This window comes from Janthinobacterium sp. NKUCC08_JDC (assembly GCF_019345575.1).
Lineage (GTDB): Bacteria > Pseudomonadota > Gammaproteobacteria > Burkholderiales > Burkholderiaceae_D > Janthinobacterium > Janthinobacterium aestuarii.
In genome coordinates, this window is record NZ_JAHKQW010000003.1 from 112,052 (window position 1) to 166,558 (window position 54,507).

A 54,507-nucleotide genomic window follows, 5' to 3' on the forward strand; every position below is an offset into this window, starting at 1 on the left:
CAGGAAGGGCGCCGCCAGCGCCGCCTGCTCGGGGGCGAGGCCGGGCACCTTGCCCAAGGCCGCCATCGTGAGCGTACCGAGCAGCGCGCTGACGATGGCCAGCGCCAGGCCTTCACCCGCCACGCGCGTCGTGTTGAAGATGCCGGCCGCCATGCCGGCCCGCTCGACGGGCACGACGCTGATGGCCAGGCCATCCATCAAGCCCCACGGCAGGCTGATGCCGCAGCCGATCAGCAGCAGCGGCCCGATCAAGGTAGCGGGCGCCTGGCCCGGTGCGCAGGTGGACAGCCACAGCAAGCCACCGGCCGCCAGTAGCAGGCCGCTGGCGCAGATGTGCGCGGCAGCGATGCGCTGCGCCGCCATGCCGGCCAGGATCGGCAGCACCAGCATGGGCGCCGACAGGGCGATCATCATGCGTCCCGCCTCCAGCGCGCTGTAGCCTTCGATGCCGATGAAGCGGGCCGGCAGCAAGACCAGCAGCACGACAAAGGAAAATGCGGGCGCGGCCGCCAGCAATTGCACGCCGGCAAAGGCGGGCAGGCGGAACAGGGTCAAGTCCAGCATGGGGCGCGCCGCGCGCCGCTCCACGCGGATGAAAACGGCCAGCAGCAAGGCTGCGCCACCGAACAATCCCAGGCTGGCGGCACTGCCCCAACCACTATCGGGCGCCTGCAGCAAGCCATAGGTAAATAGGGACAGCGCACCGGTAAACGTCAGGGCGCCCGGCCAATCGACGCCTTGCGCCTGTGGGTCGCGCGATTCGCGCATGGCGCGCGCGGCGGCCAGCAGGGCGGCCAGGCCGGCCGCGGCCGTGGCCGCAAAAATGGCGCGCCAGCCCGTGTGCGTGATCAAGGTGCCTGCCAGGAAGGGGCCGAAGGCCAGGCCCACGCCGAAGGCCGTGCCGATCAGGCTGAAGGCGCGCGCACGGGCGGGGCCGTCGAATTCCTGCGCCAGGGCCGCCAGTCCGCTCGACAGGGCCATGGCGCAACCGAGGCCCTGGACGGCGCGCAGCACGTCGAGCCACACAATGCCGGGCGCGGTCGCCAGTGCCAGCGCGGCGGCGGAAAACACGGCCATGCCCAGCAGGAACACGCGCTTGCGGCCATAGCGGTCGGCCAGCGCGCCGGCCACCATCAGGCAGCCGCCAAAGCTGAGCATGAAGGCATTCGTGATCCACGCCAGCGCCAGCGGCGTGCCGTGCAGGTCGGCGGCGATGGCGGGAATGGCGATGGCCGGCCCCGTAAAACTGAGCGGCATGCATAGCGCGGCCAGGCAGACGGCGGCCAGCACCAGCATGCGCCGTGCAGTGGCTGGTTCCGGGGCTTGTGCGCGAAGAGTCGTATCCATGGGAATGATTCCAGAAAGAGGGAATCCGATGATAATATGGACGTAATCCGTGAAAAAGTGGTTGAAAATCCTCTCATAACGGACAAATATTCCCTAGTGAGATCGCATGGATAATCTGAATGGTATTGCCGCCTTCGTGCGCGCGGCGGAAACTTCCAGCTATGTAGCGGCCGGGCGGCTGCTTGGCGTGTCGGCTTCGGCCGTGGGCAAGAGCGTGGCGCGGCTGGAAGAAAAGCTGGGCGTGCGCCTGCTCAACCGCAGCACGCGGCGCATCAGCCTGAGCAACGAGGGCGCGCTGTTCTACGAGCGTTGCCAGCGCATCCTGGCCGACCTCGGCGATGCCGAGGCGGAACTGTCGCACCTGGCCGAGGCGCCGCGCGGCAAGCTGCGCGTCAGCCTGCCCGTGATCGGCTACCGCATCATCCTGCCCCTGCTGGCCGAATTTACGCGGCTGTACCCGGAGATCGAACTCGACCTCGATTTCAACGACCGCCTCGTCGACGTGGTGGCCGAAGGCGTCGACGTGGCCGTGCGCAGCGGTACGCTTACCGATTCGCGTCTGATGGCGCGCGAACTGGGGCCGTTTGCCTTTGCCATCGTCGGCTCGCCCGCGTATTTCGCCCGCCATGGCGTGCCGGCCACGCCGCGCGCGCTGGAAGAGCACGCTTGCGTGCGCTACAAATTTCCCACCACGGGCAAGTTGCAGGAATGGGCATTGCAGCGCGCCGAGGGCGACAGCGGCGGGGAGTTGCGCTTGCCGACCGCCTTGACTTGCAACAATATCGAAGCCTTGATCGGCGCCGCCACGCAGGGCGTGGGCCTCGCTTATCTGCCTGACTTTATCGTGCGCGACGCCATCGCGCGCGGCGAACTGCAAGCCGTGCTGACCGGCTACTTGCTGCACTCGAGTAAGTTCTGGGTTCTGTGGCCGTCAAGCCGCCACTTGTCGCCAAAAATTCGCGTCTTTGTTGACCATTTGTGTACCCACTTGCATTTCTCTTCGCTCCCTCCCGGCCCCGCGCCACTTCCTTGATGCCCCTGGCCGCCGCGCTGGCGGCTGCTTGGGGAATATTCCTACCCTAAAGCGATTAATCCTAACGTCGCCGAATTTATATTTGCTGCACCGCATCAAGCTATGCCGCACGGCATCAACTTATACCTTTTCTGAATAACCATCATTCGTTATTGAAATTGCCATAAGGAATTTATTTATGTTAATTTCATATCTGTTTCTGCAACATTGCATCGGCTCGCCGCTTGCGGGGACATGGGCAGGATTAGGCGCCATCAGCGTGTAGTAACCAACAATTAAGGGATGATAGTCCCGTTCCGTTCAGGGAGTGTGCATGAAGACAGTCACGACGACACCGCCGGATCCGGCATCAGCCGCGACAGCGAAACCGGCCCGCAAAACGGGTTTGCTGCTCGGTGGCGGTGCACCAAATTCCACCTTGATCGCCGGTGCCCTGGCCGCGTTTCTCGATGAGGGCATCGAATTCGACGTCATTTCCGCCTCGGGCGCCGGTGTGTTGATGGGCTTGCTTTACACGACGCCGCACGAAGCCACGCCGCGCCAGGCCTTGCAAAGCTGGGCCGACACGGGCGTGGCCGACAGCATCTACAAGATGATCCCGATCAACTACAAGGTCTTCCAGAAGCCGGGCATGCATGCGAGCACTTTCCGCGATGCCTTCCAGCCGCCGGCCAACAATCCTTTTTTTCAGGCGTTCCAGCAAACGTTTGCGAGCGTGCCCACGGCCTGGTCCGACTGGGGCAAGCTGATGGTGTCGTCGCTGTCGCCATCGGACTTGTCGGCGAAAAGCCTGGGCCTGTGCGCGCATTTGCCCTTCCTGGAAAAAGCCGTGGATTTCTCGGGCGTGGCGCGCATGCGCCCCGATTTCTACATCAATGCCTACAACCTCAGCGAGCACCGCATGCAAATCTGGGGCAAGCACGAGATCGAACCGATCCACGTGCGTGCGGCCCTGTCGTTCCCGTTCCTGTATGCACCGACGACCATCGCCGGCGACGACTACATCGAAGGCGCGGCCCTCGACACCCTCAATTTCGACCCGTTTATCGAAGGCAAGGGCGAGCACCATGACGCCGACACCCTGGTCATTCTCGACATCCTCGGCGACGAGCGCTTGCTGCGCAAGCCGCGCAACCTGTACGACGCCTGGGTGCGCTCCATCATTACGCCGCTCGTGAAGATTTCCAAGAGCGAGCTGCGCCTGTTTGAGCTCGAGCACAACACGGATGCGCGCACGGGCCAACCCAAGCGGCGTTTGCTCAAGCTCGACTTGATGGGCGGCATCCCGGAGCAGCACTGGCCCGACACCCTGGACTGGTCCAATTCGAACATGCAACTGCTGTTCGACGTGGGCTACAAGGCGGGGCTGGCGTTTTGCCGACAGCATGGCGACTTGCTGCGCCGCGCACCTGACGCCGCCCCAATGGCGGCTTAGCCGCTTGCAAGCGATCCCGGCCACCTGATCGGCAGCTCTTATCCCGCCTGGCCTTGCCAGGCTACCTTTTTACTGTGACACACCATGAATATCACCAAGCAATTAATTCTGACCCTCACCATCGCCTTGCTGGCCCTGCTATTGCTGGGCGCCGGCGGCGCCATCCAGCTGCAGCGCGCCCAGGAGCGTTTTGACACCGTGCAAAACCGTATCATTCCCAGCATCCAGGGCTTGAATGCGGCCAAGGGTTTCCTCGCCGATTCGCGCCTGGCCGGCTACCGCCTGTCCGTGTTCTCGAACCTGGCCGACAAGACGGCGCTGGACAAGGCCGTGGCCGATGCCAACACGAATTTCGACAAGGTCATCGCCACCTACCGCGCCGAGCGCCTGTATGACGCGACGGACAGCAAGATGCTCGACGCCGACCAAGCCGCCATGGAAGCCTACCGCCGCGCGCTGGCGCCATTCTTTGCCGCCGCCTACGCGGGCGACATGGATGGCGTGCGCGCCACCTTGCTGGCCGGCACGCCGCTGGCCATCACGGCCGCCGCCGCGAAAAAGAGCATGGATGACCATATCGCCTACAACAACAAGCTGGTCGATGACGTGAAGGCGGAAAGCCTGGCCGCCTACGACACGGCGTTCAACACCATGCTGGCCGTGCTGGGCGTGGCCGTGCTGCTGACGGGCGCGCTGGCCTGGCATATCTACCGCACCATCAGCGGCGGCCTGGGCAATATCGAGCACACCCTGGAGCGTGTCAGTGCCTCGCTGGACCTGTCCGCCGCCATGCCCGTCGAGCGCATGGACGAAGTGGGCCGCACGGCCACGGCCTTCAACAAGTTCCTCGAGCGCATCGTCGGCGTGATCGCCACCGTGCGCGCCTCGGCCGATACGGTCAGCGTGGCGGCCGCGCAGATTTCCGCCGGCAACGCGGACCTGTCCGTGCGCACGGAGCAGCAGGCGTCGTCGCTGGAAGAAACGGCGTCCAGCCTGGAAGAGCTGACCTCGGCCGTGCGTCAGAATACGGACAATGCGCGCCAGGCGAATTCATTGGCCGTGTCCGCCTCGGACGTGGCTCGCAAGGGCGGCGCCGTGGTGGCGCAAGTGGTGGGCACGATGGGCTCGATCAACGAGTCGGCGAAGAAGATCGCCGACATTATCGGCGTAATCGACGGCATTGCCTTCCAAACCAATATTCTGGCGCTGAACGCGGCCGTGGAAGCGGCCCGTGCAGGCGAGCAGGGCCGTGGCTTCGCCGTGGTGGCCACCGAGGTGCGCAACCTGGCGCAGCGCTCTGCGGCTGCCGCCAAGGAAATCAAGGGCTTGATCGAGGATTCCGTGGATAAAGTCAACACGGGCAGCGCGCTGGTCGATCAGGCGGGCGCGACGATGGAAGAAATCGTCGCCAGCATCCGCCGCGTGACGGACATCATGGGCGACATCGCCAACGCCAGCCACGAGCAGAGCGCCGGCATCGAGCAGGTGAACCAGGCCATCTCGCAAATGGACCAGGTCACCCAGCAAAACGCGGCCCTGGTGGAAGAGGCGGCCGCCGCGGCCTCCTCGCTGCAAGACCGCGCCATCGAGCTGGTCGACGTGGTGGCCGTGTTCCGCCTGCGCGGCGACGCCCAAGGGACGGCGTTGAAAGTGGCGGGCGGCTTGCCGGCCCCGGCAACAACTGCCGCGAGCCGGCGGGTGGCGCTGCCGGGACGTAGTGCTCGCGGCTAAATCTTTTGACCGCTCCGGTTCATTTAAGGGGCGGTATTAGGAAAAAAGCGTAGGTATCCAGCGATGTCAGGTCCGCCTCCAGCACTTTTGTCTTTTGGATGGAGTCGGCCTTCGTTGACTGCTACCTCTTCAAAGTCAAACGGACTGATTCCTTCCAGGCAGGCTACATTGATCCCGAATTGATCGGGTTTTGACCGGCGTTGGTGATGTGTGTATATACCGCATTTTGAGCAGAAATAGTGCTTCGCTTGCATGGTGTGAAACTGATAGAGGGTGAGCAATTCCTCTCCAGAAGTGATCTCTATATCCTGAAGCGCCGCAGAAACCGCTATCGCACCGCGCATGCGGCAATAGGAGCAATTGCAGCGCCTTGCTGTCTTGAGTCCGTCGATAAGTCGAACTTGAAATCGTACAGATCCACAATGGCATGAACCTTGTAACTTTCCATCCGTGCTTTTCATTTTTTTCCTTTCAATGACGGCTTATGGTCGTTCAATCAAAGACAATCCGTTGCCCCAGCTCGAATTGATTCTCATGGCAATAAAACAGGATAAGCGGCGTGTCCTTCGAATAGATCATCGCGTCGTCACGTGAGGGCACAAAAATATCCGGCCAGTTCTCGATCAGGAACGCACTGCTGCAGACGAAGCATTCGTCTTCTCCAAACACCACGACGACCTGCTGAATTCCCGGCATACGGGCACGTAACCAGCTGCTTGCGGCGGCCACATCGTCTCCGAAGGCGAGCCGCTCGATTGAATCGACGGTGTCAACGTTCAGGCCCAGATGCGTCTTCGAGTCATGAAGGCCGACCAAATCATAGGCATGGCGAGCTTCCTCGGCATCCAGCCAGACAATATCGGCCGAGTGATGCTGTAGCTCCTGAACTCTCCAATGTGTTGCATTCATAATTTTCAAAATCTAAGGGCTCTTGGCCAGCGTTTCTAGGGTAGCATCGTGCTCAGGTGTGGATACATGCCTTGTCATTTGTTTGTATAGCCAGAATGCAATTATATTGATATTAATAGGGAGATACCCCACTGATGCAAATCGAAGAAAGCATCCACATTGCCGTCCCGCCCACGGTCGTCGATCAGATTTGGAGCGAGGTCGACCGATGGCATCAGTGGGATCCGGACACCAAGCAAGCCCGGCTCAATGGGCCATTTGCGGTGGGCACACATGGCCGTATCGTTCCCAGCAAGGGGATGGGCATTCCGATGCTCGTCACGGAGCGCTCCGCGGGCCGCTCGTTTACCGTCGAAGGCTACATCCCTTTGTTCCGCATCCATTTCGAGCACACGGTGGTTGCCGCAGATGGCGGATCGGAAGTCGTTCACCGCGTGTGGTTCACTGGAGCGCTTGCCTTTTTGTTCGGGCCAGGCGTTGCCAGGCAAGTCCGGGACGGGCTTCCCAGGACGATGCGCTCGCTCAAGGCCTATGCCGAGAAGCGCAACGAGACTCCCCATGATGGTGAAGCGGCGGGGCCAGCGCGACAACAGCCTGATAGATAGTTTCCCCTCGTCAATTCCTTGCAAACTGCCGCGTCAAATTAACGTGCCGTTCCCCTCATGATGGAATACAATTCTTGCGTGGCAGCCAGCTTGCCTGGCAATGCCGGGCACGGCGCCTTTGACCTCGGAAAGATGTTTGCTTATGACTCTGCAGTTCCCCCTGCCGAATGTACCTCTTGCGCCTTGCGCGCCATCGAGTCGGTCCCAGCCACTCGGCTCCCTGTTTGCCCTGACCCTGTTCTGCCTGATTCCAGCCGCGTCCGTGATGGCGGCTGCGCCCGCCAGCAGCAGCGTCATGCTGGAAGAGCTGACGAGCACGGAGTTGCGCAGCCGTATCGACCACGGCGCCACGACCGTGTTGGTGCCGATAGGTGGCGTCGAGCAGAGCGGGCCGTATATCGCGCTGGGCAAGCATAATGTGCGCGCCGGGCTGCTGGCGCGGCAGATTGCGCAAAAACTGGGCAATACCATTGTCGCGCCTGTCGTTTCCTATGTGCCCGAAGGTGCGATTGTTCCGCCGGCCGGCCACATGCGCTTTGCCGGTACGATCTCGATTCCGCCCGCCGCTTTCGAAGCCGTGCTGGAAGGGGCGGCCGCCAGCCTGCGCCAGCATGGTTTCCGCGACATCATCTTCCTCGGCGACCATGGCGGCTATCAAAAAAACGAGCAGAACGTGGCCAACAAGCTCAACCGTGCCTGGGGCAAAGCCGCCACCGCCAAGGATGCGCGCGCTTACGCCTTGCTCGACTACTATGACATCACGCAATCGGCGTATATTGCCGAGCTGCAAAAGCGCGGCCACAGCAGCGCCGAGATCGGCCTGCATGCGGGCTTGGCGGACGCGGCGCTGATGCTGGCGACGGACCCGTCGCTGGTGCGCAGCGAGGCCATGGCGCACGGACCCAAGCCCGGCGTGGCGGACGGCGTGCGCGGCGACGCCTCGCGGGCGACGGCTGAACTGGGCCAGATCGGTATCAAGCTGCAGGTGGACACGTCGGTGGCCGCCATCAGGCAGCTGCTGCAACGTACTAAATAATTCCGCTGGAAGTGCTGAACTTCCGGCTTTTGCAACGAAACGACGCGAAATTATATGAAAAAATCTCAACGACGCACCATCGTCACCTTGTCCGCCTTGGCTGCCGCATTGGCCGGCCTGGGCGTGGCCAGCCAGGTCATCGGCGCCAGCACGCCGGCCCCGGCCGCCGTAGCGCCGGCCGCCGCCTATTCGCCGCTGCCGGGCATGCCGCCGCTGGTGGATCCGAAAAACGTGTACGGCAGCATCGCCAGCAGCAATATGAGCCCCGTCGTCAAGGATCATTTGCGCCGCGTCTATGTGCCCAATTTGCGCTCGAACGATGTGTACGTGATCGACCAGGAGAGCCTGAAAGTGGTCGACAAGTTCAAGGTCGGCAGCGGCCCGCAGCACGTCGTGCCGTCGTGGGACTTGCACACCCTGTGGGTGGCGAACAATGCCGAGCGCACGGACAAGGGCAGCTTGACGCCAATCGACCCGTTGACGGGCAAGCCGGGCAAGGAAGTGCCCGTCGATGACCCCTACAATATGTACTACACGCCCGATGGCAAGTCCGCCATCGTCGTGGCCGAAGCGCGCCACCGCCTCGATTTCCGCGATCCGAAGACCATGGCCGTGCAGTATTCGATCGACACGCCCCAGTGCGGCGGCATCAACCATGCGGACTTTTCGAATGACGGCCGCTACGCCATGTTCACCTGCGAGTTCGACGGCACCATCGCCAAGATCGATCTGGTGGGCCGCAAGGTCGACGGCTACCTGAAATTGCAGATGCCGGCCAAGCGCTTTGCCGAGTCCGGTCCTGTGGGCGGCCCGGCGAATGAAATCTGCAGCGTCAAGAAGGGCATGCCGCAAGACATACGCATCTCGCCAGACGGCAAGAAATTCTTTATCGCCGACATGGACGCCGACGGCGTGCACATCGTCGATGGCGCCACCCTGAAGGAAATCGGCTTCATCCAGACGGGCGTGGGCGCGCACGGCCTGTACCCTAGCCGTGACGGCAAGAAATTGTACGTGGCCAACCGCGGCACGCACCGCATCCATGGCAAGCCGAAGGGCAAGGGCAGCGTCAGCGTGATCGATTTCGCGACGGAAAAAGTCGTGTCGAACTGGCCAATTCCCGGCGGCGGCAGCCCGGACATGGGCAATGTGTCCGCCGACGGCAAATATCTGTGGCTGTCCGGCCGTTTCGACGACGTGGTCTACCGCATCGATACGAACAGCGGTGACGTTGCCAAGGTCAAAGTCGGCCAGGAGCCGCACGGCCTGACCGTGTGGCCGCAGCCGGGCCGCTATTCGCTCGGCCATACGGGCAACCTGCGCTAGGCTGGCGCATGGCGCTTCCTGGAGTAACTGCGGCGGATATACAGTCGTGATTGCCTAAAAAGCAATATTGGCGCATACTGTATTTTCTATTCCACTACCTCCAGGGAGCGCCACCATGATTCTTGATCACATCGGTTTGAATGTCAGCGATGCACAGGCCAGCAAGGCCTTCTTTTCGGCCGCCCTGGCGCCACTGGGCGTATCGGTGGTGATGGAAGAGCAGGGCTGGGTTGGCATGGGCAAGGATGGCAAGCCCGATTTCTGGTTCGGCGTGGGTGACAAGCCGCATGCCGGCATGCATCTGGCCTTCGCGGCGGACAACCGTGGCCAGGTGGACGCGTTCTACAAGGCCGCGCTGGAAGCGGGCGGCAAGGATAATGGCGCGCCAGGCATCCGCGCCCTGTACCACCCGAATTACTATGGCGCTTTCGTGCTGGGGCCCGATGGCCACAATGTCGAAGCCGTCTGCCACCGTCCCGAGCCTTGACGCCGGGCATTACCTGAAGAGAGCAGCATGAAGCACAGCGCCACCCTGTTTGCCGACGATGCCGGCCGCTATGCCTACGTCAAAGCGGGTTTTTCCTGGCCGGCCCTGTTCCTGGGCTCGTTCTGGGCCGTCGCCAAGCGCCGCTGGTGGCTGTTGCTGCTCATGCTGGCGATGGATGCCTGCCTGTGGTTTGGCAGCCATCTGGCCACCGGAATGCGTATCGGCCCGATGATGCTGCTGATGGCTGGCGCGGAACTCAGTTACCTGCTGGCGCGTGGCTGGTATGGCAACCGCTGGCTGGAAGCCTCGCTGCGCAGCCATGGCTACAAGCCCGTCGTGCCAGGCACGGGCGCCGTTGGCTGAGCCTGCCTGGCACAAATATCTCCCTCTGTTACTGACGTTTGCCAAGGGCAAGCTGTCCAGTACAAACTTTCTGCGCTGCCTGGCGCACCTTTGATCCAGATCATCCCTCACCTGCGGTGCTCACGTAGCCTTGGGACTCGCGTTGCAAAGCATCTTCCCACCAACCGGATATGTTTTTTCGCGTTTCGTGGCGTAGCCCGGCCGTCTGCCTCACCCGTTCGACAGCCGGTGGTGCCGCCATATGTCCACCCAACCGCTATTTAATGAGGAACTCCATGTATCCATATTCCCGTAGTGTTACCCCCGCCGCCAAAAACCACCTGGAAGCACAACTGGCTTTTTTCAATGGCCTGTCGAAGTCGCTGTTTCAATCGATGCAGCAGTTCAGTGACCTGAACATGCAGCTGGCGCAAGGCTTGCTGGAAGAAACCACGGTCACCAGCCAGAACCTGCTGACGGTCGAGCGCGCTGAAGATGCGTTCCAGGTGGCTGCCGCATCGGGCCAGCCAGCCGCCGAGCAATTGCGCAAGTACCAGCAACAGGTGTCGCGCCTGGCAGCCGATACGCAGGTCGAACTGGCCAATGTGGCAGAGCGTCATGTGAATGAAACGAGCCGTACCGCGAAGGCCCTGGCCGAAGAAGTGGCCCGCACCGCTTCGGAAGAAACGGAGAAAAACGTGCGCAAGCAGCAGGAAGCGATGCAGCGCATGGCCGAACCGTTCCAGGCTTATCAGCAAAACGGCGCCAACCGCGACCAGCAACGTGGGGCGCAAAGCCGTGACGGTCAAAGCCTGCAAAGCGCCAGCCACCAGGGCAGCCAGCAGTCGGCGGGCAGCGAAGGCTCGGCCAGCGGCAGCGCCTCGCAAGCGGGCTCTGCACAAAGCAAGAGCGGCGCCAGCCGCAAAGAGTAAGCACGAGGCTGCTTGCAGCTGAGCCGCATCGCGAGGGCCGAGCCTTGCTATGCGGCCAGACGGCACGCGGTATCGTGCGTATTGGTTCAGGCAGAACGCCCGCCCTTCACGGGGCGGGCGTTTTGTCGTAGGCGTGCGGCTCAGGCGCTCGCGTGGCCGCGCCAGGTACGCGGGGCTGCAAGGCTATGCCTGCCGGCAAGGCTGTATCTGACAAGACCGCGGACAAGACTGCGGACGAGGCCGCGTCACCGCTCCCGGTTCCGCTGTTCGCCTCGATGAAGGCGCTGACGGCATCCAGGGTGGGCGCCAGCCTGCGCAAGGGGCCGGCCAGCGTGGCGACCAGGGTGGCGTGGCCCACGTGGTCGAAATAGGTTTCCGTCACGGGCCGGTGCAGCGCCCGCAAGGCGCTGGCCAGGCCGCCCGTGTTGCGTTGCGGATTGACCAGCTTGTCCTTGCCGGGCAACGGGGCGATCAGCAGGGCGGGCGGGGCGTCGGCCGTCACATGGTGGATGGGCTGCGAAGCGGCGGGCGTGTCCGGGTAAAAGAAGACGGGCCGGGTGGTGGTGTTTTCGATGGGCAGGAAATCATAGGGGCCGGCCAGGCCTATCCAGCCCCGCAAGTCGTGCGGACGCATGCCGTGGCGCGCCAGCAGGCTGGCGTCGAGCGCCAGCATGGCCGCATTGTAGGCGCCGGCGCTATGGCCCATGACGAACAGGCGCGTCGGGTCGCCGCCATGGCGGCGCGATTCCATCGCGGCCCAGGCTACGGCGCGGGCCGCATCCTGCAAGATTTCGGGGTAGTGCACGTCCGGATACAGCCGGTAATCGGCGATCACGGCCAGGTAGCCGCGCGCCGCGAGCGCGTGGCCGACGAAGGCATAGTCGGCGCGTTCGCCCGTCGTCCAGTTGCCGCCATAAAAGAACACCACGACGGGCACGGGTCCCGTGCGGGCCTTGGGGGCATACACATCGAGTTTCTGCCGTGGCAGGGGGCCGTAGGCCAGGCCCCGCGTCACTTGCGAGGCGCTGCCGGACGACAAGGCATTGATGGCGGTCAAGGGCGAGCAGGCTGCCAGGCCGGCAGCGAGCGGGATGGCCGCCAGCACGCCGAGCAGGGTGGTGCGCAGGATCGTCATGCAAGCTCCCGATGTTGGTGGATGATGCTTGCAGTGTAGGCCAGGCTGGGCAGGGCGCACACGGGAAAGTTGCTCTCTAGCATAGATAAATGTTGCATGCGTCAATCAATCCTGTAACAGCCATTTGCGCGCCGTGGCGATGACGGCGTCCGACAGCGTGCGCGTGAGGGGCGTCTGGATATCCCAGGCATGCCAGGTCAGGGGCACGTCGAGCGCTTGCCCGGCCGCCACGTCGATGAGCCGGCCGGCGGCCAGCGCTGTTTCCGCCTGCAGCAAAGGCACCATGCCGTAAGCATAGCCCGCTTCGATGAAGCGTACGAAGTCGCGCGCAGAACCGAGCACATGGTGCGGATAGCGGCCCGTGTAGCCGAGGCGGTGCTGCAGGTAGCGCTCGTGCAGCGCATCCTTGCTGCCAAACGTGATGGCGGGCGCCTGGCTGACGGCTTCCACCGTAAAACCATGGGGAAACCACTGCTGCGCGAACCCTGGTGAGGCCACGCACAGGTAGCGCATGCCGCCCAGCGGCGTGGCCGTGGTGCCGGCCACCAGGTCGTTGGCGCTGGTGACGCAGGCAAACACGCGCCCTTCGCGCAGCTGGCTCAGGGTATGGTCTTGGTCGTCGAGGCGGATATCGAGCAGGCAGGACGGCGGCAACAGCAGCGGCCCCAGCGCTTCCGGAATCCAGGTGGCGGCGCTGTCGGCGTTGACGGCGATGGCCAGCGCCGGCAATTGCGTGGTGGGGCCGGGCTGGGCGTCGAGCGCCGCTTCGAGCAGCTTGACTTGCCGGTAGTGGGCGATCAGGCGCTGGCCCGCTTCCGTCGGCATGGGCGGGTGGCTGCGGATGATCAGCAGGGTGCCTTCCAGATTTTCCAGGGTGCGGATGCGCTGCGACACGGCCGGCTGGCTGATCGCCAGCGCCTGCGCGGCCTTTTCAAAGCTGCCCAGTCCGATCACGGCGTCGAGGGCGGCCAATCCACGGTAATCGACGACACGCATAAGTTTCTCTTATATATGGTTAGAATCATTCATTATACTTATATTTACTTTTTCTTTACACTGTTGAAATAGGGTAACAACTCCACTCTGCCGCGCGGTCCTCCTGGTTCCGCACCACCCTCCACCTACCTCTGATGACTTTGCCTTTGCCGGCAGAGCGTGGGCGGCCGTGCGCGTGATGGAAAGCAATAAAGGAATCGATATGGACAGCGCAATCTTCTTGAAAGGCATGGGGCTCGGCGCGAGCCTGATCGTGGCCATCGGCACGCAAAACGCCTTTTTGCTCAAACAGGGCTTGAAGCGCCACTACGTGCTCACCTGTATCCTGGTCTGCCTCGTGTGCGACGCGATGTTGATCACGGCCGGCGTGGCCGGCATGGGCACGTTCATCGCCGACAACCCGAATTTCCTGCTGTGGGCCAAGGCCGGCGGCGCCACGTTCCTGATCGCCTACGGCTTGCGCGCGGCGAAGTCCGCCTGGCGCCCAACGGCCCTGACGGTGTCGGCCGCCAAGTCGCCCGAAGGCTACTGGGCCGTGATCGGCGCGGCGCTGGCGTTCAGCCTGCTGAACCCGCACGCCTTCCTCGACACGGTCATCCTGCTCGGCTCGATCGGCGGCCAGCATGAAGGCGTGGGACGCTTCTACTTCGCCGGCGGCGCCATCATGGCGTCGGCCCTGTGGTTCTTCCTGCTGGGCTTTGGCGCCCGCTACCTGGCGCCCGTGTTTGCCAAGCCCATGGCCTGGCGCGTGCTCGACGGCATCATTGCCCTCGTCATGTGGGCCATCGCCGCCTCGCTGTTCCTGTAAGCGTGACAAGCGCCGCAGCCTGCCTGCGGCGCGCGGCAATTCCCCGTAGAATAGCCGTCAACTTGACGCTATGCTTTTCAGGAATGCCATGACCAACACGCCAGACTCCCTGCACATCGTGTGCCCCCATTGCGACGCCGTCAACCGCCTGCCCGCCGCGCGGCTCGCGGAACAGCCCACTTGCGGCAAGTGCCAGAAGGATTTATTCACGGGCCAGCCCGTGGACCTGGCCAGCGCCCGTTTCCTCAAGCATATCGAACGCAGCGACATTCCCGTGCTGGTCGACTTCTGGGCGCCGTGGTGCGGCCCGTGCCGCAGCATGGCGCCATTCTATGTGCAAGCCGCCAAGACCCTGGAGCCGGCGTTTCGCGTCGTCAAGGTGAATACGGAAGCGTCGCCGGACCTGGGCAGCCGTTTCAATATCCGCAGCATTCCCACTCTGGCCCTGTTTCGCAAGGGCGTGGAAGTGGCGCGCCAGCCGGGCGCCATCGATGCCAATGCCATCGTCGCGTGGGCGAGGGACAAAGCCCGCCTTTGAGCCGACAGGAAAACCAGTACGGTTTTCCATTTGACATTTAATATGGCGCCATATTATATTGCGCCATATGATAAAACTCGAACAGAAATACACGGCCTTGCTCGGTGATGTGCAGCGCCGCGCGCTCGGCGCGGACACGCAGGCATCGATCGGACGCTTGCGCCTGTGCTTTGAAGTGCTGGGCCTGGCGTCCGCCATCGATGGCGATTGCGCTGTGCGCCTGGGCCGGCATGGCTTGTCGGAAGGGAAATTTGTGCTGCTGTCTCTGTTGCGCGACGTGCCCGACGGACTTTCGCCGCACGAACTGGCCGAGCGGGCAGGCGTGACGCGCGGCACCATCACGGGCTTGCTCGACGGCCTGGAACGCGACGGTTTCCTCGCGCGCCATGCTGACCAGCTTGATCGGCGCAAGCTGCTGGTGCGCCTGAGCCCCAAGGGAGAAGCGGCCGCCGCGACCCTGGTCGATGAGCACGCGCAGTGGATCGCCAGCCTGTTTGCCGATTTCACGCCGGCAGAAATGCAGCTATTGAGTGCGCTGCTGGAAAAAGCCTGGCGCAAGACAGACCGGGGTGCCGCATGAGCCGCGGCGTCGCCGACATCGCGCCAGCGCGCCTGGCCCTGCTGAACGGGGGCAATGTGCCCAGCGCCACCCTGACGGAAGGGCTGGCCATCGATTTCGCCCAGCTGCTTGCCGCGGCCGTGCCTGGTATTGGCGCCGCCCACCTGGAGCAGATGCGCGCGCAGGCGGCAGACGGCATCACCAGGCGCATGGCGCTGGCGGCGCAATTGCTGCTGGACGCCAAGGCCGATCTGGCTGTGCTGCAAGCCCACCCATCCGACATGGTACGGGGCTGGGCCTGCTTTGCCATCGCCGCCCAGGCTGGATTGAGCTTGCCGCAGCGGCTGGCCGCCATGCGGCCGCTGGCCGACGATGGCCACTTCGGCGTGCGTGAATGGGCCTGGCTGGCGCTGCGTCCCCATCTGGCGGCGCATCTTGACGAGGCCATCAGCTTGCTGGTGCCGTGGACGGCGGACCCGTCGGAGCGGGTGCGCCGCTTTGCCTGCGAAGCGCTGCGTCCGCGCGGCGTGTGGTGCGCGCATATCGCCCGGTTAAAGGCGCAGCCGCAGCTGGCCTTGCCCGTGCTGCAGCCTTTGCGCGCCGACCCGGCCATCTACGTGCAGGATTCCGTGGCCAACTGGCTCAACGATGCGGCCAAGAGCCAGCCGGACTGGGTGCGCAGCCTGTGCGCGCAATGGCTGCAGGAAAGCCCCGCTGCCGCGACGCGACGCATCTGCAAGCGCGCCCAGCGCTCGCTTTCTTAATTCTTTGGAGGAAAACATGCATTATCTGTTAGAACTGTACAGCCCGAAACCGGCCTGGCTGGCCCTCGATGGCGCCGCGCGTCAGGCGTATTTCGACACGGTCGGCACCGGCATGGCGGCCTTGTCCGGCATGGGCGCCGAAGCGCTGGCCATGGGCGCCATCGATGGCGGCAAGCTGCATGCGGCTGCCCAGCAATTCTATGCCGTCTGGCGTTTCCCGGACGAGGCGGCACTGGACGCCTTGCTGGCCGGCATCGCCGGCACGGGCTGGCATGATTACTTCGACACCATCAACGCGGCTGGCACGGCCGTGGATTTCCCTGGCCACCTGGCGCAGCTGGCGGCCATCTAAGCGTACGGCGTTTTCCTTGCCACTGAGGTAAAGTTGGCATTTCCATCTGAATACCGACGTTGATGCCGACCAAACTGCTCTCCACCCTGTTGCTTGCCCTGGCGCCCATGCTGGCGTCGGCAGTCCCCGCCACTCCGCAAGCGCTCGTCGCCGCCGCCCGCAAGCAGGTGGGCGTGACCGTGCAGTACGATCCGCGCTACGAACGGCTTGCCTATCCGGGCGGCGACGTGCCGCTCGAGCGGGGCGTGTGCACGGACGTGGTCGTGCGCGCTTACCGCCAGCTGGGGCAGGATTTGCAGGTGCTCGTACACGAAGACATGCGCAAGGCGTGGCAGGTGTACCAGCAGCAGGGACGCTGGCAGATGAAGGGACCGGACCGCAATATCGACCACCGCCGCGTGCCGAACCTGGGCACCTACTTTGCCCGCCACGGCACCAGCCTGCCGCCAAGCAAGGAGGCGAACGCCTACCGCGCGGGCGACATCGTCACGTGGCGCTTGCCGGGCAACCTCACGCACATCGGCATCGTCAGCGACAAACAGTCGTGGGGCGGCACGCCGCTCATCATCCACAACATCGGCGAGGGCGCGCGCGAGGAGAATATTCTGTTCAGCTATCCGATCACGGGACACTACCGCTGGCAGCCGCGCTGACGGATACGGGCGCTATTTCCTGCAGGATTGCCAGCACCTTGGCCAGCGCCGTGTCGATATCGAGCTTGTTGATGGCGCCATAGCCGAGGAACAGGCCTTCATGGCGGGCGGGGCCATGGTAAAAGCTGGCCAGCGCATACAGGCTGATGTCGGCCTGGCGCGCGCGGCGCTGCAATTCGGCGATATCGAGCGGCGCCTGGGCCAGCGCCGCCACGTGAAAGCCGGCGCTGGCCGGCACCAGGCGGAACCACGGCGCCAGCGGACCGTTGAACCAGTGCAGCAGACGCTCGCGCCGCCCCGCATAGATATCGTGGCAGCGCCGGATGTGGCGCAGCAAATGGCCGTCGCCGATGAACTTGGCCAGCGCATGCTGGCCCAGGCTGGCCGTATGGCAATCGCTCAGGTATTTCACCGTCTGCACGGCAGCCACGATGGCTTGCGGCAGCACCACATAGCCGAGCCGCAGTTCCGGCAGCATGATCTTGGAAAAGCTGCCCACATGCGCGACGATGCCGTAGCGGTCCATACTTTGCAGCGCATCCTCGGGCCGGCCCTCGTAGCGGAACGCGCTGTCGTAATCGTCCTCGATGATGATGGCGCCCAGCTGTTGCGCCCGCTCCAGCAAGGCGTGACGGCGCGCCATGCTCATCGGCATACCCAGCGGAAATTGATGCGCGGGTGTGACATAGATCAGCCGCGTGCCGTCCGGGATTTGCCCGACGATCAGGCCATCCTCGTCCACTTCAATGCCCACCACACGCGCGCCCTGGCTGGCGAACATGGCGCGCGCGACCGGGTAGCCGGGTTCTTCCACGGCAACCGTGTCGCCCGGTTCCAGCAAGGTTTGCGCCAGCAGGTGCAAAGCTTGCTGCGCGCCGCTGGTGACGAGCACCTGTTCTTCGGTGCAATGGATGCCGCGGCTGAAGGCGGCATGGCCGGCGATCGCCGCGCGCAAGGCGGGCAAGCCTTCCACAGGACCATAACGGCCGCGCGCCTGGCCACCCTGGCGCAGCGCGTGCAGCATGCAGGCGCGCCATTCATCTTGCGGGAAGTGCGCGGGCGTGGCGCGTCCGCCGATGAAGGCGTAGCGCGCCGGCGTTTCCTGGCTGGCGCGGCGCAAGGGCGTGGGCGTCGCTTCCCAGCGGGCGATGCGCTGCGCGCTGGCCAGCGGCGCGCTGGCGTGGCGCCGTTGCGGCGAGGCGTGCGGCGTCTGCACGAAGCTGCCCACGCCCACTTTGCCGACCAGCAGCTTTTCGTAACCGAGCTTGTCATACACGTCGGACACCGTCTTGCGCGACAGGCCCAGCTGGCTGGCCAGCAGGCGCGAGGGCGGCAGTTGCTGGCCGTCCGTCAGCCGGCCCGAGCGGATGGCTTCGCTGAGCTGGCGGTACAGCTGGCCGCCCAGGTCGTGCGTGCCGTCGATCAGGATATGTAATTCCATGGTGTGTCTGCTGGTGGTCTGCTGTTTTTCGGGGAGATTGGCCTGCCGCACGCTCTTCTTGCGCTTCTACAATGATGTATCTCTACTTTATCAAGGAATGCCATCATGACACAGCAACGACTCGATTTCATCCAAGCCTCGCCCGATGCCATCAAGGCCATGTACGCGCTGGAAGCGGCGATTGCCAAGCTGGGCGTGGAACACTCGCTGCTCGAGCTGATCCGCCTGCGCGCCTCGCAAATCAATGGCTGCGCCTTTTGCGTGGACATGCACACGAGCGACGCGCGCAAGGCGGGCGAAACGGAGCGCCGCCTGTATGCCGTGTCCGTATGGCGCGAAACGCCGTTCTTCACGCCGCGCGAGCGGGCCGTGCTGGCCTGGACGGAAGCGCTGACCCTGCTGCCGCAGAATCACGCGTCCGACGCAGACTATGCGGCGTTGGCGGAACAATTGACGCCGGCGGAAATGGTCAACGTGACCCTGGCCATCGGCTCCATCAATACCTGGAACCGCCTGGCCGTGGGCTTTCGCAAGATGCCGGAATAAGTTCTTTGTTCGTTCGCGAACAGACGCATGGCTTGCTCCTGCGTAGGCTGGCAGGACGATTGATCAGCCAGGGAGCAGCCATGCAAGTACCTATCGGGGAAGGCGCCGACAAGACGCCCGAGCAACAGGAGGAAGCGCGCCGCGAATTCATCGCCGAACTGTGGCGGCGTTTCGAAGCCTTGCAGGAGTGGGCTGTCAGCCACTGGCCCGACCAGCAGCACCCGCTCAGTTCCGCCGACTTCGTCGAAACGCGCAAGGAGATCTTGAGTTTGCGTTCGCCGGCCGGGTCGTTGAACCAGCCGTCGCAAAAGGATGAAGCGGAACCGGAGCAGGGCGGGGCACAATATGTTGACGTCACCCCTGCGCCGTGGCCGTAGGTCGGATTAGCGCTTGCGCGTAATCCGACGCCACCCGCCAACAATGTTGTCGGATTACGGCCCTCCGGGCCTAATCCGACCTACGCGTTGCTCTTCCCTTGCGCAAACACCCAGCAAACCAAACTCACCAGCAGCCCCGCCATCACGCCATACGCCAGGTTCAAGGCGCTGTCGAACAGCAGCGGCGCCACCAGGCCCGAGACGAGGGCGAACAGCAGCATCTGGATGAACGACTGCATCGACGAGGCCAGGCCGCTGTTGTTGGGGAAGTGGTTGAGGGCCATCAGTGTCATCGGCGGCATGGCGATCGACAGGGCGAATGAATAGAAGAACAGCGGCAGCACGGCCCACGGCACTTCGGCGGCAAAGACATAGTTGTAGCCGATGTTGGCGGCGGCCGCCACCAGCATCAGAATGAAGCCGGCCCAGATCATCTGGCGCTGGCTGTAGCGGTGGGCGATTTTCGCCGACAGGGCCGAGCCGAACACCATGCCGCTGATCAGGGGAATGAACAGCCAGGCAAACGCCGTTTCCGGCAGGTGCAGGATGTTGATGATGAAGTAGGCGGCCGAGCCGATGTACAGGGCGAAGCCGCCAAAGGCGGCGCCGATGGCCGTCGACAGCAGCAGGAACTGGCGGTGGCACAGCACTTTCCAGTAATTGACGGCGATGTCGCCCAGGTGGAAGGCTTGGCGCTGCTCCTTCGGCAAGCTTTCCGGCAGCGCGCGCCAGACGACGACGAACATCAGCACGCCGAACGCCGTGAGGAACCAGAAGATCCAGCGCCAGCCCAGGCCCACTTGCAGCCAGCCGCCCAGCACGGGCGCGATGGCCGGCGCCAGCGCGAACACCATCATGATGTGCGAGAGGATTTTCTGGGCGGCGGCGCCCGAATAGCGGTCTTGCACGATGGCGCGGCCGATCACGGAACCGGCGCCCGCCGACAGTCCCTGCAGTACACGCCAGGCCAGCAGCCAGCCCAGCGACGGCGCCAGCGCGGCGCCCACGGAGGCGATCACATACAGCACCAGCGAGACGAGAATCACGGGACGGCGGCCGAACGAGTCGGACAGGGTGCCGTAAAACAGCATCATGAAGGCGAACGTGAACAGGAAAAAGCTCAGGGTTTGTTGCACCAGCAGGGGGCTGGCATTGAAATCTTGCACGATGGCGGGGAACGACGGCAGATAGGTGTCAATTGCAAGCGGTCCGACCATCGCCAGGCCCGCCAAGATCCATGTTAATAATTTAGTCATGTTGAACAGTGTTTTTGTTAGTCCGTCATTTTACGCTAGTGGCAACAATCGGGTTTGATCGTTGGCCGCCACGCGGTTGATATGCGTTTTTCGTATATGTAATCTTGGAATTCTTCGTTGGAATCGCAGTGCCTGGCCGCTAAGCTGGGGCGACCCGGCTTGTTCGCCGTTTTCTGGAAGCGATACCTATGCACAGCATTTATCCCGCGGCGCCCGCCGACGACACGGCCCAGTGGAACCTGGGGCCCGTGATCCAGGCCTTGCGCAGCTCGCGCGAAGACAAGCACAAGATCCGTCATAACGGCAGGGTGCGCGAACTACCGTCGCGCGAAGCGCTCACCACCATCGTCAACGGCCTGTCGGCGGCCCTGTTCCCCACGCATTACGGGCGGCCCAACCTGACCGATGAAAGCATCGACTACTTTGTCGGTGACACGCTCAATACCACATTAAACCGCCTCAGCGAACAAGTGCGGCGCGGTTTGCTGTTCTCGGCTCCGGCTCACGCCGTTCCGGCCGGTGATGAAGAGGGCGGCGCCAATGACGACGCGGCCCTGGCGCAGCAGGCGCGCGACATCACCCGTGCATTCGCCGCCAGCCTGCCCGATATCCGCGCCTTGCTCGTGTCGGACGTGCAGGCCGCCTACGCGGGCGACCCGGCCGCCACCTCGGTGGCCGAGATCATGCTGTGCTATCCGGGCACCATCGCCATTTTGTACCACCGCCTGGCGCACCAGCTGCACGCGCTCGGTGCGCCATTCCTTGCGCGCCTGATCGCCGATATCGCGCACACCCTGACGGGCATCGACATCCACCCGGGCGCGCGCATCGGCGCCTCGTTCTTCATCGACCACGGCACGGGCGTCGTGATCGGCGAGACGGCCATCATCGGCCAGCGGGTGCGCCTGTACCAGGCCGTCACCCTGGGCGCCAAGCGTTTTCCGGCGGATGCTTCCGGTGCGCTGATCAAGGGCACGCCGCGCCATCCCATCGTCGAGGACGACGTGGTCATTTACGCGGGCGCGACTGTGCTGGGGCGCATCACCATCGGCGCGGGATCGACTATCGGGGGGAATGTGTGGCTGACGCAGAGCGTGCCAGCTAACAGCAATGTATCGCAGGCGCAGATGCGCAACGATTAGGTGCGGCGGAAGGGGCTTGACTCCAGAGTTAGTGCTGGGGTCAGACCCGACGGGGGAATGCGCCCCAAAGGGCGGATTCCGATCGCGAAGCGACTGACCCCACAGTTTTACTTCACCGTCAGCGCTTCATACCGCGCCACGGGAACGCCATCCTTCAGCAGCAGCAATTCCTGGTCGGCGTAGCGGTAGCCGTTGACTTCGCCCAGGGTGGCCAGCAGCAGGCGCTCGAGGTCCATGTCCTGCGGCTGGCACATCATCATGGTGCCGGCCATCTGTCCAAAGTTCAAGGTGCTGACGCCATCGCTGGTGTAGCCGCCCATCATCTGGTTGCAGCCGCTGTTGCCGCTGGCGCGGCCTTCAGCCAGCTGCAGGGTCACTTCGCGCTGCTCGGGCGCCTTGCGCACCACTTGCTTGCCCTTCAATTCCTTCAGTTTCCACTGCGTGCCCGTCAGCTTCGGCGCCGGCTTGGCGGGCGAGGTGGCGCCTGGCGCGGCGGCGGCGGCGTCGCTGCGCACGGGCGTTTGCGCGCAGCCGGCCGTGATGGCGACGATGGCGGCGAGAGGAATCAGTCTGGCGAGTGTGAACATGGCATTTCCTTCTTCAATTGAATGGCGCCAGCGTAGCAGATCGGCGCCGCGCCAGCGTGCACGGTTGACAAGCTCACTGCTGTTTTTCCTGCTCCAGCCGTGACTCGAGCACGGTGCGCGCCGCCGCCACGTAGGCGCGGCAAGCCTGCGGGTCGATGAACGCCTCGCTGCCGGCCGTGGCGCTCGCTTCCAGCCTTTCCCATAGCTGCGACGCTTCCGGGTGGGCCGAGATCAGCACGTCGCACGGCAGTTTTTCCAGGGTCTCGAAGCTGTGGCGCAAGTCCGCCACCGCGTTCGGATACTCGCTGCTGGCGCTGAACTTGAAGCCGGGACGCGAGACGGCGTTGAGGCTGTCCGCGTAGACCATGTTCAGGCAGCGGGGGCCGTCGCACGATTGCCAGGTCCAGCTCAAGCCTCCGGGCGTGTGGCCCGGCGTGGCGTGCGCCGTCACGGTGACGGGGCCGACGTTGAACTGGCCGCCGTCGCGCGCCAGACGCATGTCCTTGACGGGCGGGTATTTGGGCAACGCGTGGTATTGCGGGTCGTCCGGGCCCACTTCGCCCGACGCCAGGTCCAGCGCGGCCGACGGGCTGGCCGCCACCAGCGCATCGCTGCGCCGCTGCAGTTCGGCCAGGCCGCCCGCATGGTCGATATGGCCGTGCGAATTGAGTATCAGCTTGACGTCCTCGATGCGAAAACCCAGGGCGGCGATATTGGCGATGATCTTGGGCGCCGATTCGGGCAAGCCGCCGTCGACCAGCACGTGGCCTTGCGGCGACGTCACCAGCACGGAGCTGAGGCCCTTCACGCCCACATAATAGGTATTGCCGAAGATGCGGAACGGCGCCTGGTCCGCGTTCCAGGTGGCGCAGACGTCGCAGCCCGGCGTCGGCGGCGTGACTGGCGCCTGCGCCCATGCCAGCGAACCATGGCCTGCCAGCAGCGCCAGTGCCAGCGCGCGTGTAAGTGTGAGGGGCATTGCGATCCTTATCCGTGTTGCCAAGGTGGCGTATGCTGACATGGAACGGGGCTGGACGCAAACATCACAACGATGCGGGCGGCGCATCGCCAGTGTCCTTGTACACCAGTTCGATCAGGGTATCGTCCGCATAGCGGGTATCGCCCACGGGCGCCAGGAAGGACGTGCCGCCATTTTTTACCTGCAGCGCGACGCGGCGCTCCCCATCGAGCAGGGTGGCGCTGGCGATGGCCGGATCGCTGTGCGTGCCCATCTTGAGCGCGTCGGCGGAACACCAGTCGGTGGTGCGCAGCTTGGTGGCGACCAGGGTGCGTATCAAGAAGGGCGTCTCTTTCTTTGCAATGGCGACCATCACCTGGCATTGCAGGCGCAAGTCGCCCAGGCGGCGCATGCCGGGCGGCACACCGTCGCTGCGGACGCTGGCCTGCCAGCGGAACTGGCCTTGCTTCCTGTTGGTGACCAAGTCCGCATCTTCGCTGTCGGCTTGCGCGCTGCGGGGCAGCACAAAGCTGCCATCGGCCGACAGGGGCACGGTGATCGTGGTGTCGTTGCCGGCGATGCGCAAGGCCACGTCCTGCATGGCGTCCGCAGGAGCGTCGGGTCCGGGAATCAGCTGGAAGCGCACTTCGCGCGCCTTGGGCGCCAGTGCATGGTACTCGTCAAAGGCATCGAGGCCCGCCGCCATCACGCGGTAGGATTTCAATTCCGGATTGCGAATGCTGTTGACGTGGACGGCCTGGCCTGTGTCGGCCGGCGCGTCGGCGTGCGCCGCGCTGTGGCCGAGGGCCAGGATGGCGAGGACGGTAAGTAGGGAAAGGTGCACGTAGCCGCCTGTTTGTTTTCAACATGGCAAGCTAACATGAATGACAAGGCTTGTCACTGGGGCGGCGAGCCAGCCTCAGATCGCGTGCGCGGCGTGCAGTTCGCCGAGGATGGTCTCCTTCAATTGCGTCTGCGCCACCGGCGTGCGCAAGCGGGGGCGCGGTGCGGCCACGTCGTAATGGGCGCGTGGCGGTCCGGCGCGCGTATCGAGCATGACGATGCGGTCGCTCAGATACAGCGCTTCGTCGATATCGTGCGTCACCAGCAGCACGCTCAAGCCATGGCGCGCGGCGACGGCGGCCAGCAAGTCCTGCAGCTTCATGCGCGTAAAAGCGTCGACGGCGGAAAACGGTTCGTCCAGCAGCAGGATGCGGGGCTGGCCAAACAGGCCGCGGGCAATCGCTGCGCGTTGCGCCTGGCCGCCCGACAACTGCTTGGGCAGGCTGTGCGCATGGCCTTGCAAGCCCACTTCCTCCAGCAGCTGCGCGACCCTGGGATCGTCTGCGCCGCCGGCACCGAGGCCGAAGGCAATGTTTTGCGCCACCGTCAGCCAGGGAAACAAACGCGGTTCCTGGAAGATCAGGCCGATATCGGCGTGCACGCCGGCCAGAGGCTTGCCGCCCATGCGCAGGGTGCCGCGAAAGCTCGTATCGAGCCCCGCCACGATGGACAGCAGGCTGCTCTTGCCGCAGCCGCTGGCGCCGATCAGGCTGACGATTTCGCCCCGGTGCAGCTGCAATTGCAGATTGTGCAGCACGCGCCGCGCGCCATAGGATTTGTCGTGGATGGCAATGTCAAGCAAGGCAGTCATGCGTGGGTGCTTTCGTCAGGTGGTGGCATAGTTGTCGCGCCAGGCGAGCAAACGGGTCTCCAGGCGCTGCATCAGGCTGTCGCTGGCCTTGCCCAGCACGGCCAGCAGCACGATGGCGGCCAGCACGATGTCGGCGCGGCTCGTTTCGCGCCCGTCGCTGAGCAGATAACCGAGGCCCCGGCTGGCGGCGATCAGCTCGGCCGCCACCATGAACATCCAGGCCAGGCTCAAACCATTGCGCAAGCCCGTGAAGATGGCGGGCAGTGCGGCTGGCAGCAGCACGCGCCGCGCCAGCGCGGGACGGCTCAAACGGTACATGCGGGCCGCGTCGATCAGCTTGCGGTCCACGTCGCGAATGCCCGACGCCACGCCCATGTAGACGGGGAAGAAGGCGCCGATCCCGATCAGAACCAGCTTGGGCGCTTCATCGATGCCTAGCCACAGCAGCAGCAAGGGCACCCAGGCCAGTGAAGGAATCGCGCGCAAGGCCTGGCACGTGGGGTCGAGCAGCGCCTCCAGCGTGCGGTTCAAGCCCACGGCCGCGCCCAGTACGATGGCCAGCAGCGCGCCGCCCGCAAAGCCGATGGCCACGCGCGCGGTACTGGCCAGCACATGGCCGGCCAGGTCCTGGCGTGCCAGTCCGGCAATGGTGGCGGCGATGTCGCTGGGCGCCGGCAGCAGGTTGGCGGGAATGGCGCCCGTGCGCACGCCCAGTTCCGCCGCCAGCAGCGCCAGGGCGGGCAGCAGCAGGCCGAGCGCCGCGCGCGGCAAGGGAGGAAGCTTGCGCCGGACGCCCGTGTCGTGGGCCTGTGCCGGCGCGGCGAGCGTGTCTCTGGCCATGGCCGCTTACGCCTTGCCGATGAAGGGCGCGGCGAAGCGCGTGTCGACCAGGTCCGCGATGGCGCGGTTCAAGTCGGCGCCGGGCTTGACCAGCGCTTCATCGACGAGGATGGGCGCGGCCACCAGCAGGGCCTTCAGATGTTCGTTCGACGGCTGCGGATTGCTGAAGTCACTGCGCAGTTTTACCTGCAGCAGTGCCACCGGCAGGCTGACCTTGGCTTCCTCCGACAGGATCTTCGCCGCCTCGGCTGGGTTGGCGCGTATCCAGGCGCGCGCCCGTTCGTAGGCCTGTATCACCTTGCCCACTTCGACGGGGCGGCTGGCAAGGAATTCCTCGCGCACGTTCAGGAAGCCGTAGGTATTGAAGGCCACGTTGCGGTAGATCAGGCGCGACCCCGCTTCCAGTTCGCTGGCGGCCATGTGCGGATCGAGGCCGGCCCAGGCATCGACCTTGCCCTGCTCCAGCGCCGCACGGCCGTCGGCATGCTGCAGGCTGACGTGTTCGATATCGCCGCGTTTCAGGCCCGCCGTCTTCAATGCGCGCAGCAGGAACAGATACGGGTCGGTGCCCTTGGTGGCGGCCACCTTCTTGCCCTTCAGGTCGGCGAGGCTGCGGATGGGGCTATCCTTGCGCACTACCAGCGCCGTCCATTCGGGACGCGAAAAAATATACGGCGCGCGGATAGGATTGCCGTTGGCGCGGGCAAGCAGGGCGGCCAGACCGGCGCTCGAACCGATGTCGATGCTGCTGGCGTTCAGGTATTCGAGCGCGCGGTTGCTGCCCGCGCTGAGCACCCACTTGATGCTGGTGCCGTCCGGCTTGAATGCTTCTTCCAGCCAGCCGAAGCGGCGCAGCACCAGGCTGGCGGGCGAATAATAAGCGTAATCGAGGCGCAGCTCCTTCAGCGGCGTTTGCGCGGCGGCGCGGGTGAGGCCGGGCAAGGCGGTGAAGGCGGCGCCGCTGGCGGCCAGTTGCAAGATGGTTCTGCGTTTCATGGTGTCCTTGAATGGGGAGTTGGATATGTCAGGCCGCTGCCAGGGCGTCGGCGGCGGGTCCGATGCTGACCAGGCTTCCCGCGTGATCGGCAGGCAGGCGCGGGCCCTGGCCGAAGACCTTGTGGCGCAAGCTGCCTTCCTCGTAATGGGTGCGGTAGCGGCCGCGCCGCTGCAGTTCCGGCACGATGTGGGCCACCACGTCGGCCATGCTGTCGTGGGCCACGGCGAAGGCGAGGTTGAAGCCGTCGATGCCCGTTTCATCGAGCCAGCTTTCCAGCTGGTCGGCCACCTGGCGCGCATCGCCCACCAGCACGGGGCCGCGCCCGCCCAGGCCGATGTATTCGGCTGCTTCGCGCACCGTCCACGTGCGATCCGGATCGGCCTGGCTGAACGAGGCCAGCGCCGAGCGGCCGGCCGGGGAATCGATGTAGTCGATGGTGGCGTCGAGCGGGTAGCGGCTGAAATCGACGCCCGTCCAGCCCGACAGCAGCACGAGGGCCGCCTCGATATTCACGTGGCGCAGGTAGCCGGCGTGCTTGGCGCGCGCTTCTTCTTCCGTGGCGCCCGTGATGACGAGCGCCTGCGCGTAGATCAGCAGCGCGTCGCCATCGCGTCCGCTTTGCCGCACGGCGGCGCGCAAGTCGTCGGCGTAGCGTTTCACCACCGTCTTGCTGGGGCCACTGACAAAGGTCGCTTCCGCGTGGCGCGCCGCGAAGCGCGTGCCGCGCGGCGAGGTGCCCGCTTGGTACAGCAGCGGCGTGCGCTGGGGCGACGGCTCGCACAAATGGATGCCGGGCACTTGGTAGTGGCGCCCGGCATGGTTGATCGGATGGACTCTGGCCGGATCGGCGTAGATGCCGCGTGCCTTGTCGTTGACGACGGCGTCGTCATCCCAGCTCTTTTCCCACAGCTTGTAGACGACGTCCAGGTATTCGTCGGCCAGGTCGTAGCGCTCGTCGTGGCCCAGCTGCTGGCTCAAGCCCAGGTTGCGCGCCGCGCTGTCTAAATAACCGGTGACGATATTCCAGCCGATGCGCCCACCCGTCAGGTGATCGAGCGTGGAAATGCGCCGCGCGAACGTGTACGGGTGTTCGTAGGTGAGGGCGCAGGTGACGCCGAAACCCAGGTGCGTGGTCGCCTGCGCCATGATGGGCACGAGCGCCAGCGGATCGTTCAGCGGCACCTGCACGCCGTGTTCCAGGGCCGCATCGAGGCTGCCCCGGTACACGTCGTACACGCCCAGCACGTCGGCCAGGAACACGGCGTCGAACAGGCCCGCTTCCAGCAGCTGCGCCAGTTCCGTCCAGTGTGCGGGATCCGTGTAGCGGTGGCTGCGGTCGCGCGCATGCGTCCACAGCCCCGGCGACTGGTGGCCGACGGTGTTCATCTGGAAGGCGTTGAAGCGTATCGTCTTGGCCATGGCTTACTTGGCTGCCGTTTGCAACGCTTGCTGGTAATCGGGTTTCGAATAGCCGGCAAAGTGCTTGTTCGTGATGTCGAGGAATTCGCGCGAGCGGTAGGCCGCCGCCAGGTCTTTCGCGAACTGCTTGTCTTTGTCCGCAGTGCGGATGGCCACCAGGTTGATGTAGTTGGGCGAGATTTTCTCGGCCACCAGCGCCTCCGTCAGTTTCAGTCCCGAGGCCAGCGCGTAATTGCCATTGATGAAGGAGTAATCGGTGTCGCCCAGCGAGCGTGGCAGTTGCGCCGCTTCCAGTGGCAGCAGCTTGATTTTCTTCGTGTTGACGGCGATATCCTTTTCCGACGCGCGCACGGGGTCGAAGCTGGCGCGCAGCTTGATCCATCCCAGCTGGTCGAGCAGCACCAGCGCGCGCGCCTGGTTGGTCGGATCGTTCGGCAAGCCCACCGTCGTGCCTTCCTTCACGTCGTCCAGGGTCTTGTGCTTCTTGCTGTAGATGGCAATCGGCGCGGTCGGGATCGTGATCAGGTCCGTCAGGGCCAGCTTGTGCTCCAGCGCGAATTTCTTCAGGTAGACGATGTGCTGGAACACGTTGGCGTCGAGCGAACCCTCGGCCAGCGCGAAGTTCGGCTGGATGTAGTCATTGAACTCGACCAGCTTGACCTTGTAGCCCTGCTTTTCCAGGATAGGCTTGATGCCCAGCTTGATCTGGTCCGCATACGGCCCGGCGCTGGTGCCGATGGTGATGTCTTTCGGGTCCTTGGCGTGGGCGAAGCTGGCCGTCAAGGCCAGGGTCAGGGCGGTGAGGAGGATGCTGCGGCGGGCGATGGTCATGGTGGCTCCTTGGTGGGTGAATCAGGAATACGCGGTCGGCTCGGGCACCGTGCCTGTCAAGGCAAAGCGTCCCAGGTCGCGCAGCTTGTAGTCGATGGGATCGTGCAGGGTATGCACGCGCACGTTGCGCCAGTAGCGGTCGTAGCCATACTGGGCCGAGGTGGAACGGGCACCCGTCAGTTCGAACATCTGGCTGCTGATCTCGAGTCCCGCCTTGTGCGCCAGGCACTTGGCCTCGGCCACGGCCACGGCCAGCAAGCCCCGTTCGCGCGCCGTCACCAGCGCGCCCTTGCGGAACACCTTTTCCAGTTCCTGCGCCGCAGCGTCGGCCAGCACTTGCGCGGGGCGCAGCAACAGCCACAGCTGGCCATAGCGGTGCTGCACCAAAGGGTCGTCCGCTGCCTTGGCCACGCCCGAGGCAAACCAGGCTTTTGCCTGCTCGTCCGTGTACTGGCGCGCCGCCTCGAACGCGCCTTCGGCGATGCCCAGATAGAGGTTGCTCATGATCAGTTGCGCGATCTGCGAGCGCACGGTCGCTTGCGGCGTGGCCGCTTGCGCGGGCGCCTGCAGCACGAGGTCGCGTGGCAGGGCGACACCGTGGAAATGCACATTGCCGCTGTCCGTCTGGCGCTGGCCGAAGGCGTCCCAGTCCGCCTGCACGGTGACGCCATCCTGGCGCGTGGGCAGGGCGGCGATCAGCGCCGTCTGCGTGGGCGCATGCCAGGCGGAGACGGTCAGCCAGTCGGACCCCACGGAACCGGAAGAAAAACTCTTGATGCCGTCGAGGATAAAGCCGTCATCGCTGTCGCTGGCCGTGACCCGTTTGTCGAGCGGGTTCAAGGCATTGCCCCAGAACAGTCGCTCGTCGACGGTCAGGGTGAGCAGGCGGCGCTGCTGCTGCGCGCTGCCATACAGCTGCAGGCCGGCCAGCTGCAAATGGTGAAAGCCGAAGACATGCGCCAGTGCGCTGTCGGCGCGCGCCAGGATGCGGATCACCTGGTAGACGAGGGGCCACGACGCGCCCTGGCCGCCGAATTCCACGGGAATCGACAAAGTCAGCAAGCCCGACTCGCGCAGCCATTCGCGTTCCTGCGCCGCATGGCCGCCGGCCTGGTCGCGGGCATTGGCCGTTTCGGCCAGGCGCGCGGCCAGCGACGTGGCGATGCTGATGGCGTCCTGCAGGGGTTCCGGCACAGGCGGCTGGGGACGGGCGGCATGGAGAAAAACGCTAGACATGAGTGAGATTCCAGAAAGACGATGACGCCGATATTGCACCGCCCCGCGTGCGCCGTACACGAAGAAAACCGCGCATGGATATGCGAAAAAAGCCATGCGGGGATGAGTGCCTTCGCTTGCGGGGCGTCAGGCCCGGATAGTCAAAAAACGCATATCGAAGCGCGAAAGCATTCGTTTTACTGGGCTTCTGATGGCGATAGGCTGCAAGCATCCGAGCAACGCCACTTTCGACAACCTACAGGGACGGGCATCACATGAGCATCTTGTTATTGGGCGGTAGCCCGCAACTCCCATCGAGTTCCAGCCGCCTGCTGCTGCATATCGGCGAACAGCTGGCGCTGCAAGGCCACAGCTACGCCAAGCTGCATGTGCGCGACTTGCCGGCGCGCGCCTTGCTGCTGGCCGACTACGACGATGCGGCGATCGCCCGCGCCGTGCGCGCCGTGGCCGATGCGGACGCCATCGTGATCGCCACACCCATCTACAAGGCATCGTATACAGGGCTGCTGAAAGCCTTCCTCGACCTGCTGCCGCAAGATGGCCTGGCCGGCAAGCTGGTGCTGCCGCTGGCCACGGGCGGTGGCCATGCCCACACCCTGGCGCTCGACTATGCGCTGCGTCCCGTGCTCCATGCGCTGGGTGCCAAGCAAGTGTTCACCAGCATCTATGCGAATGCGCAGCAGCTGGCGTGGCATGAAGAAGGGGGCCTGAGCCTGGACGCGCCGATTGCCGACCGTGTGCAGGCCGGCATCGAGGAACTCTCCACCGGCCTGTTCGTGCTGCAGGGACAGCGTCCGCCCGCGCCAGCCGATATTGCGCACCCCGTACGTTCGCTGCAAGACCAGCCGTATGCGCCCCACTACCAAGCCGCCTGATTATTCACCGACCAAGGAACTGCCATGACACACCGCCACGCACAACGACTTTCGCGCCGTACCACCCTGGGCCTGCTGTTTGCCGCCGCTGCCGGCGTGATGGCGGCCGGCATGCCGGCCGCGGCGCAGGCGCAGGCCAAAGGGGAGGTCCAGGTGCAGGTGCGTATCGGCTACCAGAAATACGGCACCTTGACCCTGCTGAAAGGGCGCGGCACCCTGGAAAAACGCCTGGCCGAACAGGGCGTGGGCGTGAAATGGACGGAGTTTCCGGCCGGCCCCGTGCTGCTGGAAGGCTTGAACGTGGGCAGCATCGATTTCGGCACCGTGGGCGAGGCGCCGCCGATCTTTGCCCAGGCGGCCGGCGCTAACCTGGTCTACGTCGGCAATGAGCCGGCGTCGCCGGCCAGCGAAGCCATCGTCGTGCCCAAGGGATCCGGCCTGCGCACCCTGGCCGATTTGAAGGGCAAGAAGATCGCCCTGAACAAGGGCTCGAACGTGCACTACCTGTTATTGAAAGCGCTGGAAAAGGCCGGTGTCGCGTACGCCGACATCCAGCCCGTGTTCCTGCCGCCGGCCGATGCGCGCGCCGCCTTCGAGCGGGGCAGCGTGGATGCGTGGGCCATCTGGGATCCGTTCCTGGCGGCCGCCGAAAAGCAGCTGGGCGCGCGCGTGCTGGCCGATGGCAAGGGCCTGGTGGCGAACTACCAGTTCTACCTGGCTTCGCGCACGTATGCGGAAAAAAATCCCGAGATCCTGCGCATCGTGCTCGATGAAGTAGCCAAGGTCGATGACTGGGGCCGCAACAATCCGGAGGAAGTGGCGACGATCCTGTCGGCACAGACGGGGCTGGGCAAGGATGTCGTGGCGCTGGCCGCCTCGCGCTATGCGTATGGAGTGAAGCCCGTGTCCGTCGATGTCATCGCTTCGCAGCAAAGGGTGGCCGATGCGTTTTCCGGACTGAAGCTGATACCCAAACCGATCATCGTCAAGGATGCGCTGCTGCCGGCGCGCCAGCTGGCCACCAGCACAAAATAAGGAACGAATACCATGTCATTGAATGTCTTCTGGTTTATCCCTACCCACGGCGACAGCCGTTACCTGGGCACGTCGCAGGGCGCGCGTCCCGTCGATGCCGATTATTTGCGCCAGGTGGCCGTGGCCGCCGACACGCTCGGCTACGACGGCGTGCTGCTGCCCACGGGCCGCTCCTGCGAAGACGCGTGGGTGGTGGCGTCGTCGCTGATCAGCGTGACGCAAAAGCTCAAGTTCCTCGTCGCTATCCGCCCCGGCCTGTCCACGCCGGGCCTGGCCGTGCGCATGGCGTCCACGTTCGACCGCCTGTCGAACGGGCGCCTGCTGATCAACGTCGTCACGGGCGGCGACCAGGGCGAACTGGAAGCGGACGGCCTGTTTGCCGACCACGCCAAGCGCTATGAAATCTCCGATGAATTCATCAAGGTGTGGCGCGCCACGCTGGCGGGCGAGGGCGGCGCAGCCGGCTACGATTTCGAGGGCAAGCATATCCAGGTGAAGGGCGCGAAAACCCTGTATCCGCCCGTGCAGAAGCCGTATCCACCGCTGTATTTCGGCGGCTCGTCGGAACCGGCGCATGAACTGGCGGCCGAGCAGATGGACGTGTACCTGACGTGGGGCGAGCCGCCGGCCGCCGTCGCGGAAAAGATTGCCGACATCCGCGCGCGCGCCGCAAAAAAAGGCCGCACGGTCCGGTTTGGCATCCGATTGCACGTGATCGTGCGCGAAACGAACGAGGCGGCCTGGCGCGCGGCCGATGAACTGATCAGCCACCTGGACGACGACATCATCGCCAAGGCGCAGGCGGCCTTCGGCAAGATGGATTCCGTGGGCCAGCAGCGCATGGCGGCCCTGCATGGCGGACGACGCGACAAGCTCGAGGTGTCGCCCAACCTGTGGGCCGGCGTGGGCCTGGTGCGCGGCGGCGCGGGCACGGCCCTCGTCGGCGACGGGCCGACCGTGGTGGCGCGCATGCAGGAATACGCGGACCTGGGCATCGACACCTTCATTTTCTCGGGCTACCCGCATCTGGAAGAATCGTACCGCTTTGCCGAACTGGTGTTCCCGCTGCTGGGCAAGGGCAAGGCCGTGGGTGAGCAGTCACTGACGGGGCCCTTCGGCGAAGTCATGGCCAGCAATATCGTGCCTGCCGCGCCGCAGAAAAAGGCGGCCTGAGATGGCGGCCGGCTCCATACGACGGGCACGCGCCGCGCCATGGCGTGATTCGCTGGCGCCATGGGCCTTGCCCGTGGCGCTGCTGCTGGCCTGGCAGCTGGCGGCGCAGTGGGGCTGGCTGTCGAGCCGCATCCTGCCCGAGCCGTGGGCCGTGGCGAAGGCGTTCTGGCACCTGGCCGTGTCGGGCGAATTGTGGCTGCACATGAAAACGAGCTTGTGGCGCGCGACGGTCGGTTTCGCCGTCGGTGCGGGACTGGGCTTGCTGCTGGGCTTATTGACGGGCAGCTTCCGCCACGCGGAAACCCTGCTCGACACGACCCTGCAAATGGTGCGCAACATCCCCGCGCTGGCCCTGATTCCGCTGGTGATCCTGTGGTTCGGCATCGATGAAACGGCCAAGCTGTTCCTGCTGGCCGTCGGCGTCTTCTTTCCCGTCTACCTGAATACTTTCCACGGCATCCGCTCGGCCGACCAGGGCTTGATCGAAATGGCGAAAAGCTATGGCCTCTCGGGCTGGCCTTTGTACCGCGACGTGATCCTGCCGGCCGCCATGCCCTCGATTCTGGTGGGCGTGCGCTTTTCGCTGGGCCTCGTGTGGGTGCTGCTGATCGTCGCCGAAACCATCTCGGCGCAGGCCGGCATCGGCTACATGACGATGAATGCACGCGAATTTTTGCAAACGGACGTGGTGCTGGTGGGGATTTTGTTGTACGCCTTGCTGGGCAAGCTGGCCGATCTGTTCTCGCGCCGGCTGGAACGCCACTGCCTGCGATGGAATCCCGCTTACCGATAGTGACGAAATGACGAAGGAAGACACCATGCTGCTCGCCCCCATCCAGATCGAAACGGATTTTTTGTCGCACTTCGTGCAGTACGACCCGGCCAGCGCGCCGCAGGCCAAGGCCGCGCCGCAAGCTCCCTTGGCGCGCCGCGGCGTGCCTTTGGAGCTGACGCAATTGAGCAAGGCCTATGGCGAACGTCCGGTGCTGAAAAACGTCGACCTGCAGCTGGAAGCGGGCGAGTTCGTCGCCATCGTCGGACGCAGCGGCTGCGGCAAGAGCACCTTGCTGCGCTCGATCGCGGGACTGGAAAGCGTCGATGACGGCAAGGTTGCCATCGGCAGCGGCGTGGGCGCGCCCGACATCCGCATCATGTTCCAGGAATCGCGTTTGCTGCCGTGGAAAACGGTGCTCGACAACGTGGCCCTGGGTCTGCCCCGTTCCGTCGGTGCGGCGGCCGCCTCGCTGTGGACGGTGGGCCTGGCCGAACGGGCGGACGACTGGCCGTCTGCCCTGTCGGGCGGGCAGAAACAGCGGGTGGCGCTGGCGCGCGCCCTCGTGCACGAGCCGCAACTGCTGCTGCTCGACGAGCCATTGGGGGCGCTCGACGCCCTGACACGCATCGAGATGCAGCAGCTGATCGAGTCGCTATGGCTGGCGCGCGGTTTCACGGCCGTGCTGGTGACGCACGACGTGGCCGAAGCCGTGGCCCTGGCCGACCGGGTGCTGCTGATCGAGGATGGCCAGATCACCATGGACGTGCCGGTGGACTTGCCGCGCCCCCGACAGCGCGGCCATGCGGCCTTCGCTGCGCTGGAGCAGGCTATCTTGTCGCGCGTGCTGCAGCCGTCTCGGCCAGGACAATAAAGCCGTCGCTATCGACGCTTGCCACGATGGCTTCATAATTGACGATGGCCGGGTGGCGCGTTGCCAGCGGATGCGCATGCGTGGCCGTGACGACGATGACCTTCGCACCGGCCGCTTCGCCCGCCTCGATGCCGACCGACGCATCCTCGAACACGAGGCAGTCGGAGGGCGCCACGCCCAGTTTTTCAGCGGCCAGCAGATAGCAATCGGGTTTTGGTTTGCCCGCCTTGACGTCTTCCGCCGTCACCATGATGGCGGGTATCGGCATGCCGGCCGCCTTCAGGCGGGCAGTGGCCAGCGCGCGTGGCGCCGAGGTGACGATGGCCCATTGCGCGGGCGGCAGCGATTCCAAAAAGCGCAGCGCGCCCGCGATTTCAATAATCCCTTCCACATCGATGATTTCCGCATCCGTGATGCCTTGCGACTCGCGCTGCGCGTCGACGCCGGGCAAGCGCAGTTTGGCGATGGTGTCGACCGAGCGGGCGCCGTGGATGGTGGGTAAAAAGGCCGCCACGTCGAGGCCCTGGCGCTGCGCCCACGTGCCCCAGATGCGTTCGGCGGCGGCGATGGAATTGATGACGGTGCCGTCCATGTCGAACAGAAAAGCGCGGTAGCGGCCGGCGGCCGATGGTGTCGGGGATGAAGACGGCGAGGGCAGTGCGGACATGGCTTCCTTCCAGGCGGGTTGGTCGAGGCTTTTTTGCAAGCGCCCATTGTAAGGTGAAAGCGCAATATGCGTGCTGTGCTACATTCAGCGCACCGGTCATCGTGGCCGGCAAGATACGGACAAGGACAGATAGTGGCAATCGAGTTTTCGTTGGAAGCGGATGCGCAGCTGGAGCAATGGGTATTGACCGACGTATTGATGCGCTGCGGGGCGCAGGACGTCGAGCCGAGCGACAGGGGCTTCAATGGCTGGTTCCCCGAGTCGGGCCTGAGTTTTTATGTCCGTATCAGGAGCATTGAGCAAGGTATGGGAAGCGCCAGCCCTGACTGCGTGCTTGCCGAATTTCTGCCGTCGCCGCAGGACTGGCGGGTGGAATACAGGATCAATTTCCGCTACAACAGCGATGAATACGATGCCTGCAGCAGCACCTTGCGCGAAGTCGTTGCCTGCCTGGTGGAATCGAGCCCCTGCAAATTTGTCGTCTCATTTCAATCTGAGCAAGTGTACTGCTTGCGCAATCAGCGGGGGCTGGAAATCTTCAAGGTCATCTGACGTGCTGCCGGATGACAGCCTACAGGTAGACCGATTCAAACCTGGCCACGGGCGCGCCATCCTTGAGCAGGATCAGCTTCTCGCCTTCGATCTGGTAGCCCGTCACGCTGTTCAAATTGGTCAGTACGGCGCTTTCCAGCTGCATCAAAAGGGGCGGGCAGGCCATGCGCGTGCCGGCCAGTTGCGTGAAGCGCAGGGCCGTGCCGGCCAGCGTATAGCCGCCCATGACGCGGTTGCAGCCTGTGAAACCGGTGACCTTGCCATCGGCGGTAAGGGTGATGCGCACTTCGCGCTCCTGCTGCGGCGCCATCGCCACGGGAGCCCCATCGAGCTGCGTCAGCTTCCAGTAGGTATTCGTCAGGCTGGCGTTCGGCTTGGCGCTGTCGCTGGTGGCGGCACAGCCACCGGCCATGGCGATGGCGGCGGCGAGGGGAAGGTATTTCAGGCGATGCGGCATGGGATGCTCCTGTGAGGGGGAATGCCTGCAGACTAGCAGGTTTTTCGCGCCGCTCAGCGCACGGCAGCGTTCATTGTTTCCATTTTGCCAGTCCTGGCATTAAACTCATGCTTTCTATTCTTTTAACGTTGATCGGGGAGCCGGGCCGATGCTGCAAGCGCAAGCGCTGGATAATCGACTGGTGGCCACCACTGCTGACGACGTGCTGGTCGACCGCATCGTGCCCGGCGCGCCGCTGGTGATCGCCTTCGGCTTCGTTTCGTGGACCACGCGTCCCGCCTTCGATTTTTACGGGCGCCTGAGAAAGCTGGAGCAGCTTAGCGGCCAGCACCTGAACAAAATCCTCGTGCGCGATTCGGGCAATGCCTGGTACCACCGCCGTATCGCTGGCCTGGGCAACCATGTCGACGGGACGGCGCAAGCCTTGCGCGATCTCGTGCGCCGCATCGCGCCCAGCCAGGTCACGACCGTCGGCCAGTCCATGGGCGCGTACGCGGCCGTCATGTATGGCTTGCTGCTGGACGCGCAGCAGATCGTCGCCTTCGGACCGCTGTCCTTCCTCGACGTGCAGCAGGCGCGCTTGTACCATGAGCTGCGCTGGCTGCCCGTGATGGAGTCGCTGGCGCAAGACCCGCCAGCCTCCGGCTACTACGACCTGGCTGCCCTGTGCCGCGCCAGGGCAACCGAGCATACGCAGCTGCACCTGGTGTTCGGCACGCGGCCTGACGCGGCCCGACCGGATGTGGCCAACCCTGGCGCCAGCGCCAGCGAATCGGTCAACCTCGACGCCATGCACGCGCAGCGCCTGGCCGCCTATGGTCAATGCACCCTGCACCCGTTTCCCCAGTCGGGCCACGCGGTCGTGCAGCATCTGATCGACACGAAGCGTATCAATGGCTTGCTGGCCAAATGCATACTCGGCCTCACGTTGGCGCCCGAGTCCATGCCGGAGATCGGCGCCGCCTGGCAAGACTGGGTGGCGGAAAACCTGCGCTTGGGCTGCGCCGGCGAACAGCTGGTGGCCGTGCTGCAGCAGCACGGTTTTTCGCTGGACAGCAGCATGGCCGCCGTGGATGCCGCGCGCGCCAAGGCCACATGACGCCGCAGTTCGAACTCGACACCCTGAAAATCCGCATCGCCGCGCCCGAACTGGCGGCGCTCGATTTGCGCGTGCGCGTGCAGCGCGCGCTGCGCCAGCTGATACTCGATGGCGTGCTGGCACCGGGCCTGCGCCTGCCGGCCACGCGCGCGCTGGCGCAGTCGCTGGGCGTGTCGCGCGACACGGTGGAAATGGCGTACGCGCAACTGCGCCTGGACGGTTATATCCAGCGGCAGGCGGGATCGGGCAGTTTCGTCTCGCCGACGATAGGCGCGAGCTTGCTAGGCAAGCCGGCGGTAGCGCCGTTGTCGATGCCGGCGCAGCCGGTGGCGCTCAGCGTGCGCGGTGCGCAGATTCTCGCCAGCGGCGGCGTGGCCGACCAGCAGACCGTAAAAGCTTTCGCCACGGGCTTGCCGGAAACGCGGGCTTTTCCGCTTGACGTGTGGGAGCGCTTGCGGCGCCAGGCGGCCAGCGAACACCATGTGCTGCTGCACGGCGACCCGCAAGGAGCCGAGCCTTTGCGCCAGGCCATCGCCGACTATGTCAACCTGGAGCGGGGCGCGCGGGCCACGGCCGGCCAGGTGCTGGTACTGAGCAGCACGCGCCAGGCCCTGTACCTGTGCGGGCAGGTGCTGGCCGATGCACATGGCCCGATCCTGATGGAAGACCCCGGCTATTTCGGCGCGCGCAAGGCGTTCGAGATGGCGCAGCTACGCGTCGTGCCCGTGCCCGTCGACGCGCATGGCTTGTCCATCGCACACCTGCGGGCTGACCGCAGCGGCGCCAACACGGTGTACGTCACGCCGTCGCACCAGTACCCGACGGGCGCCACCCTGGCGCTCGAGCGCCGCCTGGCCCTGACTGCCTGGGCGGCCGAGCGCCAGGGCTGGATCATCGAGGACGATTACGACAGCCAGTTCCACTACGCGGGCATGCCGACGGCGTGCGTGCAGGGGCTCGACACGCAGCAGCGCACGATTTACCTGGGCACCTTCGCCAAGTCGCTGTATCCGGGCCTGCGCATCGGCTACATGGTGCTGCCGCCCCCGCTGGTGCAAGCGATGACCCATGCACGCAGCATCCTCGACGGTCACACGCCGCAACTGGACCAATTGACACTGGCCCGTTTCATCGCCGACGGCCACTTTGCGGCGCATGTGCGCGCCATGCGCAAGGTCTACGCCGTGCGCCGCGATGCGATGGCGCAGGCCGTGCAGCGGCACCTGCCGCACGTGGTCACGGCGCAGCTGCCGCCGGGCGGCTTGCAGATGCCGTGCCTGCTGCACGAGGGCAGGGTGGAGCTGGAAACGATACGCCTGGCGGCGCAGGCGGGCATCGTGCTGCCGGGCCTGAGCCGCTTGTACGCGACGCCGCCGGCGCGCGGTGGCTGGCTGCTGGGCTTTGCGGCCTTGACCCCGCACGAGATCGACAGCGGCATCGTCCGCCTGGCCCGCGCGCTCGGTTAATGCTGTCAAAGTGGTCTGCTGTATGTGCTTGAATTGGCATGCTTCAGCAGTCCATACGGCCATTAATATGCTGGCTTTCAATGGCAGAGGCATATACATGACAACAACCACTACAACCGCCGCCATGGCCGACCGGGCGCGCTGGCGCGACCTGGCGTCCCCCGCCATGGCCGCCTTCATTTCCGTCCTCGTCAACTATGGCGGCACCTTCGTGCTGGTGTTCCAGGCGGCCCAGCTGGCCCAGCTGAGCGCCGCGCAGACGGCGTCCTGGGTCTGGTCGCTGAGCATCGGCGTGGGCGTGACGGGCATCTGGCTCAGCTACCGCTACCGCGCGCCCATCATCACGGCCTGGTCCACGCCCGGCGTGGCTTTTCTGGCCACCGTCATGCCGCACACGCCGTATGCCGAGGTGATCGGCGCCTATATGATTTCCGCCATCGCCTTCATTCTGCTGGGCATGTCCGGCGCCTTCGAACGTCTCGTGCGGCTGATCCCCGGCGGCATCGCCGCCGGTTTGCTGGCCGGCATCCTGCTGCAGTTCGGCGTGAACGCGTTTGGCGGCGCCAGCGCCGATCCCGTGCTGGTGGTGGTCTTGCTGCTGTCGTACGCGGTGCTGCGCCGCTTTACGGCACGCTTTGCCGTGGTCGGCATCATGCTGATCGGCCTGGCCCTCCTGCTGGCGCAGGGGCGCATCGATGCGCAAGGCATCGAACTGGCCCTGGCCGCGCCCGTGTTCGAGATGCCGCGTTTTTCCGTGGCGTCCCTGCTGGGCGTGGCGCTGCCCCTGTTCCTGATCACCCTGACGGGGCAATACATGCCCGGCATGCTGGTGCTGCGCAACGACGGCTACAACGTCAGCGCCAATCCTATCTTGACGGTGACGGGACTCGGTTCGCTGCTCATGGCGCCATTTGGCGCGCACGCTTTCAACGTGGCCGCCATCACGGCCGCCATCTGCACGGGCAAGGATGCCCATGCGGACCCGTCAAAGCGCTATGTCGCGGGCCTGGCTTGCGGTGTGCTGTATATCCTCGTGGGCGTCTTCGGCGTCACCCTGGCCAGCCTGTTCATGGTGTTGCCGCGCCCCTTCATCACGGCGCTGGCGGGCCTGGCCCTGTTGGGCGCCATCGGCAACAGCCTGGCACAGGCCATGGCGGATGTGCGCATGCGCGAAACGGCCTTGATTACTTTCCTGGCGACGGCTGCGAACGTGACCCTGCTGGGCGTGGGCGGCGCCCTGTGGGGGCTGGCGGCGGGACTGGCGGCGCACGGGCTGATGCATTGGGGGCGCAAGGCGGCATAGCCTGGATATTTGCCCATTTTGCCAGGCGCCGCATACAATTGCTGCGCCCGTGCCCGTTGGCACCGTCCTTTTCCCGATGTGAGCGATGGCCGACCTGACTTCCCTGGCGCAGTATCTGCTGGCGATCACGCCCGCCTTCCTCGTCTGCGCCGCCTTGCTGCTGGCGGTACCGCGGATGGTGCCGCTGCTGCGCGTGCTCGTGCACATCGTGTTTTTCGTGCTGGCGCGCGACGCGATGACGGCGCATGGCTACTGGCAAGTGGCGGCGGGCGGTTTGCGCTTCACGGCGCCGCCGCTGGTCTTGCTGGCCTTGGGCGCCATGTCGCTGGGGCTGGTGGCCAGCACGTGCTGGCTGGAAAGCGAGGCGCGCCGCCAGATCCACTGGTTCGGCATGCGCCCGGTCCTGTCCGTGCTGCTGGGCGTGGCGGGCGCTTGCGTGATCATCGCGCTGGCGGCGGGCTTGAAAGCGTTGTTTGGCTTGCCGTCCCTGCCGCCCGTCGCGCCATCGCTGCTACCCTTGCTGCTGGGCTTTGCGCTGGCGGCCAACTGTTATGAAGAATTGCTGTTTCGCGGCTTGCTGCAACAGCAATTGCGCGCCTGGCTGCCGGCCTGGCGCGCGGCGCTGGTGTCGGGCCTGCTGTTCGGCCTGTGCCACGCTTTTCTTGCCACCACCGTCACGCAGGTGGGTGCGCCCATCGTCGTCTTCACCGTGATCGAAGGCGTGGTGGCGGGGCTGGTATATTGCCGTGCCGGCTTGCTGGGCGCGTCCCTGGCCCATGGCCTGGCGATTTTTGCGCTGGCCGCCGGCTGGGTGTGAATCCTGTTGTTTCAATTTAATGAAGAGTGAGAAAGCGATGCCTGTCAGTTCCTACCTGAATACCCGCCCCGTCGTGGGCGAGCGCGTCTACCTGCATGACACGGCGCAAGTGATTGGCGATGTGCAGATCGGCGACGACTGCTCGATCTGGTGCAACAGCGTGCTGCGCGGCGACGTCAACCGCATCGTCATCGGCGAAGGCAGCAATATCCAGGACTTTTCCATGGGTCACGTATCGCACAGGAATGCGGCCAAGCCCGACGGTTCACCGTTGACCATCGGCAAATACGTGACCATCGGCCACTCCGTCATCTTGCACGGCTGCACGATTGGCGACGAGTGTTTGATCGGCATGGGCAGCATCGTCATGGATGACGTGGTGGTGGAAAAACACGTGATGCTGGGCGCGGGCAGCCTGGTGTCGCCGGGCAAGGTGCTGGAAAGCGGCCACCTGTACATGGGCCGCCCCGCCGCCAAGGTGCGCGCGCTGACGGAAGCGGAAATCGCCTACCTGCGCTATTCGGCCGAGCACTACGTGCGCGTGAAGAACAACTATCTGGTTGGCGAACCGGACTGATGCTTCAGGCTGGCGCCATGGCCAGCGCATTGATGCGCGCCGCCATGGCGCGTGCATCAGGCACGCCCAGCACCAGGCGCGCCCATTTTTCGCCTTGCAATTCGATGACCAGTGGCTGCATGCCGCGCGTCATGAAGACGAACTGGCGGTCTCCGCCCTTGTGATAAGTGCCTGCCGAAATGACTCCCGGCAGGTTGGTGCCCGGTGCGCGCAAGCCAAGGGCCGCGCCGCGGAAACCGTCATCGTCGGTGGCTCCACGCACATGCTGCAGGGGAATGCACAGGTTGCCCTGAAAGGACGCCAGTTTTTCCCACAGGGCCAGGCGGATGGTCAGTGCATCGTCGTTCAATTCGAGGCTAGGCATGGTGTCTCCTTCGTTGGTTGATCCAGATGGCTTAACAGGCGTTCGCCCAGCAGGCGGGACGTATCGGCACCCGTGTCCAGTACGGCGGCACGGCACAGCGCCGTGATGGCGGCGTCAGAGGGCGCCAGTTCCTTCAAGGCGATGATCAGCAAATCGACCGCTTCTTCCCGCGCCGGCCAGCCAGGCTGCAGTGCTTGTGTCAGCACGCGCTCAAACAGATGGCGTTTGGAGCCGAAAGCCTTGTACAGGCTGCCGCGCAGCAAACCCGTCGCCTTGACCAGGTCATCGATCGACGCGGCGTTGTAGCCCAGGCTGCCAAAGACGGCGGCAGCCTGGCTGGTGACGGTCGCTTCGTCAAAGTTGCGTGGTCTGGCCATGGTAGGTAGGCGATGGGTACGACGGGGCGGGATGCCCTGTTTCTGGCACCACTATATGCATTGGTGAACGATTGGTCAATAACTATCTGCGGCCAGCCGTTTCGCGCAGTTCCGGCCGCGGCGCCAGGTCTTGCGGCAGGCGCAGGCCGGAGACGAGCCCCAGGCGCCGCAACAGCAGCAGCATCCACCAGCCCGGGTCCCATTCTCCCGGCAGCAGGCCCAGTCTGGCCGAGCCCGGATACGCGTGATGGTTGTTGTGCCAGCATTCGCCCATCGTCAGCAGCGACGTCAGGCGGATATTGCGGCCCTGCACGGCGGCGCCGTCGACGTGGAAGTGCATCTGGCCATGGTTGTGGGCGAAGTAGCCGATCAACCAATGGCCGAGCACGCCGGCGCTGACCCGCGCGCAGACGCCCCAGCAGACCAGGCCCCAGCCGCCCCAGGCGAAGAACAGCACGGCCCATGGCAGTTGCTGCAGCATCCAGCTTCTTTCCAGAAAACGGTAAAAGCGGTCGTGCGCGATGCGCGGCTCGATGGCGATGTGCGGCGGGTGGTCGAGGTCGAGGCGGCAGAACAATTGCCACCAGGCATCGCGCCAGAAACCGGCGCCGTGGCGCAAATAGGGGTGGCAGTCGGGCAGGCGCTGCGCATAGTCGCGCAGTTCGTGCTGGCGCAGCAGGCCCAGCGGACCGCTGAGGCCCACCAGCACGCCCAGGTACACCAGCAGATATTCCAGCCATTGCGGGCATTCAAAGCTGTCGTGGATCAGCTTGCGGTGGCTGCCCAGCGAGTGGCCGAACAGCAGGACGATGGCCGTGCCGGCCGCAAACAGCAGCAGGCCGGTCCAGCTGAAGAAGTACAGGGCGCCCGTCACGGCGCCGGCCAGCATGGCCGTCAGCCATACCGATGGTAAAGGCGCAAAGCGCACCGTGCCGTGCAGCACGCTATCGGCGTGGGTGGCGCGGGCGCGGTGGCCATCCAGGCTGGCCGCCGTCATCAGGCCTTGGGGGCCGACGATGGTTGCGTGTATTTGTCGAAGTTGGTGATGTAGTCGTTGAAGTTGTCGGTCAGCATGCGCTTGTACTGTTCCGTGAAGAAGGCCACGGCGCCTTCCTTTTCTTCCTGCATCTTGGCCACGTCGTTGCTCTTGCTGGCGACGAGGAAGGCGTTGAAGCGGGCGGCCGCGTACAGCAGCGAGGTGGCTACTTCATTGCCGCCGCTGTGCATGCATTGCTCATTGGCCAGGGCGATGACCTGGTCGGCGCGTTCCCAGAATTCCGGGCCCGGTGCTGGTTTTGTCGTTGGTGTGCTCATAGAAATCCCTCATGAAAGTGCGCGCCAGTCTACACAGGGGGCCGCGGGCTGTCCAGCCGCGCGGTCGCCCGTCAGGGCGCCTGCAGGATTTGTTCCAGCAAAACGGGCAGCGGCTGGCGGATGTCGAGCACCATGCCGGCCTCGTCCGGCTGCAATGGCTGCAAGGCGGCCAGCTGGCTGTCGAGCAGGCTGGCCGGCATGAAATGGCCGGGGCGCTGCAAGCGGCTTTCCAGCACGTCGCGCGGGCCATCGAGGTGGATGAAGCGCAGGGCCGGGTCGCCCTCGCGCAGCACGTCGCGGTAGGCGCGCTTCAGGGCCGAGCACGAGACGACGAGGCCGCTGCCTTGCGCGCGGGCCATGGCGATGCGCTCGCGCAGGGCGGCCAGCCAGCCGGCCCGGTCGGCATCGTCGAGGGGAATGCCGGCCGCCATCTTGGCCACGTTTTCCGGTGGATGCACCTCATCGCCTTCGACGTAGGGCACGTGCAAGGCGCCGGCCAGCAGGCTGCCAACGGCGCTCTTGCCGCAGCCGGACACGCCCATCACGACCCAGCGCACGGCGGGCACGCCCACGGTCAAGGCGCCGAAACGATGACGGTGACGCGGCGGTTTTCCGCCTTGCCCGTCTTGCTGGCGTTCGAGGCCACGGGCTTGCTCATGCCCAGGCCCTTGACGGTGATGTTCTCGCGCGGAATGCCCGATGCGCTCATGGCGTCGGCCACCACGTTGGCACGCGCCAGCGACAGCTTGTTGTTGTACGCTTCCGTGCCTTCGTTATCCGTATGGCCTTCCACGCGCATGTGGGTAATGCCCACTTTCAGCAGGGCGGCGCTGATTTTCTGGATGGCGCCCCGGCTGGGCGCGATCAGCTTGGCGGCGTCGAACTCGAACAGCAGCTTGTCGGTAAAGCTCAGTTCCCAGCCTTCGTCCGTCTGGTTGAAGCCTTGCTCCTTCAAGGTGGCCACTTGCTCGGCATTGAACAGCGGTTTGATTTCTGGCGTGCTCTGGCAGGCGGCCAGCAGGCCCAGCATGAATAAGCCGAGTAAGCCGCGGCGTAATTGGGTGTAGATGAATTGCATGGTGTTGCTCCTTGGTTCAGGGGTGAGTATGGGGTTGCGGCAGGCGCGCCACCTGGCGCGTGCCGCGCTGCGCCTGCTTGGCGCGGTACATGGCTTCGTCCGCCGCGCCGACCAGCGAGATGGCGTCGATGGCGTGATCGGGAAAGACGGCCACGCCGATGGTCAGCGAGCTGACGATGCTGTTGCCAGTGGGCAGTTCAATGGCTTGCGCCATGGCGGCGATGATGTTGTCGGCGATGTGCATGGCGTCGCTGCTGTTGCGCAGCGGCTTGAGCACGATGGCGAATTCGTCGCCGCCCAGGCGCGCCACCAGGTCGCCTTCGCGCAATTGCTGCTTGATGCGCGCGGCGATCGTCACCAGCACGCGGTCGCCCGAGGCATGGCCGAAGGTGTCGTTGATGTATTTGAACCTGTCGCTGTCGAGGAACAGCACGGCCACCTTGCCATTGCCGACCCGCGCGTCGAGGATGGCGCGTTCCAGTTCCGCTTCCATGAAGGCGCGGTTCGACAGGCCCGTCAGGCTGTCGTGGTTGGCGCGGTGCGACAGCGAGGCGTGTTCCTTCTGCAGATGGCTTTGCCACGCTTCCAGTTCGTCGAGCAGGGCGTTGAAGTCGTCATTGATCTGGTTCAGTTCGGCAATATTGGCCGGCGGCACGCGCAGTTCGAACGAGCGGTCGCGCCGCACGCGGTGGGCCGTTTCCGCCAGGTGGCGCAGCGGCGACGTGATTTCCGTTTCCATGCTGCGCGACAGGCGCACGGCAACGACCAGACTCAGCACCAGGCAGGCGAGCAGGCAGGAGAGGCCGCTGAGCAGGAAGGGCAGCAGGCTGCGGCTGTGCGGCACCAGCTTGATGCTGCCGATGGCCTGCTCATTGCGCATGATGGGGAAGGTCAGCGAATCGGGCAGCATCCAGCCCGTCAACGCGCGTTCGATGTAGTAGCGCGTGCCGTGTTCGCCCCGTTCCCAGCGGGCCAGCACCTTGCCGGCCTGGTCGCTTACCTGCGCCTGGTCGATATCTTCATTGACGCCGATCAGGGCCAGCGCTTCCCTGGCGGCCATGGAGTCGCCAAAGACGACGGCCCCTTCCACCGTGTAGCTCATCGAACGGGCCACCAGGCGCAGGTTCTGGTCCGAATACACGCGCAGGGCCAGCAGCGCCACGGCCGTCAGGGTCAGGCCGGCCGCCAGCACGGCGATCAGCGACACGCTCAGGTGGGCGCGCCGCAGCACGCTGTCGAGCGTGCGGCGGGGCTGGCGGGCGTGCTTGTTGCTTATGCGGGCGCTCATGGCGGCGGTCCCTTGCGACGTGCAATTTGCAAGGCATTCGGATGCACGCGCAGGCCGCTGCGGGCGATGGCGTCGAGGTTGACGTCAAAACCGATCTGCGCCTCGGTCAGGCGCAGGCAGAACATCGTGCCCACGGCGCAGGAAGTACCCGGTTCGGCGACCGATAGAATCGGTTTGCCGATGATCTGCGCCAGCAGATGCTCGCGTTCGCCCTCGGGCAGGCTGCCCATGTAGACGACGTCGCATTCGCTGGCCGCGCTGGCCATCGCCGGGAGTTTCACGCGGATGCGCTGGCCCAGGCTGGAAGCGGGCGTGTCGACGATGGACGCGCCGTAGCGTGGCGCACCGAGCATGCAGACGCGCACTTCCTGGCGCGCCACGGGCCAGCGCACATAACTGATGATGCCGAACAGGACCTGCGCCACTTCGGCGGGACGCCTGGCGTCGGCAGCCGCACCCGTTTGCGCCCACACCGCGCACGGCGCCAGCGCACCGCAGGCGAGCAGCGAGGCCAGCAGCACGACAGCGAGCATGACGGGCGGCGCGGGGCGCTGCCGGTGGCGAGGGGAGAAGGGCACGGCGTCGGTGTCTTTATGCAGGTCGGTGGCTATTCAAATAGTTACTTCGCAACACAGACTCTACGGAAGTCCATGTTGAAAGTAAATCACGGCATGACGCCATAAACCTTGCATTATAAACACGAATGTGAAAACTTGCATTCTTTACCATGAGAATTACTTATCAACACTGCCTAGGCGGGCCAGAGTGTTGCTATTCTTCCAGTGTCGCTTCCAGCAAGTCGATTTCGCGCAGCAGGCGCAAGTGAATGGTATCGTCCAGCTCGCCCGAGATGCGGCGGCGGAACAGTTCATCGCGCTCCGCATTGAGCGCTTCCAGGCGCAGCGAGCGTTCGGCCTTGGCCAGTTCCTGCAAGCGCATCGCCTCGTCGTTGCTGCTTTCGCCATACGCGAGGCGGCGCCGGTAGGCTTCGATCAGGCGGTTGGCCGCTTCCGTGACGACTTGCTGCTTGTCATTCTTGTCGATGCCTTCGCACACTTTTTCCAGCCGCGCGATGGCCGCTTCGGCGGCAGCGGCGCGGGCGTTGCGCTCTTCCGTCGAACGGCGCGCGGGCGGCGCGAAGACGAGGCCCTTGGTCAGCAGGGGCAGGGTGACGCTGGCCAGCAGCAGCGACAGCAAAATGACGCCCATGGCCAGGAAGATGACGAGGTCGCGCGCGGGAAAGCGCGTGCCATCGGGCAGGAACAAGGGCAGGGTCAAAATGCCGGCCAGGGTCAGCGCGCCGCGCACGCCCGCGAACGACGCCACCAGCAGCAATCGCAGGCTGGGGCGGGCCAGCAGCGCCGCGTCCTTCGGTTCGCCCGCCACCTTCTTGTGGTGCTTGAACAGGGTCAGCTTCATGGAAATGAAGACCCAGAGGAAGCGCATGAAGGTCAGCCCCACCGTGATGGCGATGACGAACAGCGGCAGTTTCCAGGCGCTGCCGGCGCCGATCTCGGCTGAGGCGGCGGGCAAGCCGGCAACGGTGGTGGGCAGCTGTGCACCCAGCATGACGAAGATCACGCCATTCAAGACCAGTTGCACGGTATCCCACACGGCCTTGCGCTGGGTGCGCGTGGCAGCCAGCGGGCGGCCGATCAGGTCGGCATAATGCATGGACACGCCCGCCGTGGCGGCGGCCAGGATGCCGGAGCCGTGGATTTGCTCGGCGCCCAGGTAGGCGGCAAACGGGATCAGGATGCTGATGAGGATTTGCAGGCCCGGTTCTTCGCCGACCTTGCTCACCAGCCATTTATTCGCCAGGCCCACGCCCCATGAGATGGCCAGACCGATGATGATGCCGCCGCCTGCTTCCTGCAGGAAACTCAGCGAGGCGGCGCCGATGGAAAAGCCGCCCGTCATCATGGCGCCGACGGCAAAAGTGAAGCAGACGAGGCCCGACGCGTCGTTGAGCAGGGATTCGCCTTCGAGGATGTGCATCAGGCGCGGCGGGATCGGATTGCCTGCGGCGATCGCCGAGACGGCCACGGGGTCCGTCGGCGACAGGATGGCGCCCAGCGCGAAAGCGACGGCCAGCGGCACGCTGGGAATCAGCCAGTCGATGAAAAAGCCCATGCCCAGCACGGTAAACAGCACGAGGCCGATGGCCAGCATCAGGATCGAGCGCGCGTCGGAAAAGAAGGCGCCCTTGGGAATGCGCCAGCCATCGAGAAACAGCAGCGGCGGGATGAAGAGCAGGAAGAAAATGTCGGGATCGAGCGGCACTTGCACGCCAAACACGGCCAATCCCGTGCCGCCGGCGATCTGGATCAGGGGCAGTGGCAGCTTGACCCAGCGCGAGCGGGCGAGAAAGCCGCACAGGACGACGGTCAACACGAGGATGAGGATGATGGTAACGGTATGCATGAAGGAGCGGCGGCGTGCTGAAACGCTGATTATAAGGCGCAGCCCGCCTGCAGGCGGCACCTGCGTGTCATTGCGTACATACAACAAGTCACAATCGCGGTAAGATTCTCCCATTCATTGCCACAATCTGCCCTGCTGCCGCCGTCCGTGCGCGGCAGGCGCGTGCTTGGCCTTTTACCGGACTCCTGTTTTGCTCAAGAAAATCTTCACCGGCTTGCTGCTGTCGCTGGCATTGCTCATCGTGGCGGCCCTGGCCGCGTATCTGTATTACTGGCGTCCCGCGCTGGCGCCCATCGATCCCCCTGCCGCCACGGCATTTCCCCCGCAAGTGGTGGAGCGGGGCCGCATCCTGGCCGGCATGGGCAATTGCGCCGCTTGCCACACGGCCAAGGGCGGCGCCGAGTACGCGGGCGGCCACGGCCTGGCCACGCCGTTCGGCACGATCTATGCGACGAATATCACGCCCGACCGGCAAACGGGCATCGGCCGCTGGTCGCAGGCCGCCTTCCAGCGGGCCATGCGCGAAGGCGTGGGCCGCGACGGTGCCCATCTGTATCCCGTCTTTCCGTACACCCATTTCAACCTCGTCTCGGATGACGACCTGGCGGCCTTGTACGCGTATTTCATGACGCGCCCGCCCGTGTATGCGGCAGCGCCCGCCAACAGCGTGCCTTTCCCCCTGAACTTGCGGCCCTTGCAGGCAGGCTGGAAGCTGCTGTTTTTCAAGCCGGCCAGCTATCAACTCAATCCCGCGCAAGGGCTGGACTGGAACCGGGGCCGCTACCTGGCCGAGGGCCTGGCCCATTGCGCCGCCTGCCACACGCCGCGCAATGCGCTGGGCGCCGAACTTGCCGGCTCATCCTATCTGGGCGCGGCCATCGACCACTGGTATGCGCCGGCCTTGACCAGCGCCAACACGGCCCCGCTGCCGTGGACGCAGGACGAGCTGTACGCCTTTTTGCGCACGGGGGCGACGTCCCTGCACGGCGTGGCGGCCGGGCCCATGTCGGCTGTCGTGCATGAAGGCATGGGCGCCTCGCCCGATAGCGATATCCGCGCGCTGTCCGTGTATTTTGCGGGCGTGGCCGGTGCAGAGCAACGCCAGGTCGATACCGATACCGTGGTAAAAGCTGGCATCAAGCGTTCGCAGCGCGTCAGCCTGGTCGACAACGACCGTGGCGCCAGCCTGTACGTGGCCGCCTGCGCGTCGTGCCATTCGAACAGCGATGGCAAGCCCGCGGCGCTGCGGCCGGAACTGAGCCTGAACAGCGCCGTCAGCGCGCCCGATCCCGCCAACCTGATCCAGGTGATCCTGCACGGCTTGAGCAAGGACGAAGCCATGCCCGGCGTGCTGATGCCCGGCTTTGCCGCCTCGCTGACGGACAACGACGTGGCTCAGCTGGCCGCCTATCTGCGCCGCAGCCGCAGCCACCAGCCGGCCTGGACAAATCTGGAAGCGGCCGTGGCACGCGCCCGCGCCGGCAAGTAATTACTGAAAGACTCTATGTACAACATGACCGTGAATGGCCAGCCCTTCGGCACCGAGAGCGACGCCGAGACGCCCCTGCTGTGGGTGCTGCGCGACGAAGTTAAATTAAAAGGCACGAAGTTTGGCTGCGGCATCGGCATGTGCGGCGCCTGCACCGTGCACGTGGATGGCCGCGCCATGCGCTCGTGCATCACGCCGATTGCCGCCGTGGCCGGCTGCGCCATCACCACCATCGAAGGCCTGTCGCCCGATGGCACGCACCCGTTGCAGCGGGCGTGGCTCGCCACGCAGGCGCCCCAGTGCGGCTATTGCCAGTCGGGCCAGATCATGCAGGCGGCCACCCTGCTGAAAGACTATCCGCAGCCGACCGATGCGAATATCGACGCCGTCATGAGCGGCAACCTGTGCCGCTGCATGGCGTATGTGCGCATCCGCAAGGCCATCAAACTGGCGGCCGGCATGCAGGAGGCGCCCGGTGTTTAAGTTACCGAAAGAAAATTCAGCTGCCCGCCCCAGCCCATTGGGACGGCGCGGTTTCCTGATCGCCGCCGCCGGTACGGGATTTACCCTCGCCTTCCTGCGCGCCGACAGCTCCCTGGCCGCAGGCAAGGCGGCGCCCGTGCAGTCTAAGCAAAGCGCCGCGCCCGTGTTCGATCCCAGCATCTGGTTTGAGATCGGCCGCGACGGCATCGTTACCGTCAACATCGCCAAGGCGGAAATGGGCCAGCATATCGGCACGGCCCTGGCGCGCATCGTGGCCGAGGAGCTTGAAGCGGACTGGAGCAAAGTACGCTTGCATTACGTGGACACGGACCCGAAATGGGGCTTGATGGTGACGGGCGGCAGCTGGTCCGTCTGGCAGAATTTCGACCCGCTCAGCCGCGCCGGCGCGGCCGGGCGCCTCGCGCTGGTCGAGGAGGGCGCGCGCCTGCTGCGCGTGCCCGTGTCCGCCTGCCACGCCAGGCTGGGCGTCGTGCATGGCCGGGGGCGGTCGATCAGCTATGGCGACATCGTGCGCCGTGGCAAGCTGGCGCGCCAGTACTCGCCCGAGCAATTGAAAGCCATCGTGCTGAAGACGCCGCAGCAGCGCAGCCTGATCGGCCAGAACGTGCAGGCGCTCGACATCCCCGCGAAAATCAATGGCACGGCCATGTACGGCATCGATGCGGAAGTCGAGGGCATGCTGTTTGCGCGCCCGAAGATCCCGCCCACGCGCTACGGTTCGAAAGTGGTGTCCATCGATGATACGGCGGCCAGGAAGGTGCCGGGCTACCTGCGCAGTGTAGCCCTGCAAGACCCCAGCGGCACGGTGCCCGGCTGGGTCATGGTGGTGGCCGAAACGTATGCGGCCGCCATGCGCGCGGCCGAGCTCGTGCAAGTGAAATGGCGGGCCGGCGCGGCCGCCCACGTGGCGGAGCAGGATATTGTCAACTACGCGACCAAACAGCTGGCCGACGCGAGCCTGGGCGCCCGCGTCGTCGATGACGATGGCGTGGAGCAAGCGTTCAACGATGCCAGCCTGCAGCTGGAGCGCCACTACACGACCAGTACCGTGCTGCATTTCCAGCTGGAACCCGTCAATGCCCTGGCGCAGGAAATCGACGGCGTCTGGCACATTCATGCGGGCAACCAGTGGCAATCGTTGATCCTGCCCGTGCTGGCGCAAGCGTTGAAGGTGCCCGAGAGCCATGTCATGCTGCACACCTATCTGCTCGGTGGCGGTTTCGGGCGGCGCCTGAATGGCGATTATTGCGTGCCGGCCGCGCTGGCGGCGCAAGCCGTGGGGCGGCCCGTCAAGATGATTTGCACGCGGGCCGACGACGCCCGTTTCGATTCGCCCCGTTCGCCGTCCGTGCAGCACGTGCGCATGGCGTTCGACGACGCGGGCAAGGTGTCTGCGATGGTGCACGAAGCGAGCGCGGGCTGGCCCACGCAAGCGATGATCCCCGCTTTCCTGGCCAAGGATAAGCAGGGCCATCCGTATGACCCGTTCGCCATCGCCGGCGCCGACCATTGGTATTCGGTGGGTGCGCAGCGCGTGCGGGCCGTGTCGAACGACCTGGCCAACAGCAGTTTCCGCCCCGGCTGGCTGCGCTCCGTGGGGCCTGGCTGGACGAATTGGGCTGTGGAAAGTTTCATGGACGAGGCGGCGCAGGCGGCCAAGGTCGATCCGCTGGCGTTCCGCTTGTCGCTGTTGCAGGCGACGGGGCGCAATGCGGGCAGCGCGCCGAACGCCGTCGGCGGCGCAGCGCGCCTGGCCCATGTGCTGCAGCGCGTGGCGGACAAGGCGGGCTGGGGCACGGCCATGCCGCCCGACACGGGCCTGGGCATCGCCGCCACGTTCGGCCAGGAACGCGACATGCCGACCTGGACGGCCTGCATTGCCAGAGTGAAAGTGGACCGCAGCACTTGCATGGTGAAAGTCGAAAAGCTGTTCATGGTGATCGACGCGGGCAGCATCGTCGATCCCGATGGCGCGCTGGCGCAGGCGGAAGGGGGCGCCCTGTGGGGCGTGAGCATGGCCTTGCATGAAGGCACGGCTTTCCTCAACGGCCAGGTGAAGGATACCAACCTGAATACCTACACGCCCCTGCGCATGGCCGACGTGCCCGAGCTCGACATTGAATTTATTGCCAGCACGCAAACATCGACGGGCATGGGCGAGCCGCCCACGACGGCCGTGGCGCCGGCGATCGGCAACGCCATCTTTGCCGCCGTGGCCTCGCGCGTGCGGCACTTGCCGATCCGCCCGGAAGCCGTGCTCAAGGGGCTGGACCGGCACGGCGCCGTCTGATGCGGGCGCGTGGCGAATTTGACGTGCGCCGCGCGTGAACGGGCGCAGGCTGGTACACTGATGCTTGCCGATCAGCGTACTAGCAGCGTGATTTCAGCTTGATGTCAGCGTCATTCCAGCTCGATAGCGGAGGCAGCCATGCAAGAACAATTTGTCAGCATCACGGCCGATGAACTTCAAATGGACGGCGTGCTTGAAATGCCCGAGCGGCCCGTGGGCATCGTCCTGTTTGCCCACGGCGCGGGCGCCGATAGCGACTACCTTGGCGCTTCCAGCCACGCCACCTCCCAGGATTTTTTGCGAGCGGGCATCGCTACCCTGCGCTTCGACCAGGGCGGTATCGAGCCTGGCGGCGGCAGCAATGGCCACGCGTATTTCGTGCGCGGCGATATCGTGCTGCTCGCGCGCCAGCTGGAAAAAGCCCTGGGCTGGCTGCAAGTGGACCCGTCCACGCGGCGCTTGCCCTGCGGCCTGTATGGCTATGGCACCAGCGCGGCCGTCGTGATGCAGCTGGCGGCCTGGCGCAGCGCGGAAATCGCCGCGCTGGCCGTTTGCGATGGGCAGGTGGAAATGGCGGGCAAGGCGGCGCTGGAAAACGTGCGCGTGCCGTCTCTGCTGATCGTGGGCGGACGCGACCCCGACGTGGCCGGCCTGAACCGCATGGCATTTGCCACCTTGCGCTGCGACAAGCAATTGGAACAGATCGCCGCGCCCAGCGGCCCCGACACGCGCCACCAGGCCGCTCTGCTGGCAACGGACTGGTACACGCGGCATTTCAACGGGCATACCAGTACGGCGCAGTAGGGATCGCCGTCCGCTTGCTGTGAGGGCAAGGCCTTGTCAGCTTGGCGAGCCGGCATTGCGCCGCGGGGTGGGCGTCAGGCATTCAAATTGCCAGGAAACCGCTTCGTAGGTCAGATCCTTGACGTCGGGAGGAAGAGCCGCGTTCTCGAAAAGTTTCATCTTGTAGTACATCGTGACGGCCCGCAGCGCTGTTTCCTTGAAGTCACGATGGCGATCGTAAATGGCACGCGGTGTGATCTCGAAGCCGCGCTTGCTCATGTGCTCGTATACCTCTTGCGTCGAGGTCCCCTCATTGAACTCACCCGTAAAGATGGGGGTTTTTTTATCCTGAGATTGCTGCAAGACTTCCACTGTGCCGCCACATAGCATGCCTACCCAGCTAGCCAGGGAGCCTTGAAAAACCCGGAGCCGTACGGTGTACGTATGCAAACGGGCAAAGAAGAGATTCACCTTGGCTGGGTTTTCTATTTCCGCAAGATCAATGATGGCAAAGCTGTTTTTCGTACTGGCCATGTTATTGACATCCGTTTCTTTCCTCTTATTTTCGGATAACAAGCGTATCGTTTTATCAGAGATTTCTACGATTTTTCTGATGTTTTCCACGCTCACGTCTGCCGCTTGCGTACCCAGTTTTAC

General features: G+C 64.8%; 61 protein-coding genes (2 of these 61 only partly in view). 33 read left to right on the plus strand and 28 right to left on the minus strand.

All coding sequences use genetic code 11. The annotated features are described in order from the left end of the window. A protein-coding gene (locus KO538_RS10345; protein WP_219328259.1) for an MFS transporter crosses the window boundary here: on the minus strand, positions 1-1,347 show its 5' portion. 213 nt of this gene lie to the left of the window's left edge; 1,347 of the gene's 1,560 nt are visible here — the first part of the coding sequence; the start codon lies at positions 1,345-1,347; its stop codon lies beyond the left edge, outside the window. Positions 1,348-1,453: 106 nt separating this feature from the next. On the opposite strand from KO538_RS10345, the gene KO538_RS10350 reads away from it, so the two are divergent. From KO538_RS10350 to KO538_RS10360, 3 genes are all read left to right on the plus strand, one after another. Continuing rightward, positions 1,454-2,380, plus strand: coding sequence for a LysR family transcriptional regulator (locus KO538_RS10350; protein WP_219328260.1), 927 nt, complete (start codon positions 1,454-1,456; stop codon positions 2,378-2,380). Between the two features lie 313 nt (positions 2,381-2,693). Beyond that, a complete protein-coding gene (locus KO538_RS10355; RefSeq protein WP_257620285.1) occupies positions 2,694-3,815 on the plus strand; it encodes a patatin-like phospholipase family protein in 1,122 nt (373 codons plus the stop codon). Positions 3,816-3,899: 84 nt separating this feature from the next. Beyond that, positions 3,900-5,546: a methyl-accepting chemotaxis protein gene (locus KO538_RS10360; protein WP_219328261.1), complete on the plus strand. Its 1,647-nt coding sequence runs from the start codon at positions 3,900-3,902 to the stop codon at positions 5,544-5,546. A gap of 23 nt (positions 5,547-5,569) precedes the next feature. Here the strand turns inward: KO538_RS10360 and KO538_RS10365 are convergent, their stop codons facing one another. Together KO538_RS10365 and KO538_RS10370 are read right to left on the minus strand one after the other, a co-directional pair. Further along, a complete protein-coding gene (locus tag KO538_RS10365) occupies positions 5,570-6,007 on the minus strand; it encodes a GFA family protein (RefSeq protein ID WP_080698766.1) in 438 nt (145 codons plus the stop codon). Between the two features lie 31 nt (positions 6,008-6,038). Continuing rightward, positions 6,039-6,455, minus strand: a complete 417-nt coding sequence (locus KO538_RS10370) for a hypothetical protein (RefSeq protein ID WP_034757107.1) — start codon at positions 6,453-6,455, stop codon at positions 6,039-6,041. A 134-nt stretch (positions 6,456-6,589) separates the two neighbouring features. On the opposite strand from KO538_RS10370, the gene KO538_RS10375 reads away from it, so the two are divergent. The 6 genes from KO538_RS10375 to phaP all read left to right on the plus strand — a co-directional run bounded on the left by KO538_RS10375 (position 6,590) and on the right by phaP (position 11,183). Further along, positions 6,590-7,060, plus strand: a complete 471-nt coding sequence (locus KO538_RS10375) for an SRPBCC family protein (protein ID WP_219328262.1) — start codon at positions 6,590-6,592, stop codon at positions 7,058-7,060. A gap of 265 nt (positions 7,061-7,325) precedes the next feature. Beyond that, positions 7,326-8,096, plus strand: coding sequence for a creatininase family protein (locus KO538_RS10380; protein WP_219328458.1), 771 nt, complete (start codon positions 7,326-7,328; stop codon positions 8,094-8,096). A gap of 54 nt (positions 8,097-8,150) precedes the next feature. Continuing rightward, positions 8,151-9,422, plus strand: coding sequence for a YncE family protein (locus KO538_RS10385; RefSeq protein WP_219328263.1), 1,272 nt, complete (start codon positions 8,151-8,153; stop codon positions 9,420-9,422). A gap of 115 nt (positions 9,423-9,537) precedes the next feature. Further along, entirely contained in the window at positions 9,538-9,909 is a 372-nt protein-coding gene (locus tag KO538_RS10390; RefSeq protein ID WP_080698767.1) for a VOC family protein, read from the plus strand. 27 nt (positions 9,910-9,936) lie between these two features. Beyond that, the gene (locus tag KO538_RS10395) at positions 9,937-10,272 is read left to right on the plus strand and encodes a hypothetical protein (protein WP_051991844.1); all 336 of its coding nucleotides are present in this window, start codon (positions 9,937-9,939) and stop codon (positions 10,270-10,272) included. A gap of 275 nt (positions 10,273-10,547) precedes the next feature. After that, positions 10,548-11,183 carry a TIGR01841 family phasin gene (gene phaP / locus KO538_RS10400; protein ID WP_034757122.1) on the plus strand — a complete coding sequence of 212 codons (636 nt, stop codon included), beginning with the start codon at positions 10,548-10,550 and terminating at the stop codon, positions 11,181-11,183. A 106-nt stretch (positions 11,184-11,289) separates the two neighbouring features. On the opposite strand, the gene KO538_RS10405 is transcribed toward phaP, so the two are convergent. Continuing rightward, positions 11,290-12,318, minus strand: coding sequence for an alpha/beta hydrolase (locus KO538_RS10405; protein ID WP_257620286.1), 1,029 nt, complete (start codon positions 12,316-12,318; stop codon positions 11,290-11,292). A 105-nt stretch (positions 12,319-12,423) separates the two neighbouring features. Then, positions 12,424-13,314 carry a LysR family transcriptional regulator ArgP gene (locus KO538_RS10410; protein ID WP_034757126.1) on the minus strand — a complete coding sequence of 297 codons (891 nt, stop codon included), beginning with the start codon at positions 13,312-13,314 and terminating at the stop codon, positions 12,424-12,426. 202 nt (positions 13,315-13,516) lie between these two features. Here KO538_RS10410 and KO538_RS10415 point away from each other — a divergent pair, with 202 nt between their 5' ends. From KO538_RS10415 to KO538_RS10440, 6 genes are all read left to right on the plus strand, one after another. After that, positions 13,517-14,122 (plus strand): LysE/ArgO family amino acid transporter, encoded by a 606-nt coding sequence (locus tag KO538_RS10415; protein WP_034757131.1) that lies wholly within the window; start codon positions 13,517-13,519, stop codon positions 14,120-14,122. Positions 14,123-14,210: 88 nt separating this feature from the next. After that, positions 14,211-14,660, plus strand: a complete 450-nt coding sequence (gene trxC, locus KO538_RS10420) for a thioredoxin TrxC (RefSeq protein ID WP_219328264.1) — start codon at positions 14,211-14,213, stop codon at positions 14,658-14,660. Between the two features lie 70 nt (positions 14,661-14,730). Continuing rightward, positions 14,731-15,240, plus strand: a complete 510-nt coding sequence (locus tag KO538_RS10425; RefSeq protein WP_200873066.1) for a MarR family winged helix-turn-helix transcriptional regulator — start codon at positions 14,731-14,733, stop codon at positions 15,238-15,240. Next, entirely contained in the window at positions 15,237-15,983 is a 747-nt protein-coding gene (locus KO538_RS10430) for a HEAT repeat domain-containing protein (protein WP_219328265.1), read from the plus strand. Before KO538_RS10425 ends, KO538_RS10430 begins: the two co-directional genes overlap by 4 nt. A 16-nt stretch (positions 15,984-15,999) precedes the next feature. After that, entirely contained in the window at positions 16,000-16,335 is a 336-nt protein-coding gene (locus tag KO538_RS10435) for a DUF6616 family protein (RefSeq protein ID WP_219328266.1), read from the plus strand. A 62-nt stretch (positions 16,336-16,397) separates the two neighbouring features. After that, positions 16,398-16,988: a DUF1287 domain-containing protein gene (locus KO538_RS10440; protein ID WP_219328267.1), complete on the plus strand. Its 591-nt coding sequence runs from the start codon at positions 16,398-16,400 to the stop codon at positions 16,986-16,988. Here KO538_RS10440 and KO538_RS10445 read toward each other — a convergent pair. Beyond that, positions 16,957-18,429: a PLP-dependent aminotransferase family protein gene (locus tag KO538_RS10445; protein WP_219328268.1), complete on the minus strand. Its 1,473-nt coding sequence runs from the start codon at positions 18,427-18,429 to the stop codon at positions 16,957-16,959. The two genes, KO538_RS10440 and KO538_RS10445, sit on opposite strands and share 32 nt — an antisense overlap. Positions 18,430-18,534: 105 nt before the next feature. Here KO538_RS10445 and KO538_RS10450 point away from each other — a divergent pair, with 105 nt between their 5' ends. After that, on the plus strand, positions 18,535-18,975 hold the full coding sequence (locus KO538_RS10450; RefSeq protein ID WP_219328269.1) for a carboxymuconolactone decarboxylase family protein: 441 nt from the start codon (positions 18,535-18,537) through the stop codon (positions 18,973-18,975). An 80-nt stretch (positions 18,976-19,055) separates the two neighbouring features. Continuing rightward, positions 19,056-19,352 (plus strand): hypothetical protein, encoded by a 297-nt coding sequence (locus tag KO538_RS10455; RefSeq protein WP_128139773.1) that lies wholly within the window; start codon positions 19,056-19,058, stop codon positions 19,350-19,352. 80 nt (positions 19,353-19,432) lie between these two features. Here the strand turns inward: KO538_RS10455 and KO538_RS10460 are convergent, their stop codons facing one another. Further along, entirely contained in the window at positions 19,433-20,608 is a 1,176-nt protein-coding gene (locus KO538_RS10460; protein ID WP_034757161.1) for a multidrug effflux MFS transporter, read from the minus strand. A gap of 188 nt (positions 20,609-20,796) precedes the next feature. Between KO538_RS10460 and epsC the strand changes: the two genes are divergently transcribed. Continuing rightward, positions 20,797-21,750 carry a serine O-acetyltransferase EpsC gene (epsC, locus tag KO538_RS10465; protein WP_219328270.1) on the plus strand — a complete coding sequence of 318 codons (954 nt, stop codon included), beginning with the start codon at positions 20,797-20,799 and terminating at the stop codon, positions 21,748-21,750. 107 nt (positions 21,751-21,857) lie between these two features. On the opposite strand, the gene KO538_RS10470 is transcribed toward epsC, so the two are convergent. The 9 genes from KO538_RS10470 to KO538_RS10510 form a co-directional block, all read right to left on the minus strand. Beyond that, a complete protein-coding gene (locus tag KO538_RS10470; protein WP_219328271.1) occupies positions 21,858-22,337 on the minus strand; it encodes an META domain-containing protein in 480 nt (159 codons plus the stop codon). A 73-nt stretch (positions 22,338-22,410) separates the two neighbouring features. Continuing rightward, on the minus strand, positions 22,411-23,316 hold the full coding sequence (gene bla, locus KO538_RS10475; RefSeq protein ID WP_219328272.1) for a subclass B3 metallo-beta-lactamase: 906 nt from the start codon (positions 23,314-23,316) through the stop codon (positions 22,411-22,413). A gap of 64 nt (positions 23,317-23,380) precedes the next feature. After that, complete coding sequence (locus tag KO538_RS10480) at positions 23,381-24,139, minus strand: hypothetical protein (RefSeq protein ID WP_219328273.1); 759 nt, start codon at positions 24,137-24,139, stop codon at positions 23,381-23,383. A gap of 75 nt (positions 24,140-24,214) precedes the next feature. Continuing rightward, positions 24,215-24,949 (minus strand): ABC transporter ATP-binding protein, encoded by a 735-nt coding sequence (locus KO538_RS10485; RefSeq protein WP_219328274.1) that lies wholly within the window; start codon positions 24,947-24,949, stop codon positions 24,215-24,217. Between the two features lie 15 nt (positions 24,950-24,964). After that, positions 24,965-25,789 carry an ABC transporter permease gene (locus tag KO538_RS10490; RefSeq protein ID WP_219328275.1) on the minus strand — a complete coding sequence of 275 codons (825 nt, stop codon included), beginning with the start codon at positions 25,787-25,789 and terminating at the stop codon, positions 24,965-24,967. A gap of 6 nt (positions 25,790-25,795) precedes the next feature. Further along, complete coding sequence (locus KO538_RS10495) at positions 25,796-26,785, minus strand: aliphatic sulfonate ABC transporter substrate-binding protein (protein WP_219328276.1); 990 nt, start codon at positions 26,783-26,785, stop codon at positions 25,796-25,798. A 28-nt stretch (positions 26,786-26,813) separates the two neighbouring features. Further along, positions 26,814-28,205, minus strand: a complete 1,392-nt coding sequence (locus KO538_RS10500) for an LLM class flavin-dependent oxidoreductase (protein WP_219328277.1) — start codon at positions 28,203-28,205, stop codon at positions 26,814-26,816. 3 nt (positions 28,206-28,208) lie between these two features. Next, positions 28,209-29,036 (minus strand): MetQ/NlpA family ABC transporter substrate-binding protein, encoded by an 828-nt coding sequence (locus KO538_RS10505; RefSeq protein WP_219328278.1) that lies wholly within the window; start codon positions 29,034-29,036, stop codon positions 28,209-28,211. Between the two features lie 21 nt (positions 29,037-29,057). Continuing rightward, entirely contained in the window at positions 29,058-30,272 is a 1,215-nt protein-coding gene (locus KO538_RS10510) for an acyl-CoA dehydrogenase family protein (RefSeq protein WP_219328279.1), read from the minus strand. 254 nt (positions 30,273-30,526) lie between these two features. Here KO538_RS10510 and ssuE point away from each other — a divergent pair, with 254 nt between their 5' ends. The 5 genes from ssuE to KO538_RS10535 are packed head-to-tail and all read left to right on the plus strand — an operon-like array spanning position 30,527 to position 35,001. Next, the gene (gene ssuE / locus KO538_RS10515) at positions 30,527-31,147 is read left to right on the plus strand and encodes an NADPH-dependent FMN reductase (protein WP_034757199.1); all 621 of its coding nucleotides are present in this window, start codon (positions 30,527-30,529) and stop codon (positions 31,145-31,147) included. Between the two features lie 24 nt (positions 31,148-31,171). Continuing rightward, entirely contained in the window at positions 31,172-32,182 is a 1,011-nt protein-coding gene (locus KO538_RS10520; protein WP_034757203.1) for a sulfonate ABC transporter substrate-binding protein, read from the plus strand. A 12-nt stretch (positions 32,183-32,194) separates the two neighbouring features. Continuing rightward, complete coding sequence (gene ssuD, locus KO538_RS10525) at positions 32,195-33,355, plus strand: FMNH2-dependent alkanesulfonate monooxygenase (RefSeq protein WP_070279091.1); 1,161 nt, start codon at positions 32,195-32,197, stop codon at positions 33,353-33,355. A 1-nt stretch (position 33,356) separates the two neighbouring features. After that, positions 33,357-34,148, plus strand: coding sequence for an aliphatic sulfonate ABC transporter permease SsuC (gene ssuC / locus KO538_RS10530; protein ID WP_219328280.1), 792 nt, complete (start codon positions 33,357-33,359; stop codon positions 34,146-34,148). 25 nt (positions 34,149-34,173) lie between these two features. Beyond that, the gene (locus KO538_RS10535) at positions 34,174-35,001 is read left to right on the plus strand and encodes an ATP-binding cassette domain-containing protein (protein ID WP_219328281.1); all 828 of its coding nucleotides are present in this window, start codon (positions 34,174-34,176) and stop codon (positions 34,999-35,001) included. Here KO538_RS10535 and KO538_RS10540 read toward each other — a convergent pair. Further along, the gene (locus KO538_RS10540; RefSeq protein WP_219328282.1) at positions 34,958-35,668 is read right to left on the minus strand and encodes an HAD-IA family hydrolase; all 711 of its coding nucleotides are present in this window, start codon (positions 35,666-35,668) and stop codon (positions 34,958-34,960) included. The genes KO538_RS10535 and KO538_RS10540 overlap by 44 nt on opposite strands. A gap of 132 nt (positions 35,669-35,800) precedes the next feature. On the opposite strand from KO538_RS10540, the gene KO538_RS10545 reads away from it, so the two are divergent. Beyond that, positions 35,801-36,220 carry a hypothetical protein gene (locus KO538_RS10545; RefSeq protein WP_219328283.1) on the plus strand — a complete coding sequence of 140 codons (420 nt, stop codon included), beginning with the start codon at positions 35,801-35,803 and terminating at the stop codon, positions 36,218-36,220. A 19-nt stretch (positions 36,221-36,239) separates the two neighbouring features. Here KO538_RS10545 and KO538_RS10550 read toward each other — a convergent pair whose 3' ends face one another. Beyond that, entirely contained in the window at positions 36,240-36,677 is a 438-nt protein-coding gene (locus tag KO538_RS10550; protein WP_219328284.1) for an META domain-containing protein, read from the minus strand. Positions 36,678-36,825: 148 nt separating this feature from the next. Between KO538_RS10550 and KO538_RS10555 the strand changes: the two genes are divergently transcribed. The 5 genes from KO538_RS10555 to KO538_RS10575 all read left to right on the plus strand — a co-directional run bounded on the left by KO538_RS10555 (position 36,826) and on the right by KO538_RS10575 (position 41,939). Further along, positions 36,826-37,776 carry a hypothetical protein gene (locus tag KO538_RS10555; protein WP_219328285.1) on the plus strand — a complete coding sequence of 317 codons (951 nt, stop codon included), beginning with the start codon at positions 36,826-36,828 and terminating at the stop codon, positions 37,774-37,776. Continuing rightward, positions 37,773-39,242: a PLP-dependent aminotransferase family protein gene (locus KO538_RS10560; RefSeq protein WP_219328286.1), complete on the plus strand. Its 1,470-nt coding sequence runs from the start codon at positions 37,773-37,775 to the stop codon at positions 39,240-39,242. Before KO538_RS10555 ends, KO538_RS10560 begins: the two co-directional genes overlap by 4 nt. Before the next feature lie 124 nt (positions 39,243-39,366). Continuing rightward, complete coding sequence (locus KO538_RS10565) at positions 39,367-40,545, plus strand: benzoate/H(+) symporter BenE family transporter (RefSeq protein WP_374106847.1); 1,179 nt, start codon at positions 39,367-39,369, stop codon at positions 40,543-40,545. 85 nt (positions 40,546-40,630) lie between these two features. Further along, a complete protein-coding gene (locus KO538_RS10570) occupies positions 40,631-41,362 on the plus strand; it encodes a CPBP family intramembrane glutamic endopeptidase (RefSeq protein WP_219328288.1) in 732 nt (243 codons plus the stop codon). Positions 41,363-41,399: 37 nt separating this feature from the next. Continuing rightward, positions 41,400-41,939, plus strand: a complete 540-nt coding sequence (locus KO538_RS10575; RefSeq protein WP_219328289.1) for a gamma carbonic anhydrase family protein — start codon at positions 41,400-41,402, stop codon at positions 41,937-41,939. 4 nt (positions 41,940-41,943) lie between these two features. Here KO538_RS10575 and KO538_RS10580 read toward each other — a convergent pair whose 3' ends face one another. The 9 genes from KO538_RS10580 to KO538_RS10620 form a co-directional block, all read right to left on the minus strand. Further along, entirely contained in the window at positions 41,944-42,303 is a 360-nt protein-coding gene (locus KO538_RS10580) for a hypothetical protein (RefSeq protein ID WP_219328290.1), read from the minus strand. After that, positions 42,285-42,680, minus strand: a complete 396-nt coding sequence (locus tag KO538_RS10585; RefSeq protein WP_072454667.1) for a helix-turn-helix domain-containing protein — start codon at positions 42,678-42,680, stop codon at positions 42,285-42,287. The genes KO538_RS10580 and KO538_RS10585 overlap by 19 nt, the downstream gene beginning before the upstream one ends. 82 nt (positions 42,681-42,762) lie before the next feature. After that, positions 42,763-43,677, minus strand: coding sequence for an acyl-CoA desaturase (locus KO538_RS10590; RefSeq protein WP_219328291.1), 915 nt, complete (start codon positions 43,675-43,677; stop codon positions 42,763-42,765). After that, positions 43,677-43,994, minus strand: coding sequence for a DUF3144 domain-containing protein (locus KO538_RS10595; protein WP_034757267.1), 318 nt, complete (start codon positions 43,992-43,994; stop codon positions 43,677-43,679). Before KO538_RS10595 ends, KO538_RS10590 begins: the two co-directional genes overlap by 1 nt. Positions 43,995-44,065: 71 nt before the next feature. After that, the gene (locus KO538_RS10600; RefSeq protein WP_374106848.1) at positions 44,066-44,560 is read right to left on the minus strand and encodes a gluconokinase; all 495 of its coding nucleotides are present in this window, start codon (positions 44,558-44,560) and stop codon (positions 44,066-44,068) included. 8 nt (positions 44,561-44,568) lie between these two features. Beyond that, entirely contained in the window at positions 44,569-45,072 is a 504-nt protein-coding gene (locus tag KO538_RS10605) for an OmpA family protein (protein ID WP_070304319.1), read from the minus strand. A 16-nt stretch (positions 45,073-45,088) separates the two neighbouring features. Next, positions 45,089-46,360 (minus strand): diguanylate cyclase domain-containing protein, encoded by a 1,272-nt coding sequence (locus KO538_RS10610; RefSeq protein WP_219328292.1) that lies wholly within the window; start codon positions 46,358-46,360, stop codon positions 45,089-45,091. After that, positions 46,357-46,938 (minus strand): YfiR family protein, encoded by a 582-nt coding sequence (locus KO538_RS10615; protein WP_374106843.1) that lies wholly within the window; start codon positions 46,936-46,938, stop codon positions 46,357-46,359. The genes KO538_RS10610 and KO538_RS10615 overlap by 4 nt, the downstream gene beginning before the upstream one ends. Before the next feature lie 193 nt (positions 46,939-47,131). Beyond that, a complete protein-coding gene (locus KO538_RS10620; RefSeq protein WP_034758005.1) occupies positions 47,132-48,784 on the minus strand; it encodes a Na+/H+ antiporter in 1,653 nt (550 codons plus the stop codon). 190 nt (positions 48,785-48,974) lie between these two features. On the opposite strand from KO538_RS10620, the gene KO538_RS10625 reads away from it, so the two are divergent. The 4 genes from KO538_RS10625 (at position 48,975) to KO538_RS10640 (ending at position 53,871) form a co-directional block, all read left to right on the plus strand. Beyond that, positions 48,975-50,273, plus strand: a complete 1,299-nt coding sequence (locus KO538_RS10625; protein ID WP_219328293.1) for a cytochrome c — start codon at positions 48,975-48,977, stop codon at positions 50,271-50,273. A 15-nt stretch (positions 50,274-50,288) separates the two neighbouring features. Beyond that, complete coding sequence (locus KO538_RS10630; RefSeq protein WP_072454663.1) at positions 50,289-50,756, plus strand: (2Fe-2S)-binding protein; 468 nt, start codon at positions 50,289-50,291, stop codon at positions 50,754-50,756. Then, the gene (locus KO538_RS10635) at positions 50,749-53,067 is read left to right on the plus strand and encodes a molybdopterin cofactor-binding domain-containing protein (protein ID WP_219328294.1); all 2,319 of its coding nucleotides are present in this window, start codon (positions 50,749-50,751) and stop codon (positions 53,065-53,067) included. Before KO538_RS10630 ends, KO538_RS10635 begins: the two co-directional genes overlap by 8 nt. 138 nt (positions 53,068-53,205) lie before the next feature. Continuing rightward, a complete protein-coding gene (locus tag KO538_RS10640; protein ID WP_051991852.1) occupies positions 53,206-53,871 on the plus strand; it encodes a dienelactone hydrolase family protein in 666 nt (221 codons plus the stop codon). A 36-nt stretch (positions 53,872-53,907) separates the two neighbouring features. Here the strand turns inward: KO538_RS10640 and KO538_RS10645 are convergent, their stop codons facing one another. Beyond that, on the minus strand, positions 53,908-54,507 hold the 3' end of the coding sequence (locus KO538_RS10645; RefSeq protein WP_219328295.1) for a hypothetical protein. 645 nt of this gene lie beyond the right edge of the window; only the last 600 of its 1,245 coding nucleotides appear in the window; its start codon lies off the right edge, out of view — the gene reads right to left on this strand; it ends in the stop codon at positions 53,908-53,910.

Coding starts and splice junctions, on each gene's coding strand:
- KO538_RS10440 (WP_219328267.1), top strand. CDS start 16,398: ATGCCGACCAAACTGCTCTCCACCCTGTTGCTTGCCCTGGCGCCCATG.
- KO538_RS10415 (WP_034757131.1), top strand. CDS start 13,517: ATGGACAGCGCAATCTTCTTGAAAGGCATGGGGCTCGGCGCGAGCCTG.
- KO538_RS10540 (WP_219328282.1), bottom strand. CDS start 35,668: ATGTCCGCACTGCCCTCGCCGTCTTCATCCCCGACACCATCGGCCGCC.
- trxC (WP_219328264.1), top strand. CDS start 14,211: ATGACCAACACGCCAGACTCCCTGCACATCGTGTGCCCCCATTGCGAC.
- KO538_RS10595 (WP_034757267.1), bottom strand. CDS start 43,994: ATGAGCACACCAACGACAAAACCAGCACCGGGCCCGGAATTCTGGGAA.
- KO538_RS10620 (WP_034758005.1), bottom strand. CDS start 48,784: ATGCATACCGTTACCATCATCCTCATCCTCGTGTTGACCGTCGTCCTG.
- KO538_RS10585 (WP_072454667.1), bottom strand. CDS start 42,680: ATGGCCAGACCACGCAACTTTGACGAAGCGACCGTCACCAGCCAGGCT.
- epsC (WP_219328270.1), top strand. CDS start 20,797: ATGCACAGCATTTATCCCGCGGCGCCCGCCGACGACACGGCCCAGTGG.
- KO538_RS10390 (WP_080698767.1), top strand. CDS start 9,538: ATGATTCTTGATCACATCGGTTTGAATGTCAGCGATGCACAGGCCAGC.
- KO538_RS10435 (WP_219328266.1), top strand. CDS start 16,000: ATGCATTATCTGTTAGAACTGTACAGCCCGAAACCGGCCTGGCTGGCC.
- phaP (WP_034757122.1), top strand. CDS start 10,548: ATGTATCCATATTCCCGTAGTGTTACCCCCGCCGCCAAAAACCACCTG.
- KO538_RS10365 (WP_080698766.1), bottom strand. CDS start 6,007: ATGAAAAGCACGGATGGAAAGTTACAAGGTTCATGCCATTGTGGATCT.
- KO538_RS10520 (WP_034757203.1), top strand. CDS start 31,172: ATGACACACCGCCACGCACAACGACTTTCGCGCCGTACCACCCTGGGC.
- KO538_RS10640 (WP_051991852.1), top strand. CDS start 53,206: ATGCAAGAACAATTTGTCAGCATCACGGCCGATGAACTTCAAATGGAC.
- KO538_RS10370 (WP_034757107.1), bottom strand. CDS start 6,455: ATGAATGCAACACATTGGAGAGTTCAGGAGCTACAGCATCACTCGGCC.
- KO538_RS10495 (WP_219328276.1), bottom strand. CDS start 26,785: ATGAAACGCAGAACCATCTTGCAACTGGCCGCCAGCGGCGCCGCCTTC.
- ssuC (WP_219328280.1), top strand. CDS start 33,357: ATGGCGGCCGGCTCCATACGACGGGCACGCGCCGCGCCATGGCGTGAT.
- KO538_RS10355 (WP_257620285.1), top strand. CDS start 2,694: ATGAAGACAGTCACGACGACACCGCCGGATCCGGCATCAGCCGCGACA.
- KO538_RS10550 (WP_219328284.1), bottom strand. CDS start 36,677: ATGCCGCATCGCCTGAAATACCTTCCCCTCGCCGCCGCCATCGCCATG.
- KO538_RS10430 (WP_219328265.1), top strand. CDS start 15,237: ATGAGCCGCGGCGTCGCCGACATCGCGCCAGCGCGCCTGGCCCTGCTG.
- KO538_RS10375 (WP_219328262.1), top strand. CDS start 6,590: ATGCAAATCGAAGAAAGCATCCACATTGCCGTCCCGCCCACGGTCGTC.
- KO538_RS10485 (WP_219328274.1), bottom strand. CDS start 24,949: ATGACTGCCTTGCTTGACATTGCCATCCACGACAAATCCTATGGCGCG.
- KO538_RS10410 (WP_034757126.1), bottom strand. CDS start 13,314: ATGCGTGTCGTCGATTACCGTGGATTGGCCGCCCTCGACGCCGTGATC.
- KO538_RS10460 (WP_034757161.1), bottom strand. CDS start 20,608: ATGACTAAATTATTAACATGGATCTTGGCGGGCCTGGCGATGGTCGGA.
- KO538_RS10455 (WP_128139773.1), top strand. CDS start 19,056: ATGCAAGTACCTATCGGGGAAGGCGCCGACAAGACGCCCGAGCAACAG.
- KO538_RS10610 (WP_219328292.1), bottom strand. CDS start 46,360: ATGAGCGCCCGCATAAGCAACAAGCACGCCCGCCAGCCCCGCCGCACG.
- KO538_RS10395 (WP_051991844.1), top strand. CDS start 9,937: ATGAAGCACAGCGCCACCCTGTTTGCCGACGATGCCGGCCGCTATGCC.
- KO538_RS10555 (WP_219328285.1), top strand. CDS start 36,826: ATGCTGCAAGCGCAAGCGCTGGATAATCGACTGGTGGCCACCACTGCT.
- KO538_RS10490 (WP_219328275.1), bottom strand. CDS start 25,789: ATGGCCAGAGACACGCTCGCCGCGCCGGCACAGGCCCACGACACGGGC.
- KO538_RS10470 (WP_219328271.1), bottom strand. CDS start 22,337: ATGTTCACACTCGCCAGACTGATTCCTCTCGCCGCCATCGTCGCCATC.
- bla (WP_219328272.1), bottom strand. CDS start 23,316: ATGCCCCTCACACTTACACGCGCGCTGGCACTGGCGCTGCTGGCAGGC.
- KO538_RS10505 (WP_219328278.1), bottom strand. CDS start 29,036: ATGACCATCGCCCGCCGCAGCATCCTCCTCACCGCCCTGACCCTGGCC.
- KO538_RS10560 (WP_219328286.1), top strand. CDS start 37,773: ATGACGCCGCAGTTCGAACTCGACACCCTGAAAATCCGCATCGCCGCG.
- KO538_RS10565 (WP_374106847.1), top strand. CDS start 39,367: ATGGCCGACCGGGCGCGCTGGCGCGACCTGGCGTCCCCCGCCATGGCC.
- KO538_RS10450 (WP_219328269.1), top strand. CDS start 18,535: ATGACACAGCAACGACTCGATTTCATCCAAGCCTCGCCCGATGCCATC.
- KO538_RS10405 (WP_257620286.1), bottom strand. CDS start 12,318: ATGACGATCCTGCGCACCACCCTGCTCGGCGTGCTGGCGGCCATCCCG.
- KO538_RS10360 (WP_219328261.1), top strand. CDS start 3,900: ATGAATATCACCAAGCAATTAATTCTGACCCTCACCATCGCCTTGCTG.
- KO538_RS10350 (WP_219328260.1), top strand. CDS start 1,454: ATGGATAATCTGAATGGTATTGCCGCCTTCGTGCGCGCGGCGGAAACT.
- KO538_RS10605 (WP_070304319.1), bottom strand. CDS start 45,072: ATGCAATTCATCTACACCCAATTACGCCGCGGCTTACTCGGCTTATTC.
- KO538_RS10630 (WP_072454663.1), top strand. CDS start 50,289: ATGTACAACATGACCGTGAATGGCCAGCCCTTCGGCACCGAGAGCGAC.
- KO538_RS10575 (WP_219328289.1), top strand. CDS start 41,400: ATGCCTGTCAGTTCCTACCTGAATACCCGCCCCGTCGTGGGCGAGCGC.
- KO538_RS10385 (WP_219328263.1), top strand. CDS start 8,151: ATGAAAAAATCTCAACGACGCACCATCGTCACCTTGTCCGCCTTGGCT.
- KO538_RS10445 (WP_219328268.1), bottom strand. CDS start 18,429: ATGGAATTACATATCCTGATCGACGGCACGCACGACCTGGGCGGCCAG.
- ssuE (WP_034757199.1), top strand. CDS start 30,527: ATGAGCATCTTGTTATTGGGCGGTAGCCCGCAACTCCCATCGAGTTCC.
- KO538_RS10590 (WP_219328291.1), bottom strand. CDS start 43,677: ATGACGGCGGCCAGCCTGGATGGCCACCGCGCCCGCGCCACCCACGCC.
- KO538_RS10580 (WP_219328290.1), bottom strand. CDS start 42,303: ATGCCTAGCCTCGAATTGAACGACGATGCACTGACCATCCGCCTGGCC.
- ssuD (WP_070279091.1), top strand. CDS start 32,195: ATGTCATTGAATGTCTTCTGGTTTATCCCTACCCACGGCGACAGCCGT.
- KO538_RS10380 (WP_219328458.1), top strand. CDS start 7,326: ATGGCGGCTGCGCCCGCCAGCAGCAGCGTCATGCTGGAAGAGCTGACG.
- KO538_RS10500 (WP_219328277.1), bottom strand. CDS start 28,205: ATGGCCAAGACGATACGCTTCAACGCCTTCCAGATGAACACCGTCGGC.
- KO538_RS10570 (WP_219328288.1), top strand. CDS start 40,631: ATGGCCGACCTGACTTCCCTGGCGCAGTATCTGCTGGCGATCACGCCC.
- KO538_RS10535 (WP_219328281.1), top strand. CDS start 34,174: ATGCTGCTCGCCCCCATCCAGATCGAAACGGATTTTTTGTCGCACTTC.
- KO538_RS10510 (WP_219328279.1), bottom strand. CDS start 30,272: ATGTCTAGCGTTTTTCTCCATGCCGCCCGTCCCCAGCCGCCTGTGCCG.